This window comes from Streptomyces sp. NPDC004065 (genome assembly GCF_044903565.1).
Classification (GTDB): domain Bacteria; phylum Actinomycetota; class Actinomycetes; order Streptomycetales; family Streptomycetaceae; genus Streptomyces.
The window spans coordinates 29,785-86,592 of record NZ_JBJDQT010000010.1 but is presented as its reverse complement, the minus strand read 5'-3'; the positions used below and the strand labels follow the sequence as shown (position 1 = coordinate 86,592).

Annotated in this window: 47 protein-coding genes (1 of these 47 only partly in view); 17 read left to right on the top strand and 30 right to left on the bottom strand. The window is 73.8% G+C overall.

Annotated features, from left to right (window positions below):
- From ACI2LW_RS13820 to pssA, 5 genes are all read left to right on the top strand, one after another.
- Positions 1-383, top strand: the 3' end of a protein-coding gene (locus tag ACI2LW_RS13820; protein WP_404731385.1) for an HpcH/HpaI aldolase/citrate lyase family protein. 592 nt of this gene lie to the left of the window's left edge; 383 of the gene's 975 nt are visible here — the last part of the coding sequence; the start codon falls outside the window, past its left edge; its stop codon occupies positions 381-383.
- A gap of 5 nt (positions 384-388) precedes the next feature.
- Positions 389-901 carry a MaoC family dehydratase gene (locus ACI2LW_RS13815; protein WP_404731384.1) on the top strand — a complete coding sequence of 171 codons (513 nt, stop codon included), beginning with the start codon at positions 389-391 and terminating at the stop codon, positions 899-901.
- 4 nt (positions 902-905) lie between these two features.
- Positions 906-2,111, top strand: a complete 1,206-nt coding sequence (locus ACI2LW_RS13810) for an acyl-CoA dehydrogenase family protein (RefSeq protein WP_404731383.1) — start codon at positions 906-908, stop codon at positions 2,109-2,111.
- Between the two features lie 170 nt (positions 2,112-2,281).
- Positions 2,282-2,938, top strand: coding sequence for a phosphatidylserine decarboxylase (locus ACI2LW_RS13805; protein ID WP_404731382.1), 657 nt, complete (start codon positions 2,282-2,284; stop codon positions 2,936-2,938).
- A gap of 22 nt (positions 2,939-2,960) precedes the next feature.
- Positions 2,961-3,779 (top strand): CDP-diacylglycerol--serine O-phosphatidyltransferase, encoded by an 819-nt coding sequence (gene pssA / locus ACI2LW_RS13800; protein WP_404731476.1) that lies wholly within the window; start codon positions 2,961-2,963, stop codon positions 3,777-3,779.
- Positions 3,780-4,404: 625 nt separating this feature from the next.
- On the opposite strand, the gene ACI2LW_RS13795 is transcribed toward pssA, so the two are convergent.
- A complete protein-coding gene (locus tag ACI2LW_RS13795; RefSeq protein ID WP_404731475.1) occupies positions 4,405-5,523 on the bottom strand; it encodes a glycerate kinase in 1,119 nt (372 codons plus the stop codon).
- 341 nt (positions 5,524-5,864) lie between these two features.
- Between ACI2LW_RS13795 and ACI2LW_RS13790 the strand changes: the two genes are divergently transcribed.
- From ACI2LW_RS13790 to ACI2LW_RS13765, 6 genes are all read left to right on the top strand, one after another.
- A complete protein-coding gene (locus ACI2LW_RS13790) occupies positions 5,865-7,049 on the top strand; it encodes an ADP-ribosylglycohydrolase family protein (protein WP_404731381.1) in 1,185 nt (394 codons plus the stop codon).
- A 15-nt stretch (positions 7,050-7,064) separates the two neighbouring features.
- Positions 7,065-7,529, top strand: coding sequence for an NUDIX domain-containing protein (locus tag ACI2LW_RS13785; RefSeq protein ID WP_404731474.1), 465 nt, complete (start codon positions 7,065-7,067; stop codon positions 7,527-7,529).
- Positions 7,530-7,694: 165 nt separating this feature from the next.
- A complete protein-coding gene (locus tag ACI2LW_RS13780) occupies positions 7,695-8,600 on the top strand; it encodes a ribonuclease BN (protein ID WP_404731380.1) in 906 nt (301 codons plus the stop codon).
- A 106-nt stretch (positions 8,601-8,706) separates the two neighbouring features.
- Positions 8,707-10,626, top strand: a complete 1,920-nt coding sequence (locus ACI2LW_RS13775) for a glycoside hydrolase family 15 protein (RefSeq protein ID WP_404731379.1) — start codon at positions 8,707-8,709, stop codon at positions 10,624-10,626.
- Positions 10,619-12,103, top strand: coding sequence for an MFS transporter (locus tag ACI2LW_RS13770; protein ID WP_404731378.1), 1,485 nt, complete (start codon positions 10,619-10,621; stop codon positions 12,101-12,103). The genes ACI2LW_RS13775 and ACI2LW_RS13770 overlap by 8 nt, the downstream gene beginning before the upstream one ends.
- Before the next feature lie 9 nt (positions 12,104-12,112).
- Positions 12,113-12,844, top strand: coding sequence for an SIR2 family NAD-dependent protein deacylase (locus ACI2LW_RS13765; RefSeq protein ID WP_404731377.1), 732 nt, complete (start codon positions 12,113-12,115; stop codon positions 12,842-12,844).
- Between the two features lie 69 nt (positions 12,845-12,913).
- On the opposite strand, the gene ACI2LW_RS13760 is transcribed toward ACI2LW_RS13765, so the two are convergent.
- From ACI2LW_RS13760 to ACI2LW_RS13670, 19 genes are all read right to left on the bottom strand, one after another.
- Positions 12,914-13,396, bottom strand: a complete 483-nt coding sequence (locus ACI2LW_RS13760; protein ID WP_404731376.1) for a methylated-DNA--[protein]-cysteine S-methyltransferase — start codon at positions 13,394-13,396, stop codon at positions 12,914-12,916.
- A gap of 9 nt (positions 13,397-13,405) precedes the next feature.
- Positions 13,406-14,908 (bottom strand): AlkA N-terminal domain-containing protein, encoded by a 1,503-nt coding sequence (locus ACI2LW_RS13755; protein WP_404731375.1) that lies wholly within the window; start codon positions 14,906-14,908, stop codon positions 13,406-13,408.
- Between the two features lie 130 nt (positions 14,909-15,038).
- Positions 15,039-15,557: an O-acetyl-ADP-ribose deacetylase gene (locus ACI2LW_RS13750; RefSeq protein WP_404731374.1), complete on the bottom strand. Its 519-nt coding sequence runs from the start codon at positions 15,555-15,557 to the stop codon at positions 15,039-15,041.
- Positions 15,554-16,963: a phytoene desaturase family protein gene (locus ACI2LW_RS13745; protein ID WP_404731373.1), complete on the bottom strand. Its 1,410-nt coding sequence runs from the start codon at positions 16,961-16,963 to the stop codon at positions 15,554-15,556. The genes ACI2LW_RS13750 and ACI2LW_RS13745 overlap by 4 nt, the downstream gene beginning before the upstream one ends.
- A gap of 245 nt (positions 16,964-17,208) precedes the next feature.
- The gene (locus tag ACI2LW_RS13740; RefSeq protein ID WP_404731372.1) at positions 17,209-18,054 is read right to left on the bottom strand and encodes an inositol monophosphatase family protein; all 846 of its coding nucleotides are present in this window, start codon (positions 18,052-18,054) and stop codon (positions 17,209-17,211) included.
- Between the two features lie 103 nt (positions 18,055-18,157).
- Positions 18,158-20,002: a gamma-glutamyltransferase family protein gene (locus tag ACI2LW_RS13735; protein ID WP_404731371.1), complete on the bottom strand. Its 1,845-nt coding sequence runs from the start codon at positions 20,000-20,002 to the stop codon at positions 18,158-18,160.
- A 71-nt stretch (positions 20,003-20,073) separates the two neighbouring features.
- Positions 20,074-21,324, bottom strand: coding sequence for an erythromycin esterase family protein (locus ACI2LW_RS13730; protein WP_404731370.1), 1,251 nt, complete (start codon positions 21,322-21,324; stop codon positions 20,074-20,076).
- A 45-nt stretch (positions 21,325-21,369) separates the two neighbouring features.
- Positions 21,370-22,350: an LLM class flavin-dependent oxidoreductase gene (locus ACI2LW_RS13725; protein ID WP_404731369.1), complete on the bottom strand. Its 981-nt coding sequence runs from the start codon at positions 22,348-22,350 to the stop codon at positions 21,370-21,372.
- Positions 22,351-22,361: 11 nt separating this feature from the next.
- Positions 22,362-24,146 (bottom strand): ABC transporter ATP-binding protein, encoded by a 1,785-nt coding sequence (locus ACI2LW_RS13720; RefSeq protein ID WP_404731368.1) that lies wholly within the window; start codon positions 24,144-24,146, stop codon positions 22,362-22,364.
- Complete coding sequence (locus ACI2LW_RS13715) at positions 24,143-27,199, bottom strand: lantibiotic dehydratase (protein WP_404731367.1); 3,057 nt, start codon at positions 27,197-27,199, stop codon at positions 24,143-24,145. Before ACI2LW_RS13715 ends, ACI2LW_RS13720 begins: the two co-directional genes overlap by 4 nt.
- A gap of 5 nt (positions 27,200-27,204) precedes the next feature.
- Complete coding sequence (locus ACI2LW_RS13710; RefSeq protein ID WP_404731366.1) at positions 27,205-28,503, bottom strand: lanthionine synthetase C family protein; 1,299 nt, start codon at positions 28,501-28,503, stop codon at positions 27,205-27,207.
- A gap of 99 nt (positions 28,504-28,602) precedes the next feature.
- Complete coding sequence (locus ACI2LW_RS13705) at positions 28,603-28,788, bottom strand: FDLD family class I lanthipeptide (protein WP_404731365.1); 186 nt, start codon at positions 28,786-28,788, stop codon at positions 28,603-28,605.
- A gap of 66 nt (positions 28,789-28,854) precedes the next feature.
- Positions 28,855-29,163: a response regulator transcription factor gene (locus tag ACI2LW_RS13700; RefSeq protein ID WP_404731364.1), complete on the bottom strand. Its 309-nt coding sequence runs from the start codon at positions 29,161-29,163 to the stop codon at positions 28,855-28,857.
- Complete coding sequence (locus ACI2LW_RS13695) at positions 29,160-31,010, bottom strand: ABC transporter ATP-binding protein (protein ID WP_404731363.1); 1,851 nt, start codon at positions 31,008-31,010, stop codon at positions 29,160-29,162. Before ACI2LW_RS13695 ends, ACI2LW_RS13700 begins: the two co-directional genes overlap by 4 nt.
- Positions 30,988-31,446, bottom strand: coding sequence for a lasso peptide biosynthesis B2 protein (locus ACI2LW_RS13690; RefSeq protein ID WP_404731362.1), 459 nt, complete (start codon positions 31,444-31,446; stop codon positions 30,988-30,990). Before ACI2LW_RS13690 ends, ACI2LW_RS13695 begins: the two co-directional genes overlap by 23 nt.
- On the bottom strand, positions 31,443-31,694 hold the full coding sequence (locus ACI2LW_RS13685) for a lasso peptide biosynthesis PqqD family chaperone (RefSeq protein ID WP_404731361.1): 252 nt from the start codon (positions 31,692-31,694) through the stop codon (positions 31,443-31,445). The genes ACI2LW_RS13690 and ACI2LW_RS13685 overlap by 4 nt, the downstream gene beginning before the upstream one ends.
- A 94-nt stretch (positions 31,695-31,788) precedes the next feature.
- Positions 31,789-33,591, bottom strand: a complete 1,803-nt coding sequence (locus tag ACI2LW_RS13680; protein WP_404731360.1) for an asparagine synthase-related protein — start codon at positions 33,589-33,591, stop codon at positions 31,789-31,791.
- An 18-nt stretch (positions 33,592-33,609) separates the two neighbouring features.
- Complete coding sequence (locus ACI2LW_RS13675) at positions 33,610-33,729, bottom strand: keywimysin-related RiPP (protein WP_404731359.1); 120 nt, start codon at positions 33,727-33,729, stop codon at positions 33,610-33,612.
- Positions 33,730-33,995: 266 nt separating this feature from the next.
- Complete coding sequence (locus ACI2LW_RS13670) at positions 33,996-34,475, bottom strand: GntR family transcriptional regulator (protein ID WP_404731358.1); 480 nt, start codon at positions 34,473-34,475, stop codon at positions 33,996-33,998.
- Between the two features lie 276 nt (positions 34,476-34,751).
- Between ACI2LW_RS13670 and ACI2LW_RS13665 the strand changes: the two genes are divergently transcribed.
- The 3 genes from ACI2LW_RS13665 to ACI2LW_RS13655 are packed head-to-tail and all read left to right on the top strand — an operon-like array spanning position 34,752 to position 36,923.
- Complete coding sequence (locus ACI2LW_RS13665) at positions 34,752-35,240, top strand: hypothetical protein (RefSeq protein ID WP_404731357.1); 489 nt, start codon at positions 34,752-34,754, stop codon at positions 35,238-35,240.
- 14 nt (positions 35,241-35,254) lie between these two features.
- Positions 35,255-35,776 (top strand): regulator component, encoded by a 522-nt coding sequence (locus ACI2LW_RS13660; protein WP_404731356.1) that lies wholly within the window; start codon positions 35,255-35,257, stop codon positions 35,774-35,776.
- Positions 35,763-36,923: an MAB_1171c family putative transporter gene (locus ACI2LW_RS13655; RefSeq protein WP_404731355.1), complete on the top strand. Its 1,161-nt coding sequence runs from the start codon at positions 35,763-35,765 to the stop codon at positions 36,921-36,923. The genes ACI2LW_RS13660 and ACI2LW_RS13655 overlap by 14 nt, the downstream gene beginning before the upstream one ends.
- Positions 36,924-37,047: 124 nt before the next feature.
- Here the strand turns inward: ACI2LW_RS13655 and ACI2LW_RS13650 are convergent, their stop codons facing one another.
- On the bottom strand, positions 37,048-37,854 hold the full coding sequence (locus ACI2LW_RS13650) for an SDR family NAD(P)-dependent oxidoreductase (protein ID WP_404731354.1): 807 nt from the start codon (positions 37,852-37,854) through the stop codon (positions 37,048-37,050).
- A gap of 303 nt (positions 37,855-38,157) precedes the next feature.
- On the opposite strand from ACI2LW_RS13650, the gene ACI2LW_RS13645 reads away from it, so the two are divergent.
- Positions 38,158-38,847, top strand: a complete 690-nt coding sequence (locus ACI2LW_RS13645; protein ID WP_404731353.1) for a hypothetical protein — start codon at positions 38,158-38,160, stop codon at positions 38,845-38,847.
- A gap of 84 nt (positions 38,848-38,931) precedes the next feature.
- Here the strand turns inward: ACI2LW_RS13645 and ACI2LW_RS13640 are convergent, their stop codons facing one another.
- The 8 genes from ACI2LW_RS13640 to ACI2LW_RS13605 form a co-directional block, all read right to left on the bottom strand.
- The gene (locus ACI2LW_RS13640; protein WP_404731352.1) at positions 38,932-40,458 is read right to left on the bottom strand and encodes an NCS1 family nucleobase:cation symporter-1; all 1,527 of its coding nucleotides are present in this window, start codon (positions 40,456-40,458) and stop codon (positions 38,932-38,934) included.
- A 126-nt stretch (positions 40,459-40,584) separates the two neighbouring features.
- Positions 40,585-41,607, bottom strand: coding sequence for a TIGR03842 family LLM class F420-dependent oxidoreductase (locus tag ACI2LW_RS13635; protein ID WP_404731351.1), 1,023 nt, complete (start codon positions 41,605-41,607; stop codon positions 40,585-40,587).
- An 11-nt stretch (positions 41,608-41,618) separates the two neighbouring features.
- The gene (gene hydA, locus ACI2LW_RS13630; RefSeq protein ID WP_404731350.1) at positions 41,619-43,019 is read right to left on the bottom strand and encodes a dihydropyrimidinase; all 1,401 of its coding nucleotides are present in this window, start codon (positions 43,017-43,019) and stop codon (positions 41,619-41,621) included.
- Between the two features lie 49 nt (positions 43,020-43,068).
- Positions 43,069-43,911 carry a nitrilase-related carbon-nitrogen hydrolase gene (locus ACI2LW_RS13625; protein ID WP_404731349.1) on the bottom strand — a complete coding sequence of 281 codons (843 nt, stop codon included), beginning with the start codon at positions 43,909-43,911 and terminating at the stop codon, positions 43,069-43,071.
- Positions 43,912-44,094: 183 nt separating this feature from the next.
- On the bottom strand, positions 44,095-45,714 hold the full coding sequence (locus tag ACI2LW_RS13620) for a PucR family transcriptional regulator (RefSeq protein WP_404731348.1): 1,620 nt from the start codon (positions 45,712-45,714) through the stop codon (positions 44,095-44,097).
- Between the two features lie 108 nt (positions 45,715-45,822).
- Positions 45,823-47,106 (bottom strand): aspartate aminotransferase family protein, encoded by a 1,284-nt coding sequence (locus ACI2LW_RS13615; RefSeq protein WP_404731347.1) that lies wholly within the window; start codon positions 47,104-47,106, stop codon positions 45,823-45,825.
- Positions 47,103-47,945, bottom strand: a complete 843-nt coding sequence (locus ACI2LW_RS13610; RefSeq protein WP_404731346.1) for a nitrilase-related carbon-nitrogen hydrolase — start codon at positions 47,943-47,945, stop codon at positions 47,103-47,105. The genes ACI2LW_RS13615 and ACI2LW_RS13610 overlap by 4 nt, the downstream gene beginning before the upstream one ends.
- Positions 47,946-48,246: 301 nt before the next feature.
- Positions 48,247-50,292, bottom strand: a complete 2,046-nt coding sequence (locus ACI2LW_RS13605) for a hypothetical protein (protein WP_404731345.1) — start codon at positions 50,290-50,292, stop codon at positions 48,247-48,249.
- A 282-nt stretch (positions 50,293-50,574) separates the two neighbouring features.
- Between ACI2LW_RS13605 and ACI2LW_RS13600 the strand changes: the two genes are divergently transcribed.
- Positions 50,575-53,139: an ATP-dependent Clp protease ATP-binding subunit gene (locus ACI2LW_RS13600; RefSeq protein ID WP_404731344.1), complete on the top strand. Its 2,565-nt coding sequence runs from the start codon at positions 50,575-50,577 to the stop codon at positions 53,137-53,139.
- A 711-nt stretch (positions 53,140-53,850) separates the two neighbouring features.
- On the opposite strand, the gene ggt is transcribed toward ACI2LW_RS13600, so the two are convergent.
- Positions 53,851-55,713, bottom strand: a complete 1,863-nt coding sequence (ggt, locus tag ACI2LW_RS13595; RefSeq protein ID WP_404731343.1) for a gamma-glutamyltransferase — start codon at positions 55,711-55,713, stop codon at positions 53,851-53,853.
- Between the two features lie 108 nt (positions 55,714-55,821).
- Between ggt and ACI2LW_RS13590 the strand changes: the two genes are divergently transcribed.
- On the top strand, positions 55,822-56,622 hold the full coding sequence (locus ACI2LW_RS13590; protein WP_404731342.1) for a hypothetical protein: 801 nt from the start codon (positions 55,822-55,824) through the stop codon (positions 56,620-56,622).
- Positions 56,623-56,808 lie beyond the last annotated feature (186 nt).

Below are 56,808 nucleotides of genomic sequence, written 5' to 3'. Positions count from 1 at the left end.
TGAAGATCCTGATGGCCGCCCGCGCCAACAACCTCCAGGCGATCGACGGCCCCTACCTGCAGATCCGCAACGTCGACGGCTTCCGCGAGGTGGCCGGCCGCGCCGCCGCGCTCGGCTTCGACGGCAAGTGGGTGCTGCACCCCGGCCAGGTCGACGCCGCCAACGAGGTCTTCTCGCCCTCCCAGGAGGACTACGACCACGCCGAGCTGATCCTGGACGCGTACGACTACTACACGTCCGAGGCGGGCGGCAAGAAGGGCTCGGCGATGCTCGGCGACGAGATGATCGACGAGGCCAGCCGCAAGATGGCGCTGGTCATCGCGGGCAAGGGGCGTGCCGCCGGCATGCAGCGCACCAGCAAGTTCGAGATCCCGGAGGCCTGAGCGGCATGCAGTTCGGACGCACCTACGAGGAGTTCGAGGTCGGGGCGACGTACAAGCACTGGCCGGGCAAGACGGTCACGGAGTACGACGACCACCTCTTCTGTCTCCTCACCATGAACCACCACCCGCTCCACATGGACACGAACTATGCGGAGAAGACGACGGACTTCGGCAAGAACGTCGTCGTGGGCAACTACATCTACTCCCTCCTGCTCGGCATGTCCGTGCCGGACGTGTCCGGCAAGGCGATCGCCAACCTGGAGATCGAGTCGCTCAGGCACGTGGCGCCCACCTTCCACGGCGACACGATCTACGGCGAGACCACGGTCCTGGACAAGTGGCCGTCGAAGTCGAAGAACGACCGCGGCATCGTCCACGTCGAGACCCGGGGCTACAAGCAGGACGGCACCCTGGTGTGCGTCTTCCGCCGCAAGGTGATGGTGCCGACCGAGACGTACATCAAGGAGCGCGGCGGCGAGCAGCCGGGCCGCCCGGAGCTGAAGCAGCAGGAGAAGTAGAGCCATGGCCCGTCTCGCCCAGACCGCCGGTCTGACCGACGTCCAGCAGGAGATCCTCTCCACCGTCCGCGACTTCGTGGACAAGGAGATCATCCCGGTCGCCACCGAGCTGGAGCACCGCGACGAGTACCCGCAGCAGATCGTCGACGGCCTGAAGGAACTCGGCCTGTTCGGCCTGATGATCCCCGAGGAGTACGGGGGTCTGGGCGAGTCGCTCCTGACCTACGCGCTGTGCGTGGAGGAGATCGCCCGCGGCTGGATGTCGGTGTCCGGCATCATCAACACCCACTTCATCGTGGCGTACATGCTCAAGCAGCACGGCACGCAGGAGCAGAAGGACCACTTCCTGCCCCGTATGGCGGCCGGCGACATCCGGGGCGCGTTCTCGATGTCCGAGCCGGGCCTGGGCTCGGACGTGTCCGCCATCACCTCCAAGGCGGTGAAGGACGGCGACGAGTACGTCCTCAACGGCCAGAAGATGTGGCTGACCAACGGCGGCACCTCCTCGCTCGTCGCCGTCCTGGTGCGCAGTGACGAGGGTCACCCCGAGGGCACCGCCCCGCACAAGTCGATGACGACCTTCCTGGTGGAGAAGGAGCCCGGGTTCGGCGAGGTCCGCCCCGGCCTGACCATTCCGGGCAAGATCGACAAGATGGGCTACAAGGGTGTCGACACCACCGAACTGATCATGGACGGGCTGCGCGTACCGGCCGATCGGGTGCTCGGCGGCGTCACCGGCCGGGGTTTTTACCAAATGATGGACGGCGTCGAGGTCGGCCGGGTGAACGTGGCGGCCCGTGGCTGCGGCGTCGCACAGCGTGCCTTCGAGCTGGGCGTCCAGTACGCCCAGCAGCGCAGCACCTTCGGCAAGCCGATCGCGCAGCACCAGGCCATCCAGTTCAAGCTGGCGGAGATGGCCACCAAGGTCGAGGCCGCGCATGCCATGATGGTGAACGCTGCCCGCAAGAAGGACTCCGGGCAGCGCAACGACCTGGAGGCCGGGATGGCGAAGTACCTGGCCTCGGAGTACTGCAAGGAGGTCGTGGAGGACGCCTTCCGCATCCACGGCGGCTACGGTTTCTCCAAGGAGTACGAGATCGAGCGCCTCTACCGGGAGGCCCCGATGCTGCTCATCGGTGAAGGCACCGCCGAGATCCAGAAAATGATCATCGGCCGCCGGCTGCTCGAGGAGTACCGGTTCCAGGGCTGAATGTCCGGCTACGGGGTGTTTTCTTCGAGAAGAAGATCACACCCCGTCAGCGGTCTTCCGCCGCCGACTCGGCAGCTCGGCTTACCCAGTTGCGGCCCTTAACCGCTACGATCGCGGAAAGCCGCCGTCCCCCGTCGAAAGCGCGGCATCATCCGCTACGAAGGTCATCCATGCCCCACAGCCAAACCTCTGCACCTCGCGACAGCCTCGCCGGCGTACGCCTCGCGCGCGGAGCATCGCCGTGGCTTCTGCCGACCGTCGCCACCGCAGCCGTCAGCCTGCTCCGCGCCCGCCGCTCGGGTGCCGCCAGGGCCGTCGCCGTCCCCGCCACCGCGCTCGCCGCGGGGATGCTGTGGTTCTTCCGCGACCCCGAGCGCGAGATCGCCCAGGGCCGGGTCATCTCGCCCGCCGACGGAGTGGTGCAGAGCATCATGCCGTGGAAGGACGGCCGTACCCGCGTCGCGATCTTCATGAGCCCGCTGAACGTCCACGTCAACCGCGCCCCGCTGGCCGGCACGGTGACGTCGGTCGAGCACATCCCGGGCGGGTTCGTGCCGGCGTTCAACAAGGAGAGCGAGAACAACGAGCGGGTCGTCTGGCACTTCGACACCGAGCTGGGCGACATCGAGATGATCCAGATCGCCGGCGCGGTCGCCCGCCGCATCGTCCCCTACGTCCCGTCGGGCACGAAGGTCGAGCAGGGCGACCGGATCGGCCTGATCCGTTTCGGCTCGCGCGTCGACATCTACCTGCCGGAGGGCGTGGACGTGGCGGTCGAGGTCGGCCAGAAGACCGTGGCAGGGGTGACTCGCATTGACCGTGATTGATCCCGAGACCCAGGCCGGCTGGGTGCCCGAGGCCGACGACGCGGACGACGAGGAGGAGATGCCCCTCTCGCTGCGCCTGTCGATAGCGGACACCCTCACCCTGGGCAACGCCACGTGCGGCTTCATGGCGGTGTACTTCACCACCACCGGCATCCTGATCCCGCACCTCACCGGCAGCCAGGAGTCGGGCATGGCCCGGCACAGCGCCGCCACGGCGGTCATCCTGATGCTGTGCGCCGCCGTCTTCGACCTGTTCGACGGCCTGGTGGCGAGGAAGCTGCGCAGCTCCCCCATGGGCGCGGAGCTGGACAACCTCTCCGACCTGATCAGCTTCGGCCTGGCGCCCGCGTACTTCGTCCTCGTCTACGGCATGGTCGCCGACGACGCCCACCAGCGGGTGGCCGCGCTCGGCGCGATCGTGGTGCTGCTGGCGGTGGTGCTCAGACTCGCCCGGTTCTCCTGCGTGACGATGAAGGACGGCATGTTCCAGGGCATGCCCAGCCCCTTCGGCGCGCTGACGGTGGTCTCCATCGTGCTGCTGGAGCTGCCCTTCGTGGCGACGCTGCTGGCGATCCTCGGCACGGCCTGGCTGATGGTGAGCCGGGTGGAGTACCCCAAGCCGCGCGGCCGTCTCGCCGTGGCGATGCTCTCGTGGATCGTCCTGTCCATGGGCCTGCTGGCCGCGTGGGCCTTCGACGCCCCGAGCGGCCAGCTGCTGCTGCAGACCGGCTGCGCGCTGCAGCTGGTCATGGGCGCGGTCATCCCGCTGTTCGCCACGGCCCGCCGGGTGAACAACTTCCGCGGCAACCGGCGCGAGGCGCGGGCGGCACAGCTGCCGTAGCGTCCACGCCGTGCCGGCGGTACCACCGCAGTACCGCCGGAAGGGCCACAACACCGGAAGGGCCCCGGACCGTCGTCAGTCGACAGGTCCGGGGCCCTTCCGGCGCATGGCGCCGCTCCGGCGCAGGGGTGCGCCGCGCGCCGCTGCCGTGAGGCGCTGCCGTGCGGCGCTCCGGTGCGCCGCCTCACCGATCCCTCGGGGCCTCCCGGTCGGGGACTCCGGGGGCAGGCTCTTCGACCGGCTTTCCGGCGGACTCGGGGGCCGACTCTTCGTGCAGGGGGCGCAGCCCCCGCCCGGGGTGCAGGGGCGCAGCCCCGCATGGGGTCCGGGGCGCAGCCCCGTGACGGTGCCGTCTCAGCCCAGCGAGTCGGGCGGGCCGGATGGGGCAAAGGGGGGTGCAGGGGCGGAGCCCCGCGTGGGGTCCGGGGCGGACCCCCGCCCGGGGTGCAGGGGCGCAGCCCCGCGTGGGGTCCGGGGCGGAGCCCCGTGACGGCAACCCCTCACCCCACCGAGTCGGGCGGGCCGGATGGGGCAGAGGGGGTGCGGGGGGCGCAGCCCCCTGCCGGGGTCCCGGGGCGCAGCCCCCTGCCGGGGTCCCGGGGCGGAGCCCCGGGGGACAGCCCCCTCACCGCACACACTCCCGCCCCACCCGCTCCCCCACCACCTCCAACAGCCTCCCCGCCTCCGCGACACACTTCCCCACGTCCGGCTCCACCTCCGTGAGGGCGTACACCCTCACGAACCCCGCCGCGGCGACCCGCTCCGGCGCCAGCCCCAGCCGCCCGCACACCGCGACGACGTCCTTGCCGGCCGCCCGCGCCGCCGCCGCGACCCCTGCGGGCGCCTTCCCGTGCAGCGTCTGCTCGTCCAGCGAACCCTCACCCGTGATCACCAACGAGGCCCGCTCCAGCGCCCGCGCGAACCCGAGCACCTCCAGCATGACCTCGATCCCGGGGCGGAACCGCGCCCCGAGCAGCAGCGCCGCGTACCCCACGCCGCCCGCCGCGCCCGCCCCGGGCGACCGCGCGTACTCCGCCGCACGCGCCCCCACCGCACCCCGGAGCACCTCGGCGAAGTGCCCGAGCGCCGCGTCCAGGGCCGCGACGTCGTCCGGCGAGGCGCCCTTCTGCGGGCCGTAGACCGCCGCCGCGCCCGTGGGCCCGGTCAGCGGATTGTCCACGTCGCCGGCGAGTACGAGGTCCACCGCGGCGAGCCGCGGGTCGAGCCCGGACAGATCCGCCCGCGCCAGCTCCGCCAGGCTCCCGCCACCGCGGGCGACCGGCCGGCCGTCCGCCGTCAGGAACCGCGCCCCGAGCGCGGTGAGCATCCCCGCGCCGCCGTCCGTGGTCGCGCTCCCGCCGACGCCGAGGACCACGGTCCGCGCCCCGGCGTCCAGCGCGGCCCGCAGCAGTTCCCCTGAGCCGTACGTCGACGCGGTGAGCGGCGCGAACACGCCCGCGGGCAGCCGCTGCAGACCGCTCGCCTGGGCCATCTCCACGACCGCCGTGCCCCCGCGCAGCGCGAACGCGGCCGTCACCTCGTCGCCCAGCGGGCCGGAGACCCGTACCTCCCGGCGGCCGAACCCGGCGGCGACCGCCGCGTCCACGGTGCCGTCCCCGCCGTCGGCGACGGGCAGTGCCTCCACCTCGAGGTCCGGTACGACCCGGCGGAGCCCGGCCGTGACCCGCTCGGCGACCTGCACGGCCGTCAGCGAGCCCTTGAACTTGTCCGCGGCGATCAGCACCCTCCCGGCGCCCTGCCCCGCAGCCTCCGCCACTCGCCCGTCCCCTCGTCTCCCAGGCCCCGCGCACGCCGGGGCCGGCCACGCCGCTGCGACCCTAACCGCCCACCGCCCCCGCCGCCACGCACCTCCCGACGGCCCCTGACCTCCACGCCCCTCCTGACCGCCCCGGCACCCCCGACCACCGCCCCCCGCCGCCACGCGCCTCCAGGCCGCCCCGGCACCCCCGACCACCGCCCCCCGCCGCCACGCGCCTCCAGACCGCGCACGGCCCCGGCCCGCACCCGCGGCGAACCGGAGGCGGGCGAGGAGCGCCCGCCTCCGAATACGGGTAGACCGGTCACATGACCCGAGCCGGCACCCCCGCGCACTCCGACCCCGTACGCGCCGACCCCGTACGCGCCGCCCCCGCGCACCCCGACCCCGCGCTCGCCGACCGCATCCTCGGCGGCTGGCTCGGCCGGATCGCGGGCAACATGCTCGGCAAGCCGGTGGAGCAGGGCGAGGTGTGGACGCGCGACCGTATCGACCGCTATCTGCGCCGGGCCGGCGCCCTCCCCCTCACCGACTACCTCCCCGAACCGCTGACCGCCCACCCGAACGGCGACGGCGACGGCGACAACGAAGACACGACCGGCGACGGCCACGACGACCTCCCCGCCCTACGCCCGGAGTGGCGCAGCTGCGTCCGCGGACGTATCCACGGCAGCTGCCGGGACGACGACGTGGACTACGCGATCCTCGGGCTGGACCTGCTGGAGACGCACGGCTTCGGCTTCAGCACCGAGCAGGTCGGCGACCTGTGGCTGCTGCGCCTGCCGTATCTGCAGACGTTCACCGCCGAGCGGGCGGCGTACCGCAATCTCGCCTCCGGTCTCAGACCGCCGCTGACGGCCACGTACGACAATCCGTACCAGGAGTGGATCGGCGCCCTGATCCGCGCCGACATCTACGGCTGGACCAGTCCGGGCGACCCGCGCCGCGCCGCGGCCCTCGCCCGCCGGGACGCGGTGCTGTCGCACACCGGCAACGGCGTGTACGGGGCGATGTGGGCGGCCGCGCTGATCGCGGCGGCGTTCGGGGCGCCACCCGTCCGGGACGCGCTGGAGTGCGCGCTCGCGGTGATCCCGGCCAGCAGCCGGCTGGCCCGTACCGTGCGCCGGGTGATGTCCCTGTACGAGACCGGCATGCCGTGGGAGGACACGCTGGCCACGACGGCGGCGGAGACCGCGGGCCTGGGCTGGATCCACACGGTCCCGAACGCCGCCGTCCTCACCGCGGGTCTGCTGTACGGCGACGGCGACTTCACCCGCACGATCGCGCTGACCGTGCGCGGCGGCCTGGACACCGACTCCAACGGTGCGACGGCCGGATCGGTGGCGGGCGTCCTCAACGGCGCCGAGGCGATCCCGGCCCAGTGGAAGGAACCGCTGGAGGACACGGTGCGCAGCGCCGTCTTCGGCTTCGACGGCGTCCGCATCAGCGAGCTGGCGGAACGGACCCTGCGACTGGCTACGCTTCCTGGATGACCACTTCCGACTTCTATCGCGGGGCTGCCCCGCGTCCTGTCCGGTGCCGCCGCGCTGTTCCGCGACGCGGAGGGCAGGGTCCTGCTCGTGGAGCCGAACTACCGCGACGGCTGGGCGCTCCCGGGCGGCACGATCGAGTCCGACGACGGCGAGACCCCGCGCGGCGGTGCGCGCCGCGAGACGCTGGAGGAGATCGGTCTGGACCGTGAGCCGGGCCGGCTGCTCGCGGTGGACTGGGTGCGCGGCTCGGGCCGTCCGCCGCTGGTGGCGTACCTGTACGACGGCGGCGTGCTGACCGACGACGACCTGAAGGCGATCCGGCTGCAGGAGGAGGAGCTGCTGTCCTGGCGGCTGGTCGCGCCCGCCGAGCTCACCGCCCACCTGCCCGGCGCGCTGGGCCGTCGCGTCCTGGCCGCCCTCGACGTCCTGGCCGAGGGCACCGGCACGGCGGAACTGGAGGACGGCCACCGAGTCGGCTGACCGACCGGCCCCGCCCCCTCCTACGTCCCGCCCCTCACCCGACGTCACCGGTCCCGCCCTCACCCGTCATTGTCCGTCCGGCCCTCACCCGCCCCGCCCCTCACCCGTCCAGCCCCTCCCCCTCCCCGGCGCGACACCGCCCGTCCGGCGCTGTTGACTGCCTGTATGCGCAAGGGCGGAGCAGCGCGCGGCGGACCCCCGTGGAAGGCCGCGCACCGGACGGGCCCGGACGCCTGCCGGAGAGGACTGGACGCATGGCGGGCGGCGGCCGGGCGCCTGTCGGCGAGCTGGGCGGGGCGGCTGTGGGCACGGCTGGACGCGGCGGACTTCTTCGGGCACTCCTTCCAGCTCGCGGCGCTCGCCTTCCTGTGCTTCTTCCCGTTCCTGATCCTGGTCACGGGGGCGATGGGTGAGGACACAGCGGCCGTCATGGCCGGATGGCTGGGCCTGAACGAGCAGGCGGCGCAGGCGCTGGCCGCTCTCTTCAAGCCCGGCTCGGCCTCGGTCACCCTCACCCTGACCAGCGCACTGCTGCTGGTCGCGGGGGCGGTCGCGGTGGCCGGCACCCTGCAGTGCTGGTACCAGCTGCTCTTCGACGTGCCCGCCCGGTGGTGGCGGGACGTCGCGGCCCGGCTCGCGTGGCTGGCGGCCCTGGTCGGATACGCCGCGGCACAGGCCGGGGCCGGCGCGGCACTCCCCTCGTTCGCCCTGCGCGGCCTGTCCGCCTTCGTCCTGGCGGCGCTCTTCTGGTGGGGCACGATGCGCCTGCTGCTCAGGGGCTCGGTCGGCTGGCGCTCCCTGCTGCCCGCGGCGCTGGCCACCGGTGTCTGCTGGACGGGCCTCGGACTGTTCTCGGCCCGCTTCTTCTCCGCCACGATCGTGGCCAACGACCAGAAGTACGGCCCGGTGGGCGTCGTCATGGTCATCCTGTCCTGGCTGGTGGCGGTCGGTGTGGTGATCCACCTCGGCGCCGTGACGGGCCATCAGTACTCCGCGCGCCGTGCCGCACCCCCCGGGCCGGGCCGGCGCCGCCCGCACGCCGCGGACGGCCCGCTCACCCCCAGCGGGTGAGGCGGCGCCCGCGAGGTCCCCCACACACTCGGTGCTGCCGGTCCGTCGCGCCGCCGGCCCGTACCGGACGGGTGTGCGCGGGTGCGGCGGCCCCGGGGAGACGATCATGCATTCCTATCCCCCCATCGCCGAGCACGGGATGATCGGCGATCTGCAGACCGCCGCGCTGGTGTCCTCGGACGGAACCATCGACTGGTGGTGCACGCCCCGCTTCGACTCGCCGAGCGTCTTCGCCTCCCTGCTGGACGACGCCCGGGGAGGGCACTGCCGGCTGGCCGTGGAACTGCCCGAGGGCAATGGCATGTCGGTCCGTCAGCTGTACCTGTCCGACACCGCCATCCTGGTCACCCGGTTCATGAGCCCGGGCGGAGTGGGCGAGGTGGCCGACTTCATGCTGCCCGCCGACTCGGCCCTGCCGCAGGAGCGGCACCGGCTGGTGCGGGTAGCCAGGGTGGTCCGGGGCAGTCTGCCCTTCGCCTTCGACTGCCGGCCGCGCTTCGACTACGGCCGGGCCCCGCACACCCTGACCCGGACCGACGAGCACTCCGCGGTCTTCCACGGCCCGGGCACGGACCTGCACGTGCGGTCCGCCCCGGGTTTCCCGCTGGGGACGGACGGCGACGACATCACCGCCCGCTTCACCCTGTCGGCCGGCCAGGCGACCGCGGTGGAGGTGACCAGCACCCCGGCCGGCGACCCCGGCCCCCGCGCTCCCTCCCTGGAGACGGTCGGCGAGGACTTCGAGGCGTGCCGCGCCTTCTGGCTGTCCTGGCTGGACTCCTGCGCCTACCACGGACGCTGGCAGGACATCGTCAACCGCTCGGCGATCACGCTCAAACTCCTCACCTACCGGCCGACCGGTGCGCCCATCGCCGCCGCCACCATGGGGCTGCCCGAGCAGATAGGCGGCGAGCGCAACTGGGACTACCGCTACACGTGGATCCGGGACGCGGCGCTGTCCGTCCGGGTCCTGATCGATCTGGGCTTCCACGAGGAGGCACACCTCTTCCGCCACTGGCTGCGCGACCGTATCGAGACCGGCGGCACCACCTCGGGCGACCCGCTGCAGATCATGTACCGCGTCGACGGCGATCCCCGGCTGACCGAGGAGGTCCTCGGCCATCTGGAGGGCTACCGGGGCTCCCGCCCGGTGCGGGCGGGCAACGCCGCGGCCGGCCAGCTCCAGCTCGACATCTACGGCGAGGCCTCGGACGCCCTGATCGTGGGCGGCGACATCGGCGCGGTCCGCGGCTGGCAGGCGCTCAGCGGTGTGCTCGACTGGCTCGCCGGCCACTGGGACCAGCCCGACGAGGGCATCTGGGAGACGCGCGGCGGCCGGCAGAACTTCACCTACAGCCGCCTGATGACCTGGGTGGCCTTCGACCGCGGCATCCACGCGGCCCACCGCTTCTCGCGCCCGGGCGACATCGGGCGCTGGACCGAGGCGCGCGACGCGGTCTTCCGGCAGATCGTCGAGCGGGGCTGGCACGAGAAGCGGAAGGCCTTCGTGCAGCACTACGACACCGAGGTCCTGGACGCCTCGCTGCTGCTGATGCCGAAGGTCGGCTTCCTCTCCCCACGGGACCCCGACTGGCTCAGCACCCTCGACGCGATGGACGAGGAACTGGTCAGCGACAGCCTCGTCTACCGGTACGACCCCGCCGCGTCCCCCGACGGTCTGCGCGGCTCGGAGGGAACCTTCAACCTGTGCAGCTTCTTCTACGTCGAGGCGCTCGCCCGCAGCGGCAGGCTCAACCAGGCCCGGCACGCCTTCGACAAGATGCTCACCTACGCCAACCACGTCGGGCTGTTCGCCGAGGAGATCGGCCCCTCGGGCGAACAGCTCGGCAACTTCCCCCAGGCGTTCACCCACCTCGCCCTGGTCTCCGCCGCCATGGCGCTGGACGAGGAACTGGGCAGGGCGCGCGGCGGGCCCCGTACCGGCGTTCACGGTCACCGGCGCCCCGCGACCCACGGCCTCACCACACCAGGCGAGGGCCCGGGAGAGGGCGGCGGCGGTGGCTGACACGGCCCGGCGCCGGCAACCGGCGGGACTGGGGCGGGTGCTCGCCGCCCTGGCCCTGGCGCAGTTCATCTGCAGCTTCGCCGGCTCCAACATGAACGTGATGATCAACGACATCAGCCGGGACCTGGACACCACCGTGCAGGGCGTGCAGGTGGCGATCACCGTGTTCCTGCTGGTGATGGCGGCCCTGATGATCCCGGGCGGCAAGCTGACCGACCGCTGGGGACGCAAACGCTGCTTCCTGGCCGGCCTCGTCGTCTACGCGATCGGCGCCCTGCTCAGCGCGGCCGCTCCGGGGCTGGGAACGCTGATCCTCGGCAACTCGGTCCTCGAGGGCGTCGGCACCGCGCTGCTCATCCCGCCGGTCTACATCCTCACCACGCTGCTGTACCGCGACATGACCTCCCGCGCCCACGCCTTCGGGGTGATCATGGCGCTCGGCGGCATCGGGGCCGCCGCCGGTCCGCTCATCGGGGGCCTGATCACCACGGCGATCAGCTGGCGCGCGGCCTTCGTGTTCCAGGCCCTGGTCATCGGGCTGATCATCCTGCTCGGCCGCCGCATCGACGATCCCCTGCCCGCCGATCCGGACCGCCCCTTCGACACCTCGGGCGCGGTCCTGTCCGCGGTGGGTCTCGTCCTCGTGGTCCTCGGGATACTCGCCGCGGACAACGACGTCCGGCTCATGGCCGCCCTGCTGGTCCTCGGCGCCCTGGTCCTGTGGTGGTTCCTCCGCTCCGTACGCGCCAAGGAGGCCGCGGGCCGGGAACCGCTGCTCTCGCTCGCCCTGTTCCGCGACCGCACGTCCAATCTCGGGCTCGTCACCCAGAACATCCAGTGGCTGCTGCTCATGGGCTCCTCGTTCACGGTGGCGGCCTATCTCCAGGTGGTGCGCCACTACGACGCCATCCGCACCGGGGTCGTCTTCACCGCCGCCACGCTGGGACTGCTGGTGGCGTCGCTGTCCGCGGAACGGCTGGCGAAACGGTGTTCCCAGCGCCTGCTCGTGATGACCGGCTTCGTCACGTGCGTCGCCGGGGTGGCGGTGCTCATCGCCCTGGTCTCGGCCTTCACGACCGCCTGGGCGTTCGTGCCGGGACTGCTGCTGATCGGGCTCGGGCTGGGCGTCATGCTGACCCCGTCGGTCAACGTCGTGCAGTCCAGCTTCCCCGAGGAGCAGCAGGGCGAGATCTCCGGCCTGTCCCGCAGTGTGTCGAACCTCGGGTCCTCCTTCGGCACGGCCATCGCCGGCACCATCCTGGTCTCCGGGCTCACCACGAGCGCCTACGCGGCGGCGATGATCACGCTGGCGGCCATCGGGCTCGCGGGCCTGGCCGCGGCGGCGCTGCTCCCCCGGGAAACGGGCCCCGCCCCCGCGTGCGCCGCCCCGACGACCCCGGCCCCGGGCCCGCAGCAGCGCGCCCCGACGTCCCCAGGACGCGATATCCGTTCGCAGCGGCCCGGGCGGCAGCCCTAGGCTCGGCGCATGAGCAGGCCCCTTGTAGCCATCCTGAGCGGCGCCGGGATCTCCACCGATTCCGGGATCCCCGACTACCGCGGGCCCAACGGGCTGTGGCGGAAGGACCCCGAGGCCGAGAAGCTCGTGACGTACGAGTACTACATGAGCGACCCGGACATCCGGCGCCGCTCCTGGCGGATGCGCCGGGACACCGACAGGCTCGCGCCCGAGCCCAACGCCGCGCACCGGGCCGTCGCCGAGCTGGAGCGGTCCGGCGTCCCGGTCCGGGTGATCACACAGAACGTGGACGGCCTGCACCAGCTCGCCGGGGTCCCCGCCCGCAAGGTCCTCGAACTGCACGGCACGGCGCGCGCCGTCGTGTGCACGGGCTGCGGTGCGCGCGGGCCGATGGAGGACGCCCTGGCCCGGGTCGAGGCCGGCGAGGACGACCCGCCCTGCCGGACGTGCGGCGGCATCCTCAAGTCGGCCACCGTGATGTTCGGCCAGCGCCTGGATCCGGAGGTGCTCGGCAACGCGGTCGCCGTCACCAAGGCCTGCACCGTGTTCATCGCCGTCGGCACCAGCCTCCAGGTCCAGCCCGCCGCCGGCCTCGCGGGCGTCGCCGCCGACCACGGCGCCCGCCTCATCATCGTCAACGCCGAACCCACGCCGTACGACGACCTCGCCGCCGAGGTCATCCGCACCCCCATCAGCACGGCCCTGCCCGCCCTGCTGCACCGGCTGAGCACCATGGGTTGACGGCCTCGATGGGCCGCCGGCGGACGGGCAGCTTTGCGGGCGGGTGACCGGGGACTCGCCGGGCGGGGCTCAGAACAGGCCTGTTCCGCGTTCGAAGTCCAGCAGGCGGCGTTTGCGGGGCAGGCCGCCGCCGTAGCCGGTGAGGCTGCCTGTCGCGCCGACGACGCGGTGGCAGGGGACGATGACGCCGATGGGGTTGCGGCCGTTGGCGAGGCCGACGGCCCGGGAGGCGCCGGGGTTGCCCAGGGCGTGGGCGAGTTGGCCGTAGGAGCGGGTCTCGCCGTACGGGATGGCGCGCAGTTGTTCCCAGACCTTCAGCTGGAACGGGGTGCCGCGCAGCCGCAGCGGGATGGTGAAGGTCCGCAACTCGCCCGCGAAGTAGGCGCTCAGCTGCTCCTTCGCCGCGGCGAAGGGGGTGTCGTCGCGGTCGCCGAAGGACTCCTCGGGCGGGCGGTGGCGCTGACCGGCCATGTACAGGCCGCACAGGACGCCGTCCTCGGCGACGAGGGTCAGGGGGCCGTAGGGGCTGTCGGTGACGGTGTGCTGCTTCATCGGGGAACCTCAGACGGGCAGGAAGTTGATGGGGTGGCTGTCGGTCGCCCACAGGTACTGCACGGCGTACGCCCGCCACGGCCGCCAGGCGGACGCGCGGGCGGTGAGGGCGGCCGGGGTGGAGGGCAGGCCGAGCGCGCGTGCGGCGCGGCGGATGCCGAGGTCGGTGGGGAGGAAGGCGTCGGGGTCGCCCAGGGCGCGCATGGCGACGACGTCGGCGGTCCAGGGGCCGAAGCCGGGCAGGTCCAGGAGCTGGGCGCGGGTGTGCTGCCAGTCGCTGTCCGCGCCCAGACGGAGTTCTCCGTCGGCGAGGCGGCGCACCAGGGTGGTGAGGGTGGTGCGCCGGGTGCGGGGCATCGCCAGTGACTCGGGGTCGAGGGCGGCCAGCGCCGCGGGCTCCGGGAAGAGGTGGGTGAGGCCCCCCTCGGGGTCGCCGACGGGTTCGCCGTGGGCGGTGACCAGGCGGGCGGCGTGGGTGCGGGCGGCGGCGGTGGACACCTGCTGGCCGAGCACGGCGCGCACGGCGAACTCGGCCTCGTCGACGGTGCGCGGCACGCGGCGGCCCGGGGCCTTGTCGACCAGGGGGGCCAGGGCCGGGTCCGTGCGCAACTGCTCGTCCACGGCGACGGGGTCGGCGTCCAGGTCGAGCATGCGCCGGCAGCGGCTGATGGCGACGGGCAGGTCGCGCAGGTCGCTGAGGGTGAGGCGGCAGCCGATGTGGTCGGGCCGCGGGGTCAGGGCGGCGATGCCATGGCCGTAGGGCAGGCGCAGGGTCCGCCGGAAGGCGCCGTCGCGCCACTCCTCGACGCCGGGTACGGCAGTCGCCGCGAGATGGCCGAAGAGGTTGTCCGGGTTGAGCGGGGTGCGGAACGGCAGGCGCAGGGTGAGTGCGCCGGGTGGGGACGCCGCGGGCCCGGCCGGGCGCCCGCCGGTGCTCCGCGGGACGCGGGCGCGCAGGTCGCCGGGGGCCAGTGCGAACACCTCGCGGACGGTGTCGTTGAAGGTGCGGATGGAGGAGAAGCCCGCCGCGAAGGCGATCCGCGACATCGGCAGGGCGGTCGTCTCGATCAGCAGCCGGGCCGTCTGGGCGCGCTGGGCCCGGGCGAGCGCGAGCGGGCCGGCGCCGAGTTCGGCGAGGAGCTGGCGCTCGATCTGGCGGGTGCTGTAGCCGAGGCGGGCGGCGAGGCTGGGCACGCCCTCCCGGTCCACGACGCCGTCGGAGATCAGCCGCATCGCGCGGGCCACGAGGTCGGCGCGGTGGTTCCACTGGGGCGAGCCGGGGCTGGCGTCGGGGCGGCAGCGCTTGCAGGCCCGGAACCCGGCCTGCTGGCAGGCGGCGGCGCTCGGGTGGAAGGTCATGTTCTCCGGCTTGGGCGGCACCGCGGGGCAGCTCGGCCGGCAGTAGATGCGGGTGGTCAGGACGGCGGTGAAGAACCAGCCGTCGAACCGTGCGTCCTTGGACTGGACCGCGCGCACACAGCGCTCCCGGTCGGTGTGCATCCCGTTTCGCATGGGTCCAGCATCGGGCACCGGGCGGGCGATGGCTGGCGGGAATCCGACAGTGACGTCGCCTGGGCTGGGGCGGTGCGGATCGCCCGGCTGCGGGAGGGCAGGTGGTGCCCTCCCGCCCGGGTCCGGGCGGTCAGTGCAGCTGGGCCGCGAAGGCGGCGTGGGCCCGGTCGTCGAAGAGGACGAAGCGGACCTCCTCGACGGCGGCCCGCGACGACCGGACGGCGGCCACGGCGATACGGGCCGCGTCGTCCATGGGCCAGCGGTAGACGCCCGTGGAGATCGCAGGGAAGGCCACCGTGAGGGCGCCGAGCTCCTCGGCCACGCGCAGTGACTCGTGGTAGCAGGAGGCCAGCAGGTGGGAGCGGTCCTCCTGAAGGCTGTGCACCGGGCCGACGGTGTGGATCACCCAGCGGGCCTGGAGCCGGCCCGCGCTCGTGGCGACCGCCTGCCCCGTGGGCAGGCCCCTGCCGTACCGCGAGGCGCGCAGGGCGCGGCACTCCTCGAGGATCTCCGGCCCGCCCCGGCGGTGGATGGCGCCGTCGACGCCTCCGCCGCCGAGCAGGGAGGAGTTCGCGGCGTTGACGATGGCGTCGGCGCTCTGCTGGGTGATGTCGCCCTGGACGAGGGTGATGGCGGGAGCGGTGGTCATCTGTGGCGCAGCCTCCTCCAGACCGCCTTGGCGGCGTTGTGCCCCGACATGCCGTGCACTCCGGGGCCGGGCGGGGTGGCGGAGGAGCAGATGAACACGGCGGGGTGCGGGGTGGTGTAGGGGAACAGGGACAGTTTGGGACGCAGCAGGAGCTGCAGTCCGCTCGCCGCGCCGGAGCCGATGTCGCCGCCGACGTAGTTGGGGTTGCGGGCGGCCAGTTCGGGCGGGCCGGCGGTGGCGCGGGCGAGGACGCGGTCGCGGAAGCCCGGTGCGAAGCGCTCCAGTTGGCGTTCCACGGCGTCGGTGAGGTCGCCCGTCCAGCCGCTGGGCACATGCCCGTACGCCCAGAAGACCTGCTTGCCGTCCGGGGCCCGGGTGGGGTCGGCCACGCCGGGCTGGACCGTGATGAGGAACGGGCGGTCGGGTGCGCGGCCCTCGCGGGACGCGGCGCGCAGCGCGGCGCCGATCTCGGCGCTGTCCGCGCCGATCTGCACGGTGCCGGCGACGCGGGCCGCCTCGGCGGTCCAGGGCACCGGGCCGTCCAGCGCGTAGTCGATCTTGAAGACGCCGGGGCCGTAGCGGTACCCGTCGTAGTAGCGGCCGAGGCCGGCGATGCGGGCCAGCGCGGTGGGCGAGGTGTCGAAGACGTACGCCCGCGCGGGCGGCAGGTCGTCGAGGCGCTTGACCTCGTAGTCGGTGTGCAGGACGCCGCCGAGGTCCTTGAGGTACGCGGCCAGGGCGTCGGAGATCGCCTGGGAGCCGCCGCGGGCCACCGGCCAGCCGCGGGCGTGCGCGGCCAGCGCGAAGACGAGTCCGACGGCGCCGGTGGCGAAGCCGTTGAGCGGGGCCATGACGTGCGCGACGAGGCCGGCGAAGAGCGTTCTGGCCCGTTCGTCGTGGAAGCGGCGCATCAGCCAGGTCGACGGGGGCAGGCCGGCCAGGCCGAAGCGGGCGAGGGTCACCGGGTCGCGCGGGAGCGCGGTCAGCGGAAGCGACATGAAGTCCTTGACCAGGGTGTCCCACCGGGTCAGGAAGGGGGCGACCAGTCTGCGGTAGGCGCCCGCGTCGCGCGGGCCCATGGAGGCGGCGGTCCGTGCGACGGAGCGGGCCAGCACCGCGGCGGTGCCGTCCGGGAAGGGATGGGCCATGGGCAGTTCGGCGTGCAGCCACTGCAGGCCGTAGCGCTCCAGGGGCAGGGCGCGGAAGGCGGGCGAGTTGACGGCGAGGGGGTGCGCGGCCGAGCACGGGTCGTGCCGGAAGCCGGGCAGGGTGAGCTCCTCGGTGCGGGCGCCGCCGCCGACGGTGTCGCACGCTTCGAACACGGCCACGGCGAAGCCGCGGCGGGCGAGCTCCACGGCGGCGGTCAGGCCGTTCGGTCCCGCACCCACCACGACGGCATCGAGCATCGACGGCACCTTCGGACCCCTTCGTCAGCCGATGGCCACTCGGGGTCAGGATATGCCGCCGCCCCGGCACCCAGGGGTCCAGGGCGTCCGGGCCCGGGTACAGGGGTCCGTCCCCGCCCGCGCATACGGCATCCGACCCGGGCGGCGGGCCCGGTTCCGCACCCTCGCCGGGGGCCCGGTTCCGCGCCCTCGTCCGCGGGCCCGGTTTCCGTCCCCGCCCGCGGGGCCGGTTCCGTCCGCGCGGCTCAGGACGCGCCGGACAGCAGCCCCAGCAGGTGCCGCGCCGTCGCCTCGTCCCGGGCCGCGGTGAACGGCAGGGCGTTGGAACCGGTGACGCGGAACGGCAGGCCCGCCGAGGTCAGGTGCGCGCCGCCGGCCTCCTCCACCAGCAGCAGGCCCGCGGCGTGGTCCCAGGCCGCTTCCCACGAGAAGACCACGGCGTCCGACTCGCCCCGGGCGACGGCGAGATACTCCAGGCCCGCGGAGCCGCAGGGGCGCGGGGCGACACCGTCGGCCCACAGGCCGAGCAGGGCGCGCTTCTGGTCGTCCGTCGTGAAGTCCGGGTGGGAGGTGGCGACACGCAGCGGGCTGCCCGGATCCGGGGCTCCGCAGCGCAGGGGCGTGCCGTCGAGGTGGGCGCCCCGGCCCCGTACCGCCGTGGCGAGTTGGTCGCGTGCCGGTGCGTACGTCCAGGAGGCCAGCACCTGTCCGCGCCGGGCGAGGGCGACCAGGGTGCAGAAGCCGGGGTCGCCGTGCACGAACTGCCGGGTGCCGTCGACGGGGTCGACGATCCAGACGGGGGCGTCGCCCCGTATGGCCTCGTAGACCGCGGGGTCGGCGTGCACCGCCTCCTCGCCGACGACGAGGGAGCCGGGCAGCAGCGCGCCGAGCGCGTCGGTGAGGTACCGCTCCGCCAGACGGTCGGCGTCCGTCACCAGGTCGTGCGGCCCGGACTTGTGCGCGACCTCGTGGTCCTCGAGCCGGCGGAAGCGGGGCATGATCTCGGCCGCGGCCGCCTTGCGGACCGCCTCCTCCACGTCGGCCGAGTGACGTGCGAGAAACCCTTCGATGGTCTCCGTCTCTTCGATCATGCCTCCCATGAGACCACGCCCCACTGACAATCCCCGCCCGGCCGGTGCGCTCCGGGTGGAATCGGGATGAACACCCGCCCTACGGGCCGCGCGCCGGTCACGGTCACCGCCCCACGGCGTACCCCTGCATGCCGCGCGGGTTGGCGGCGGCGGACAGCACACCGGTGCGCGGGTCCCGGGCGACCGCGCACAGGCGGCCCTCGGACCAGGCGTCGCCGACCGTCACGTCGTGACCGCGCCGGCGCAGCTCCGCGACGACGCCGGGGGGCGTGCGGGACTCGACGGTGACCGCGCCGGGGCGCATGCCGCGCGGGTAGAAGGAGCCGGGGAAGGAGTCGTTGTGCCAGTTGGGGGCGTCCACGGCGCCCTGCAGGTCGAGGCCGCCGCGGACGGGGGCGCGCAGCACGGCCGCGAGGAAGAAGTGCAGCTGCCACTGGTCCTGCTGGTCCCCGCCGGGCGTGCCGAAGGCCAGCACCGGCTCCCCGTCGCGCAGCGCGAGGGTCGGGCTGAGCGTGGTGCGCGGGCGGCGGCCGGGCGTCAGCGTGCCCGGCAGGCCCTCGTCCAGCCAGGCCATCTGGAGCCGGGTGCCGAGCGGGAAGCCCAGTTCGGGGACGACCGGATTGGACTGGAGCCAGCCTCCGCTGGGCGTGGCGGCGATCATGTTGCCCCAGCGGTCCACCACGTCGATGTGGCAGGTGTCGCCGCGGGTGGTGCCGTCGGCGGCGACCTCGGGTTCGCCCGGCGCCGGGGAGGTGGCGGGGTCGGCCACGGTCGGCTCGGCCACGGTCGGCTCGCCGACGCCCAGGGCGTCGAAGTCGCCCGGGTCGGCGGCGCGGGTGTGCGCGTGCGCGCTCAGCCGGGGGGCGCGGCCGCCGGGGCTGCCGGGCCGCAGTTCGTGACTGGCGCGGGGGCCGGCCAGCCGCCGTCGTACGTCGTTGTAGGGCGCCGAGAGCAGTTCGGCCAGCGGGACCTCGGCGGCGTCCCCGTACCAGGCCTCCCGGTCGGCCATGGCGAGCTTGCAGCCCTCGATCAGCAGGTGGACGTAGTCGGCGGACCCGTACGGGGGCAGCTCGGGCGGGAGCAGGGCGAGCTGCTGGAGGAACACCGGGCCCTGGCTCCAGGGGCCGGGCTTGCACAGGGTCCAGCCGTTCCAGTCGTACGTCACCGGGTCCTCGTAGTGGGCGGACCAGGAGGCGAGGTCGGCGGCGGTCAGGGTGCCGGTGCGGTGCTCCCCGCTGGTGTCCTTCGTGGGCCGCCGGGCCTGACGGACCAGCGCCTCGGCGACGAAGCCGCGGCGCCACACCTGGCGGGCCGCCTCGATCCGCGCCTCCCGCCCTGCCGCGCCCGCGGTCTCGGCGAGCAGCCTCCGCCAGGTGGCGGCGAGGGCGGGGTTGCGGAACAGCTCCCCCGGCCGGGGCGGGCGCCCGCCGGGCAGGTAGACCGCGGCGGAGGAGGTCCACTCGGTCTGGAACAGGGTCCGCACGCCGCGCACGGTCTCGCCGACGCGCTCGACGGGCGCGTGCCCGTGGTCGGCGTACCCGATGGCGTACTTCAGGACGTCGGCGAGGGACTTGGTGCCGTGGTCGCGCAGCAGGAGCATCCAGGCGTCGAAGGCGCCCGGGACGGCGGCGGCCAGCGGCCCGGTGCCGGGCACCAGGTCCAGGCCCAGTGCCCGGTAGTGCGCGGCGCTCGCCCCGGCCGGCGCCACGCCCTGCCCGCACAGCACCCGCACCCCGCCGCCCGCCGGGGCGAGCAGGATCGGCACCTCCCCGGCGGGCCCGTTGAGGTGCGGTTCGACGACGTGCAGCACGAAGGCGCCGGCCACGGCGGCGTCGTAGGCGTTGCCGCCGTCCTCCAGGACCGCCATCGCGGACTGGGAGGCGAGCCAGTGGGTGGAGGACACCATCCCGAAGGTGCCCTGGAGGGTGGGGCGGGTGGTGAACCGCATCTGTCATCACCTCACGGATCGCGCACGCGTGTCCTTCCCATTGTCCCGGCGGACCGGCGAGAGCCGGCCGTTCAGCGCAGGGGAGTCGAAGGCGTCGAACGGGCCACGTACGCCAGCCCGTCGTACTCCTGGGCCGGCACCGTCGGGGTCAGCTGGAAGCGGTACGTCACGCGCGGCACCGCGGCGCCGAAGGACCGTACGAACCGGCGCTCCGCCAGCCACTCGGCGACGGCGGGCAGGGCCCGGCCGGCGCGCAGGTCGACGATGTGGTCCTGCGGCGTGACCGAGGCGAGCACGCCCTCGACGGACCGCGGGCCCGCCGCGCCGACGGTGTGCTTTTTGGGCGCGCGCGTCGCGGAGTTGGCCGGGCGGGCGCGGAAGGCGCCCTCGCCGAAGAGCAGGCCGAGGGCGTAGTAGCGCTCCCCGAAGCGGCTCCGCAGGTGCCGGCCCATCGCGGGTACGTCTCCGGCGTAACAGCCGGTCGCGACATGGCCGTTGTGGGCCCACACGGCGACCCTTCCGGGCGTCCGTTCCGCCAGGGAGATCACCTCCTGCGCCATGTACCGGTCCCGGGCGGCGAGGGCGCCCGGTTCCCCGCCCGCGCCGTGCAGCGGCCGCGAGACGACGTCGGCCGCCGCCGCGATCAGCCGTGCGTGCCGGAGTGCGTCGTCGGCCGTCCCGGCTCCGGCGCGTGCGGCGAGGCGGTCCCGGTCCTCCTCGAGGAAGCGCACGAGTGCGCGTGCCTCGGCGGGCAGTCGCGGCCCCCGCACCGCGGGGGATCCCGGTTTCGCGTCGGCCAGGACGCCGAGCGGGCCGGCGGTGAGGCCCGCCCGTTCCGGCGCGAAGGCGCGCAGTACGGCGTCCAGGGCGGTCAGGGAGGGCCCGCAGCGCTGTGGGTCGATCCCGGCGAACCGCACGGCGCGCTCCGGCGGGACGGTCCGGTTGTGCTCCCGCAGCCACTCGACGACATCGAGCATCTCGCGGGTCCGCCAGGTCCAGAAGCCGAGGCCGGCGAGCGCGTCGGCGGCGTCACCGGTGCCGTGCACCACATGGTCGTCGACGGCCCGCGCGGCCGAGGCGCCGGCCTCCATGGCCAGGGCGGTGCAGCCCATCTCCTCGACGAGGAAGCGCAGTAATCGGTGTTTGAGCCGGAAGAATTCGGCGGTCCCGTGCGTCGCCTCGCCCATTCCGAGGACCTGGACGTCGTCCAGGGTCTTCCGCAGCGGTTCCAGGCCGGTGTGATCCGGTTTCGGCGCCCCGGCGTGCGCGTCGGGCAACGGCAGTGCGTTCTCCTCGAGCCACCGCCGCACTTCGTCGCTCATCGTTCTTTCCTTTCGCGTCACTTCCCCGCACGGCGAGCCTAGCCATCACGCGATCAAGTCCGGCTGGGCGAGGCGTATTTCGGCCGAGAGTTCCGCGAGGTCCTCGACGGCGGCGGGCCAGCCGTGCACGAGACCCGTGCCCGCCGTGTTGAGGACCACCTCGTCCACGCCGGCCCGGGCGTACTCCCGCAGCGCGGCCGCCACTTCGGCCGGTGTTCCGTGGACGAAGGTGCCCGATTCGACCAGGGCGCGCGCGTTGAGATAGGGCTGCGACGGGTGCACCCGCAGTCCCGCGCGTCCGAGCATGTCGGTGTAGTGCGGCGCGCCGAGGTGTGCGCGGGCGGCCGTGAAGGCGAGTTGCCGCGGATCGCGGCCCTTGCGGGCGACGGCGACGTGGACGACGGTGACCAGGCGCGGCGCCGGGCGGCCCCCCGCCGCGGCGCCGCGCTCGAGGGCGGGGACGAGGTCACGGGCGAGGTAGCCGGGCGGTGTCATCCAGGTGATCGCCGCGTCGGCCAGTTCACCGGCCACCCGGGCCAGCGCCGGGCGCAGGACGCCCAGGCCGATCTCCACTCCGGGATGGCCGAGTCGGGGCAGCGGGCCGGAGGGCGGCCCGTGCCCGCCGGGCGCCTCCGCCGCGCGCTCGTCGAGATGTCCGCGCAGCCGGCGGAGGTAGTCGGCGCACGCGGCTGCCGGGCTCTCGTAGGGCTCGCCGCGCAGACTCGCGACGAAGTCGGGTGATCCGGGCCCGACTCCGAGCGTGGTGCGGCTGCCGGTCAGCAGGGCGAGGGAGCGGGCCTGTGCCGCCGCCTCCATCGGGTGGCGCAGCGGCATCAGGGTCACGGACGTGCCGACCGGCAGCCGGAACCCCATGCCCGCGAGATACGCGAACAGCTGATGGGGTTCGACCGTGAGGGACTGGCCCTGCCACAGGCGCGCCAGGTGCCCTCCGGCGACGAGTTCCGCGAACGGAACCACGTCCGCGGGGTCCTTGGGCATGACGGGGAAGATGACGGACGTTTCCATGGGACTGGCCTTCACTGAGAGGCGGGTTCGCCGAGGTATCCCGCTGCCTGGAGCTTGAACAGCCGGGCGTAGACGCCGCCCGCGTCCAGCAGTTGGTCGTGAGTGCCCTCCTCGGTGACCCTGCCTTCGTCCAGGACCACGATCCGGTCGGCGAGGCGCACCGTGGAGAAGCGGTGGGCGATGATCAGGCAGGTGGCCTCGCCGGCGATGTCGCGCAGCCGGCCGAAGATCTCGGCCTCGGCCTCGGCGTCGATCGCGGACGTGGGTTCGTCGAGGACGACCACGGGGGCCTTGCGCATGAAGGCCCGGCTGAGGGCCACCTTCTGCCACTGGCCGCCCGACAGTTGCCGGCCTTCCTCGAAGTGTCTGCCGAGCATGGTGTCGTAGTGGTCGGGGAGGTCCGCGACGACGGTGTCGGCTGCGCCTGCGGTCGCGGCGGCCCGGATGCGCTCGTCGTCGTCCAGGGCCTCGACGCGGCCGAAGCCGATGTTGTCGCGGAAGGACATCTCGTAGCGGATGAAGTCCTGGAAGATGACGCCGATGTGGCGCTGGAGGTCGTCGAGGTCGTATTCCTCGATCGGTACGTCGTCGATCAGGATCCGGCCGGCCGTCGGTTCGTAGAGCCGGGTCAGCAGTTTGACCACGCTCGTCTTGCCCGCGCCGTTCTGGCCGACCAGCGCCACGCACTGCCCGGCGGGCAGCAGGAAGTCGACCCCGTCCAGGACGAGCCGGTCGGTGCCGGGGTAGACGAAGCTGACGTCGCGGAACTCGATGCCCTTGCGCAGCGTCGCCGGGAACGGCCGGCTTCCGCCGGTGATCCGGCGCTCCGGCAGGTCCAGGAACGCGAAGAGGTTCCCGAGGAAGAGCGTGTCCTTGTAGAGCGAGGCGATCCCGAGGAGCATGCCGTGCGCCGAGGCCTGGATGGCGCCCATGGACTGCAGACAGCCGGCCAGGCGGCCCACTTGCCCGTCGTCCGCGGCGGAGGCGATGGCCCACAGCAGCGCGCCGGAGGAGGCGAGGACGCTGAGCGTCCCCAGCGCGCCCACGAGGGCCGACTGGGACCGGGCCAGCCGCCGGTCGACGCGGAAGAACTCCCGGGCGAGTGCGCGGTACCGCTCGACGAAGTGCGGTCCGAGCTGGAACAGGCGCACCTCCTTGAAGGAGTGGTCCGTCGTGGTCAGGTACTGGTAGTAGTACATCCGCCGGCGGTCGGCCGCGCGGTCGTACTCGACGGCGTACGCCTTGTGCGTGTAGATCATGTGGGCGATCACCGAGGGGACCGGTGACACCAGGATGAACGCGGCCACCCACGGCGACCAGGTGAACAGCACGGCGCTCACCGAGACCACGGTGACCAACTCGCGGCTGACGGTGAGGAGCTCGGAGAACATCTGGTAGATGCGGCCTCCGCTGCTCTCCTGGAAGGCGCGCTGGAGGCTGTCGTACGCCTCGGCGTTCTCGTACTGCTCCAGGTCGAGCCGGGTGCCCTTGAGCATCACCCGCTCGCCGATCCTGGTGGTCAGTTCCAGGCGGAGCAGTGAGTCCAGGTACTGTCCCCACACGTCCAGCGCGTGTCCGGCCACGGCGATCAGCAGCAGGGCGGTGCCCGCCCGCAGCGCCTGGCCCTGTGCCCCGTCGCTGCCCCCGGCGGCGTGCGCCACGGACTGCACGGCGCTCGCCGTCAGCGCGACCTGTACGCCGGGGACGGCGGCCGACAGGACGGAGACGACGGTGAACGCGGTGACCTTCCGGGCGCTCAGCTTCCAGAACAGCCGCACCACGCGGAGCCAGATCACCTGGCCTCCTCGGCGGCCAGCCGGCCGCGCAGGGCGCGCAGGGTGTGCCGCAGCAGGCCGTAGCAGCGGTCCTCCCGGGCCCGGTCGACCGGCAGGAGGCGGTTGACCTGCATATGGGCGAGGCTGCCGAGGAGATGGGCGAAGGGCACCGCGAGGCGTTCGCGCGCGGCGGCCTCGCCGACGGCCGCGGCCACGGCCCGGACGGCCCCTTCCTGGGGGGCGAGGGCCGCCGCGATCCGCAGGCGGTGGTCGCGGCCCCGGTCGTGGGTGGACCGGTCCCAGGGCAGCAGCAGTTCGCACAGGTAGTCGCGTCGCTTGCGGAAGTCGTCGCGGGTGGCGGCGTCGTCGCCGTGGCCGGGGAGGAGGCCGGGGCGGTCGGCGAGGGGGACGCCCCACTGTGCGAGGAGGGTGTCCACCGCGGCCATGGCCAGGTCTTCGTCGGCGATGTCCGGGAACTCCGCGCGCTCGGCGATCAGTTGGGCCGTGGCGTCGCTGTTCGCCTCGAAGAACGCCTCGACGGTGTCGAAGGTGTCGGGGCCGCCGTAGCGCAGGGTCTCGGGGCAGTAGCTGTCCAGGGCGAGGTCCTGGGCGAGTCCGCTGTCCACCACGCCCTTGCCCCACGCGGCGAGCCGGCCGAGCATCCAGGGCCGGTCGCTGCGCACCCGGATGCGCAGATGCGGGCGCGGATCGGCGTAGCGGATGTAGAACCACCGGTCCACGACGTCCTGGGCGCGCAGGTGCGCGACGAGTTCGCGCAGCGGGCCGGCGATGATCTCGTCGTGGCGTTCGAAGGCGGCGTACAGCTTGAGGTACGACCATGCGCCGCCCGGCAGGTGGCGCCGTGCCGGGATCTCCACGGGGAGGCCGGGCGTGCCGCGGTCCACGACGTCGGGGCGGGCCGCCACGACGGGGACGACGATCTCCTCCGTGTACCGCCGCCCGGCGTCGTCGCTGAGCCAGTGGTGCGCGAAGTCCGGCAGCATCTCGTGCAGGAGGACGGCCGGACCGCCCTTGCGGCGGACCTCCTCGCGCAGTTCGGCGACGCAGCGGGGGTGGTCGAGGTCGAGCAGCAGCCGGTTGTCGTGCTCCACGAGGTAGACGTGGCGGGGCACGCTCCACCGCTCGCGCCAGGCCGTGAGGTCCGCGAGGCCGCGGCCGTCCAGCCGCCATTCCGCGGGGCGGAGCACCACCCGGCCGCGGGTCACCCGGGGCAGGAACTGCGCGTGGGCGACGGGGCCCCAGTGGAATCCGCCGGGCATCACGCAGCCGTCCTGCGAGGCCTCCAGCAGGAAACGGGCGACGTTGGGGGCCGCCAGCGGGCTGAGCATGTGGTGCTGTGTGACGACGACCTCGCGGCCGAGCCGCCGCGACCACAGGTGGAACCGGCGGTCGTCGGCGCCCACCAGGATGTCGTCCAGGGGCAGTACCCGGTCGGCGGGCACGGACGGGCCGGTGTTGACGGGTATCTCGTAGCGGCGCAGGCCCGGGTGCGCGGCGACGTTCCCGGCCCGGCCGTAGGTGGGGAGGTACGCCAGTTGTGCGTGGACCGCGTGCGGCTGGAGTTCCTCCTCGCGCCGGGCGAGGTCGCGCAGCCGCTCGACGGCACGGTCGCCGAGGAGGTCGAAGAAGCGGCCGAACGTGCGCCCGCCGTGGGCGAGTCCGTCGGCGCGGACGACGGCCCGCCACTCGCCCCGGTCGACGGCCCGCCGGTCGGCGGCCTCCAGCTGGAGGTAGAGGTCCATCGTGGGCAGCAGCGGCCCCGGGGACTTCTCGGGGGCGAGGCGGTCGAGCCAGGAGTCGGTGAGTTCCGCCTCGAGGGACCCGTCGTGCCAGGCCCGCTGTGCGAACTCCACGACGGCACGGTCGTAGGAGGAGGTGTCCTCGAGGCCGGCGGTACCGGGCGGGCCGGCCGTGCGGGGCGGCTGGGTGTACGACTCCGGGGCGTCCAGGCCCTGGTCCGGGCTGAGCAGCTCCAGGACGGGGACGCGGACGCCGTGGCCGTACCGTTCGAGGAACTCCTCCCGGTAGCGGGTCAGATGGGCCATGCCGTGGCCGGTGGCCGCGCTCAGCCGCATCAGCACGTCCACCGTGTCGGCCGCCGCGTCGGCGACGGCCCGGTTGAGCTCGTCCGGCCGCAGGCCGACGGTGGAGTCCAGCTGGTAGGTCTGGCCCGTGTAGCCGGGTACGAGCTTCTCCTGGGCGGCGCGCAGCCGCGCGAGCGAGGCCGGGTCGTCCGCGCGCCGGGTCAGCTCGACGACCTCGCGCAGCCGCTCGACGGCGTCGGCCGCCCGCGGGACGGCGGTGAGCCGGTCGAGCAGGTGCTCCTCGGGCCTGGCCGACGTCTGGGGCGGACGGAGGTCGCTGGTGAGGAAGTTGAGGTCCCACAGCCGCTGCACCAGGCTCTCCCTGGCCGTCGCGGACGCCTCGGGGAAGGCGGCCGACAGCGCGTCGACGATCTCCTGGTGGGTCACGGGCTGCTCGGCGGTGTCCAGGACGGTGCGCACGGCGGGGGTCGCCCGCACGCGCACCGAGGTGGCGTCGCTCCGGCCGTAGACGTCGGCGTGCGGCAGGACCATCCGGTCGCCGCAGACATGGGCCGTGGCGTTGCGGACGATCCGCAGCCCTTTCCAGATCTCCGGGTCGCTCTCGAGCCGCTCGATGCAGGCGAGGATCCACGCCATGTCGGCGCGCACCCGGGCGCCGGTGAGGACCGGGCTGCCCAGGCGTGCGGTGGTGCGGTCGGAGAAGGTGCCCGCGGCGACGCCGGAGAAGGCCCCGAAGGGGGTGGGCCGGGTGGACATCCGGGTGAGGTAGCGCCACAGCCGCGAGTGCAGGCGCGCCACGCTCCTGTGGGACATCCGTTCCAGGTGCGTGAGCCCTTCCGCCAGGTCCTCGCTGGCGACGAAGACCGCCCGCCGGACCTCGGGGTCGCGGGCCAGCCGTAACAGCGCCTCGTCCGTCCGCCGCGGGTCGCTCATGAAGCCGAGCCAGGTCTGCACGGGCAGCGCGGGAGCACGCAGCAGGTAGAAGTCGGCGGGTACGTACCGGGACATGCGCGTCACCTCACGAGGAAGGCCCGGAACCAGGCCGGTCGGTCGTCGTTCAGGGCCGCGAGGATCGTGAGGGCCACACCGGCGGCCCCGGTCAGCAGGCCCGGGTCGTCCACCAGGTGTCCGGGCAGTTCGTGGTCGGCGAACACCGCCGGCCGCTTCTCGTCCGCGTGGCCGAGCAGCCGGTCGAGCAGCACGGGCGTCCGGTCGCGCGCCAGGCGGCTGAAGGGCGCGAACGCGAGGCACATCATCAGCAGTCCGGCCTGTCCGTGGCACAGGGTGGGCGAGGGCGGCCCGGCCCGCTCGGCCCTGCGCAGGACGGCCTCGAACGCGGTGACCGCGGTGGCCAGCAGGCCGCTGTCGCCGGTGGCGCGGGCGACGCCGAGCAGTGCGGAGGCGACCCCGGCGGTGCCGTAGCACCAGGCGATCCGGTCGTGGCCGTGGGTGTGGGGCCGTTCCTCGCCGTGCTCGTCGACCGGCACGCCGTCGTGCCACAGCGGGCCGGACTCGTCGGCGGCCCGGTGCCCGAGGATCCAGGCGGTGAAGGTGGACACGGCCGGTTCCAGTCCCGGGTGCCGGTGGCCCGCGGCGGCGGCCGACGCGAGGGCCGCGGCGACGCCCGGCACGCCGTGCGAGAAGCCCAGGTTGAGGTAACCGTGGGGGTATCGGGCGTGGTGGTCGCCTACGGGCGGGTAGACGTCGGGGACGAGCAGCCAGCGGCGCGGGGTGCCCGCGGACCGCGCCGGTTCGCTCAGCCACACCAGATGGTCGATGAGCCTGTGCACGGCCTCACGGACGGCGGGGCCCGGGTCGTCGACCGTGGCGAGGTAGGCGAGCACGCCGGCCGCTCCGCCGATCCAGTCGTAGTCGGCGTCGCTCACGGCGCGTTCGACGGCCGGGTAGTCGGTGTCCAGGACCTGGGCGGCGAGCTGTTCGTGCACCCGGCGCAGGCTCGGCAGGAAGCGCGGTTCGTCGGCGGCGCAGTCGGCCAGCGCCAGGGCGAGCCCGCTGGTCCCGCCGAAGACGCCCGGGTTCTCCAGCGGTACGGTCCGGGTGCCGGCCACCGCCTCCCTGATGTGCCCGAAGGCGGTCTCCCGGTCGCCGAGCCCGGCGCGGGCGGCGTACAGGTGCAGCAGGGCGGTCCCGGCCTGGCCGTGACTGAGGCTCGGCGGGTACCAGCCCACGGGGTGCACCGCCTGTTCCGCGGCGGTCAGGGCCAGTTCGGCCACCTGGTCGGTGGTCGTGGTCCGTTCGGCGACGAGACGCACCGCGCGGTGTGCGCGTTCGGTGAGCGAGTCGTCCAGCATGTCCATCCCTCGGGTCGCGGCCGTACGTGTGTCGCGGTGGAACGGGTGTTGCCGTGCTGAACCCACGGCAACACCCGTTGCCGGACGTGAGTCCGGGCGTCAGGGCTTCTTCACGCACCCCGCGGTGCAGTTGGTGGTGCACACGCAGGTGCAGGTGCCCTTGCAGGTCACGCGGGTGCAGACGGAGCGCGTGAGGAGCGAGGAGATGGACGCCGGTGAACGGTCCACCGGGGCCACGGACGGCGAGGTGACCCGGACGTCCAGGTCGAATTCGTTGCCGGCCATGTCGTTTCCTTTCCGTGAGGAATTCCGCCCGACAGCGGAATCACGCAGAAACTTTCTGCGCGATTCCTATTCTGCTCGCCGGCCGCATCGGCACATATTGTCGTCGGCGACAGTATTCCGGAAGACATAGGACGCCAGGCAGAGAGTCAACCGCGAATGCAGTTCCAGCTTTTCGGAAATGGCCGACAGATGGGCGCGCACCGTCCGTTCGGTCAGATGGAGCCGGTGCGCCATGTCCTCGTTGGACAGCCCTTCCGCCATCAGGGCGAAGACCTCCGACTCCCGCGGAGTCAGCCGGTCCAGGCGCTTCAGGGCGGCGGTCCACTCGGGTGGGTGGCGCCGGGCTTCCCGGGTGCCGTGCGCGGACGAGGTCACAGCGCCCGCTCCTGCGCGGACTTCGGGGACGCCGCAGACGCCGGGGACTGCGCGGACTCCCCCGGTTTCTCCGCCGGCTCCCCCGGCTCCTCCGCCGGCTCGCCCGACTCCTCCGCCTGGATCAGATGGCCTTCGACCAGTTGCCCGTACACCGGGTCGCGGGCGAGGAGTTCCTCATGGGTGCCGACGGAGCTGACCCGGCCGCCGTCCATGACGACGATGCGCGGCGCGGCGCGCACGGTCGACAGCCGGTGGGCGATGACCAGCAGGGCACAGCGTTCGGAGACCTTCGTGAGGGCTTCGGCCAGTTCGGCCTCGCTGATGGTGTCGAGGTGCGAGGTGGGCTCGTCGAGCACCAGCAGATCGGGCTCGGCGAGCAGGGCGCGGGCGATGGCCACGCGCTGGCGCTCACCGCCCGACAGCCGCAGTCCCCGGTCCCCCACCTCGGTGTCGAGCCCGTCGGGCAGGCGCCGCAGGAGCGGGCCGAGGCCGACGGTGTCCAGCACGTCGCGGACGGCGTCCTCGGAGGCGTCGGGCGCGGCGTAGGCGAGGTTGTGGCGCAGTGTTCCGTACAGCAGGGGCGTGTGCTGTTCCACCAGGGCCACGTGCCGCCGGTAGGCCCGGTGTTCCAGCCGCCGGAGGTCGGTGCCCCGGAAGAGCACGGTGCCCTCGTCCGGGTCGTGGAAGCGCTCGATGAGGGAGGTGACGGTGGTCTTGCCCGCACCGGACCTGCCCACCATGGCGAGGTGGCCGCGTTCCGGGATGCGCAGGGACACCCCGTTCAGGACCTGGCGGTCCCCGTACCCGAAGGACACGTCCCTCAGTTCCAGGAGCGGGCCGGCGCCGGGGCCGGGGACCTCGGCCGGGTCGGGGGTGCTCTCCACGGGCAGTTTCAGGGCTTCCTGGATGCGTTTGAGGGAGCCGAGGCCGCGCTGGATGAGGCTGACCGCGCTGAAGAGGCCGGCCAGCGGCATCACCAGATAGGTCGCGTAGAGCAGGAAGGCGACCAGTTCGCTGATCGTCATGTCGCCGCCCGAGACCCGTACCGCGCCGATGAGGAGCACGAGCAGGAACGAGCCGTTGACCGCGACCTCCATCATCGGCGACACGAGGGAGCCGAGGCGCGCGGAGCGCACCCCGCTGGCGCAGGCCGCCTCCGCGTCCGCCCCGATGCGCTCGGCCTCGCGGAGTTCGGCCCGGCAGGCGCGCACGGTACGGATGTTGCCGAGTGCCTGTTCGAGATCGGCCGTCATGGTGCCGACGTCCGTGAGGGACTGCTCGGTGGCCCCGCGGATGCCGGCCATGACCCCGGCCACGACGATCGCCGCGGCGGCGATCGTGGCGATGACGACGGCGAACATGACGGGATCGAGCCAGAGCATCAGTCCCGCCGTGCCGGCCGCGGTGAGGGCCACGGTGACGAGCTGGACGAAGCTGCCCGCCACCATGTCGCGCAGCACGGTGGTGTCCGTCCCCACCCGGGAGAGCAGATCGCCGACGCGGTGGCGGTCGAAGGCGTCGACGCGCACCAGCAGCAGCCGGCCGGCCAGGTTCTTGCGCAGCCTCAGGACCACGCCCTCGCCGGCCACGTCGAGCAGGAACTGGCCCGCGCCCTCGATGCACGCCTGCGCGGCGAACAGCCCCGCGAGCAGGAGAGCGGGGCCGAGCAGCGGCTGCCCGGTCCCCACCCGGTCGATCAGCCGCATCGTCATCAGCGGCTGCAGCAGCCCGAGCGCGGTGCCGACGACCGTCAGCGTGAGCGCCCAGGCGACGGTCGTGCGCCGCCGCAGGAGCAGCGCGAACAGGTCGCGGACGCCGACGCGTTCATCCTCGGCCGTGCCGGCCATCTGTTCCCTCCCTCGTGTCGTGCGGTGCCACGCTGATCAGCACCCGGAAATAGCCCTCGGGGACGCCCTCGCCCACCATGCGGCCGCCGGCCTCCACCCAGGCGTGCGCGGCGAACGGCGGGGCGGTGCGCACCCCGACGCACCAGGTCGGCCAGGTGCCCCGGGCGCGGCACAGCAGCGCGGTCGCGAGGGAGCGCTGAAGGCAGCCCTCGCGACCGGCGCACACCAGGCTGACCGTGGTCACCGCGTCCCGCGCGGCCGCCGCCTGTTCGAAGCCGGCCGGCCGCGCGCCACGGGCGAGCAGGGTCAGCAGCCGGCGGATGCGGTCCGGCGGCAGACGGGTGAGCGGCTTGGCCCCCGCCACGGCCAGGCGAGCGGCCAGCCGCGCGCGCCGGGAGACCGCGGACCGGGGGCGCAGTACGGTCTGGAAGCTCACCGGTCGACCAGCCCCGCCTCGAGCAGCGCCGCGAGGAGCGCCTCGGCGTCGGACCGGGCCCGCTCCGCGCCGACCTCGAACTCGGCGGTGAGCCGCCCGGTCACCGCGTCGAGGTCGCCGCCGGACAGCAGTTCGTCCAGCACCAGGCCGCCGGTGGGGTTGAGCTCCCAGTACTTTCCGCTCCGCCCGTCCAGCAGGATCCTTCCGTAGTCGGTCTCCACCAGTGACACATCGGCTCTCAGCCGCATGGGCTCCCCTTTCGGACGGCATGGACGGCATGGACGGCATGGACGGCATGGATGGCATGGATGGCATGAACGGCGTGGACGGCATCGACAGCGCTCAGGTCGTGCGCAGCCAGATCTCGCAGGCCAGCGTGGAGTCCAGGCCGGCGTACCGGAGTTCGGGCGAGGACGGCTGCAGGGTGGTCGCGACGAGCCGGTCCGGGTCGACCAGTCCCAGCCGGGCGAGGCGGGAGTCGTGCCACAGCCCGGCGATCCGGGCGCGGTTCTCCCGCAGTCCGTTGGCCGCGTCGGCGGACGCCTCTCCCTTGGTCTCGCGTTCCAGTACGGCGGCGGGGACGACGCCGCGCAGTGCCGCCTTGAGCAGGGGCTTGTACCGCCAGGGCGAGGACCGGGCCTCGGCCCTGACCGACCAGCACGCCTCGATGACGCGGTCGTCGAAGAACGGGCTGGCCAGGGGCAGTCCGCCGTGCTCGGCCACCTGGTGCAGGACGCGGGTCACCCGCGTTCCGTGGCGGAGGATGTTCAGCTCGTTGTGCCGGGCACGGGTGCGGCCCAGGGGAACGGCCGACTGCGCCGCCCGCCGCATCCTGTCGCGCGCCGCGGCGACGGCGTCCGGTGTCGCCCAGCCGGGCATCCGGGGCGGGACGTCCCAGGCGAGCACGTCGGCGCTGTGCGGCGCGGCCCGTGCGGCGGTGAGCCGTCCGGCGCTGTCGGCCAGCCACTGCCCGTAGGGCCTGCGGTCGGCGATCACCGACAGGGCGTCCCGCAGCGGCCACCTGTTGTGCGCCCGGTAGCCGCGCAGATGGCGCAGGGCGCCGAGCGGGTCCCTGGTGAGCCGTTCGAGTGCGTGCGCCGGGTGGCCCCACAGGACGTGGTCGCCGCCCATCCCGGTGAGATGCAGTGCGGAGCCGCGGGCCAGCATCTCGTCGTGGCCGGCGAGCTGCCGGGGCTGGTCGAGAATGGTCGGCGCGGGTTCGTCGACCGGCCCGGTGACCTCCAGCAGGCCGCTGTAGAACAGCGGGACCCGGTCCGCGGGGAGCACGACGTGCTCCGCGTGGTCGAGGCCGGCGGCGGCCAGCTTCGCCCAGTGGAGGTCGTCGTCGCCCGGGTCGCGGCTGGCCATGGTGAGGGCGACCGGGGCGGCCCCCGCCGCGGCGGCGAGGGCGCAGACGGCGGTGGAGTCCAGTCCGCCGGAGAGGTCGGAGCTGAGGGTTCCGGCCACCCGCGTACGCACCCGGACCGCCGCGTCGAGTTCCGTGCGCAGCAGCGCCGCGCCCTCCTCCGGGCCCAGCCGGGGCTCGGGCGGGCTCCACCACCGTGTGCGGGAGACGCCGTCCGGGCGCAGCTCCAGCTGGAAGCCCGGGGGGACGGCGTGCACCCCGCGCCACAGCGGCATGTCACCGAGCGGATGGGGGACGGAGTCCAGCAGGCGGACGGCCAGGAGTTCCTCGTCCAGGGGCGCGTCGAGCAGCCGGGCGACGACGTCCGCGCGGTCGCCCGCCACCGTCGTGCCCTCCGCCTCGCCGTGGAAGACCCTCCGCATCCCGGACGCGGTGCCGCGGATCCGCAGCCGCCCGCCGGCCGCGACGACGAGATGGAACTCGCCGCGCAGTGAGCGTGCGGCGCGGGCGGCGGACTCGAGATCGCCCTGCCCGGCGAGGAGTTGCGCCGTCTCAGGCTCGTCGGCGGAACTGCACCCGATGACCGCGATCCGCAGGCCGTGCCGGGTGGCCGTGACGAACGCGGGGCCCCAGGATCCGATGAGAAAGGGACGGCCGGAGGCGTGGGACACGCGCTTTTCCGGCGTGGCCCCCAGTCGTTTTTCCGCAAGCGAGGCCACGGCGAGGCCGGCCTCGCTGTCGGGAAGTACCAGAAACCAGCTCTCGCCGTGGCTCGACATCGTTCTCCTGGATATTCCCTAGGCGGCAAGCGGCAGCCGGACCCTGGGCTCGTGCGGACCGCGCCGCAGGAATCCGGTGTCCGATCGGAAGTCACCGGCAATGAACATCGCCGGCGCCTCGTAGATCTTCCGACCCATGCATTTCACCTCCCTTCCGAGAAGGAGTGGAAGCGGTGGCCCGACCGGCCGTCCGCTCACCGGTGAATCTAGACGGAGGCGAATACGGGCAGCAATGAAAGAACACACCCGATACGCTGGGTGGTGGTGCGGCGATTACGCGGCAGCGGACCGCGCGGATCGCCGCGAGCTGGCGCTTTCCGCGCGCCGGGAAGATGCGGAGGGAACCGGGGGCGGGGCGGGGGCACATGGCTTCCCTGGCGTCATCGTGACCCTGCGTATTGGTTTCATCGAACGGTGCCGCGCCGGTACGGGCCGCGGGCCGCCGGCCCGCGTCGCACCGGCGCGGCGGGTCCGCCGAGTCCGCCGGGTCCCCCGGGCCCGCCGGGTCCGCCGGGCCCGCCGGGTCCGCCGGGCCCGCCCACCGGAGGAATCCGCTGTACGGCGGCCACGACGGCGGCCCGGGAGATCCCCGAGGCGTCGGCCCGGTTGACCACATGCCGGAGCTGCTCCGCTATCTCGGCGAGGTCCGCTCTTCCGCCGGGGTGCATCACGACCGTGCCCCGGCCCCGGCCGAAGTCGATCAGCCCTTCGGCGCGCAGCATGCGCAGCGCGCGCAGCACCGTGTTCTTGTTGGCGCCGTATCTTTTTCCGAGTTCGCCGGCCGAGGGCAGATACTCGCCCTCCGCATAAACGCCTGACAATATCTCCTGCTTCAGCTTTTGGCCTATCCGGGCGTAGAGCGCCGATCCGGCACCGCTGGTCATTGCCGCGTTTCCCCCTTGTGCCTTCATGCACGGCGCCGCCGGGTCGCCGGAGGTCAGCCGGCAAGGCGTTCGGGCTACCGTGCGATTGCGCAAGCAAGCGGGACCGTACTGAGCGGATGAAAGCGTGTCAACTGATCCGCTGGCGCTTCCCGTCGCCCCTGTTTGGCCTGAATACATTGCCCATCGAGTGCCCGACGGGGCGGTGACAGGCATAGGTTGAGGCGACACCCTGTCCGCTGGGGGCAGGAAGCTTTCTCTCGCCCGGGAGTTGGAGACGTGACGAGCAGTGGCAGCGCCGAAAGCGGTACGACAGGTGCGTCGTCCCTGGCCCGACGGCTCGAGGACATCGTCAACGCGTACTACCGGGGCAACCGGCCTCCGTACAGCAAGATCGCCGAGGAGATCCGGGAGAGCACGGGGCGCACGTTCTCGGCCACATATCTGTGGGAACTGGCGACGGGCCGGAAGCAGAACGTGACGCGTGATCACCTCCGGGTCCTGGCGGAGCACTTCGGGGTGACCCCGGACTACTTCACCGACGAGGAGGTCTCCGAGCGGGTGAGGCGGCAGATGGAGTTCGCCGTCGCCCTGGGGAACAGCAAGGTGCGCACGCTGGCCTTCCGCGCCGACGGGCTGCCCGAGGCCGGGCTGGACGCCCTGCTGGCCGTGGTGAACGCGATGTCCCCCGAGCCCGGCCCGGGGGGACGTCCCCCTCGTTCCGGCCGGAAGGGACGGCACGGAGAGCCGAGCGGCGACGACCAGTGAGAGTGACACAGCACGTGCGGCGAACGGGCGAGTACGCCGAGTTGCAGCGGCGATGTACGGCGATCCTGCGTGATCTCGGAGTGCACCGGTCTCTTTCCTTCGACGCGGTCTGCGCCCGGGTGCAGCAACTCAGAGGCCGCCGGCTGGTGCTGCGGGAGCTGCCGGAGCAGGCGGCGGTCGCGGGGGCCTGCGGTCTCTGGCTGGGCACGGACGACGCCGACTACGTCTTCTACGAGGCCCGGACCGCTCCCCTGCACCGGGAGCACATCATCCTCCACGAGATCGGCCATGTGCTGTGCGACCACCACCGTGGCGGCACGTCCGGGGACGGCCGGCCGATCACCGGGATCCTCGACGGTCTCCAGCCGCATCTCGTCAGGCGGCTGATGGCCCGGACCAGTTACTCGACCGCCGAGGAGCAGGAGGCCGAGATGATCGCCAGCCTGATCCAGAGCGCCGGGACGGCCGGCCGCGCGGGCGGACGCCTCGGCCGGCTCGGCGCCTTCCTGGGAGTGACGGTCGATGTCGGTGACTGAACTCGCGTCCCTGGCCGGGTTCTGGAGCGTCCTCAGCCTGTGGTTCGCCCTGATCTGGCGGGCGCGGCCCGCGCTGCACCAGCCCCACCAGCGGGGACTGTGGCTCACCGTCCTGGCCGCGACCATCGCCATCACCCTGTTCCAGCCCCGGGTCGTGCACCGGCTCACCGGCGCCGGCGCCGAGGTCCACACGGTCTCCCTGTGCCGCAATCTGATCGGCGTCGTCAGCGCCGGGCTGGTCCTGCTGTTCATGGTCGACCCCACCCGGACCCGCCGTCTGCGCCGGTCCGTGACGGTGGGGCTCGCGGCGGCCCTCGGCTCACTGCTCGTTCTGGACGTGCTGCAGCTCGAACCGCCCGACGGGCCGGCGTCCGTGCAGGCGCCGGCCGATCCGGCCTCCGCCTACTGGCTGATCCTCATCGGCACCCACGTCGTCGGCGACGCCGTCGCGCTGGTGGTCTGCTGGCTGTACAGCACGCGCACCCAGGACCGCGACCTGGTGTGGTCCCTGCGGCTGTTCGCGGTGGGCAGCGTCCTCGCCGTCGTCTTCTGGTTCGGCTATCTCTGGCACCTCTACGTCCGCGCGCCGCACCTGCTCCCCTACCTGTCGCTGATCATGGGCGTGCACGGCTTCCTGCGGGCGGCGTCGCTGCTGGTGCCCACGGCGACGGCGCTGCTGCGGTCGGCGAACGCGCTGCGGACCACCTGGCGGCTGTGGCCGCTGTGGCGCGACCTGATGGCGGCCGTGCCCCACGTGGCCCTCGCCCGGCCGCAGCGCACCAGGCTCCGGGAGGTGCTGCGACCGCGCTCCTCGCTGGCGCTCCAGGCACACCGGCAGACCATCGAGACCTACGACGCCATCCTGGACCTGCAGCGCTACGTCCGGCCGGACGCCTACGAGCGGGCCCACCGGCACGCCAGGCGGACCGGGGTGCCCGAGGACCGGCTGGTGTCGGCCGCGCTGGCCGGCGCGCTGGACCAGGCCCGGGCCGCCAAGCTGGCCGGCGTGCCGCCGGCCGACCCCTGCCCGCTGCCGGGTGTGGTCCACGGCAGCCCGGCGACCCTGCTGGGGATCGCCCGGATGTGGCCCACCAGGACCGCCGCCCTCCCCGGCCACGACCGGCCCGCCCCGGCCCCGCGTCCCTGACGCGCGTTCCTGACGCGCGTTCCTGACGCGCCCTCCCGATCCGGGCGGCTGTCCGGCCCCGTGCTCCCGACCCGCGTTCCCGCCCGGGACGGCTCCCCGGCCGCGCGCGCCGTGTCGTCACCCCTCAGCCGCGCCGGGTCACGTGGAAGTCGAAGCCGAGGGTGCCGGGGTCGAGGGCCGTCGCGCCGCCGTCGACGGTGAGCACCGAACCGTTGACGTACGACGCGGCCGGGGACAGCAGCCAGCCGATCGCCTCCGCGACCTCGCGCGGCTCGCCCGGCCGGCCCATCGGCAGCAGCGCGGTGGCCTCCGCGTAGGCGGTGTCGGCACCGCCCGGCAGGCCCGCCTCGTCCGCGAAGCGGGCCATGCGCCGGTCGGCCATCTCGGTGCGCACCCAGCCGGGGCACACGATGTTGGCCCGCACGCCCTGACGCCCGTAGTCGACGGCGACCGAGCGGCAGAGCTGGAGCAGGGCCGCCTTGGAGGTGGCGTACGGCGCGTTGGCCGTGCCGTTGCGCAGCGCGGACACCGAGGCGACGGCGACCACCGCCCCGCGCGAGGCCAGCAGATGCGGCAGCGCCGCGCGCAGCAGGGCGAGCGGTCCGGTGAGGTTGGTGCGCATCACCTCGTCCCAGTCCTGCCACGACAGGTCGCCCACGGCTCCGCCGCGGCCGATGCCCGCGTTGAGCACCAGTCCGTCGAGTCGTCCATGGGCGGTCAGGGCCGCCCGGACGAGCCCGTCGGCCGCCTCGGGGTCCCCGGCGTCGGCGGGGTGGGCCAGTACCCCGGTCTCGGCCGCGAGGCGGCGCAGGGGCTCGGCGCGCCGGCCGGAGACGACCACGTGGTGGCCCCCCTCGCGCAGCAGCCGGGCGGTGGCCTCCCCGATGCCGGAACCGCCGCCGGTCACGATGACAACTCGCTGGTCGGTCACTGCTGTTCAGCGCCCTCCTCCGGGATCACAGAGCAGGTGCGAGCCTAGACGCCGGTGATCCGGCCCCCGCGACTTTCGGACAGGGCGGGCCCGGGCAGGACCGCGCACACCGCCCTGGGGCCGGACGGCGCACACCGCCCGGGGCCGGACGGCGCCACCGCCCGGGGGCCGTCCGGCACTGCGTCACCGGGCGGCCACGGAGCGAGTTCGCCCTTCCGCCGCACAGTGAGTCGTGTGACACTGTCGTCCCGTCCGCAGTGCGGACTGCTCCGCACCGTCCGTCCCCCACACGAGAAGTGCGCCGTGCGTGATCTTCCTTTGCCGCTCGCGCTCACCGCGCGGCTCAGTCCGGTCGTCGTGCTCGCCTGTGCGGGCTGGGCGTTGACGTCCGGTCCGTTCGCCGCCACGCCGGCCGCCGGCCAGGGCGCGGACCGGCACGACAGCCGCGCCGCCGACGGCGGCCCGTCGTCCTCTCCCTCCGGCCCGTCCTCCACCGCGGTGTCCAAGACCTACACGGCCGCGCCGGCGCCCTGCACCAGCATCACCGTGAAGACGATCGGCTCCCTGGTGCCGGGCGCGAAGACGGCCGGCAAGGAGATCGCCTCGACCGACTCCGCGGTGCGCCGCACCTGCTCCTGGAACGCGCTGAAGGGCTTCGACTACCGGTGGCTCGACGTGTCCTTCGAGATAACGGCCTCGGACGCGGCGGCGCGGAAGTCGTACGAGGAGCGGACCGCGGAGAAGAGCGGCGGCGGGGCGGTCCCGGGGCTGGGCGACGGCGGCTACTCGGTGGTGAACCTCACCACCGAGGACAAGCAGCAGACCCGTGAGGGCGTGGTGCTGGCCCGCGTCTCCAACGCGCTCGTCGTCGTCACGTACAACGGCAGCGACTTCGAGACGAAGAAGGCGCCCGGCACGGACGAGATCAACAAGGGCGCCATCAAGGCGGCGCGGGAGGCCGTGGCCGCGCTGCAGAGCGGCCGGAAGGCCTGACGGGCCTCCCGGCCGCCCCGCGGGGAAGGGCCTGGGCCTCCCGGCCGCCCCGCGGGGAAGTGCTCCGGGCCGCGGGAGGCGGTGTCAGGCGGCCCGCTGCCGGGCCGCGCGCGGCAGCATCAGGAGCAGGTACAGCACCATCGACGTGCCCAGGCCCACCGCCCAGCCGTAGTCGGCCAGCGGCTTGAGGAACCCGATGGGCCGGCCGTCGACCAGCGGGTGGAAGTCCGCCCCGCCCACGGCCAGTACGCCGCCCACCAGGAAGGCGGCCACGGCCCGCCAGTTCCAGCCGCCCGCGTACCAGTAGCGCCCGCCCTTGCGGTACAGGTCCACCAGGTCCAGCCGGGAGCGGCGCAGGATCCAGTAGTCGGCGATGAGGATGCCGGCCACCGTGCCGAGCAGACCGCCGACCAGGCCGAGCCAGGTGAAGATGTAGCCCTGCGGGTCGGCGTACAGCTTCCACGGGAAGATCAGCACGCCCAGCACGCAGGTGGCCAGCGCCCCGGCGCGGAAACTGATGCGGCGCGGCGCGATGTTGGAGAAGTCGAAGGCCGGGGAGACCATGTTGGCCGCGATGTTCACCGACAGGGTGGCCACCAGCACGGTCACCAGCGCGTAGAGCAGACCGGCCGTGTTGTCCGTCTTCGCCGCGAGCTGCACCGGGTCCCAGACCGGCTCGCCGTACACGGCCTGCGAGCCGGAGGTGACCAGCACCGACAGGAACGCGAACAGGGTCATGGTGGTCGGCAGGCCGAGCGACTGCCCCCAGGTCTGCGCCCGCTGGCTCCTGCCGTACCGGGTGAAGTCGGGGATGTTCAGCGACAGCGTGGACCAGAAGCCGATCATGCCCATCAGGGACGGCGCGAACAGCTTCCAGAAGTCCGCTCCCCAGCCCAGCCTGGACGGCTGGTCGAACAGCGGGCCGAGACCTCCGGCCTTGTTGCTCATCCACCAGAGCATCACGAACGCGCCGACGAGCACGAAGGGCGCGGCCCAGTTCTCGAACCGGCGGATGGTCTCCATGCCCCGGTAGATCACGGCCACCTGGATCGCCCAGAAGATCGCGAACGACAGCCACATGGTCCACGCGTGGCCGCCCACCCGGGCGGCGTCCGTCCAGCCGTCGCCGATCAGCTTCCCGGCGAGGAAGTAGATCGCCTCGCCGCCGATCCAGGTCTGGATGCCGAACCAGCCGCACGCCACCAACGCCCGCACCACGGCGGGCAGGTTGGCGCCGCGCACCCCGAAGGAGGCGCGGGCGAAGACCGGGAAGGGGATGCCGTACTTGGGGCCCGCGTGCCCGGTGAGCAGCATCGGGACCAGCACGATCAGATTGGCCAGGGCGATGGTGAACACCGCCTGCTTCCAGTCCATGCCGACCGCGATCAGACCGGAGGCGAGCGTCCAGGAGGCCGTGTTGTGGGCCATGCCGACCCACAGCGCGGAGAAGTTGTAGGTGGTCCAGGTGCGCTTGGCGACCGGGACGGGCAGCAGGTCCGCGTTGGCCCAGGGGCCGCTGGGCGGCGGAGTGCCGGGAGCGATCTCCACTCTGCCGTCCGGGCCGGTGACCTGGACGGAGGGGGATATGGCCGAGGGAGCGGTGTCGGTCATGGGCAGCCCAATCGAGTGAGGCGGGTCGGGAAGCGGCGGTGCGGGCGCCCGGCCCCTCCCCGGGGAGGTGGGGAGGGGGGACAGTGCGTGGGGGGTTGCGGGGTGCTTCGAGGACCGGTACGGGGCTCAGGAGTTGACGGCCGGGATGACCTCGCGGCCGTAGGCGTCGATCACCTCCTCCTGCGCGTCGTGCATGTCGTACACGGCGAACTGGTCGACGCCCAGGTCGCGCAGCGCCCGCATCTTCTCGACGTGGGCCTCGACGGGTCCGACGACGCAGAACCGGTCGACGATCTCGTCGGGCACGAACCGGGTGTCCGGGTTGCCGCTGCGTCCGTGGTGGGAGTAGTCGTAGCCCTGGCGGGCCTTGATGTAGTCGGTCAGCTCGTCGGGTACGGCGCCGGAGTGCTCGCCGTAGCGGGTGACCAGGTCGGCGACGTGGTTGCCGACCATGCCGCCGAACCAGCGGCACTGCTCGCGGGCGTGGGCGAGCGCCTCGGGCGAGTCGTCGGCGGTGACGTAGGCGGGCGCGGCGACGCACACCGTGACCTTCGACGGGTCGCGCCCGGCCGCGCGCGCGGCGTCCTTCACCGCCTTGACCATGTACTGGGTGAGGTAGAGGTCGGAGAGCTGGAGGATGAAGCCGTCGGCCTCCTCGCCGGCCATCTTCAGCGCCTTGGGCCCGTAGGCGGCCATCCAGACGGGCAGCCGGGCGCCGGGTTTGATCCAGGGGAAGCGGACGACGGTGCCGCCGCCGAGGTCGGCCTCCTCGCCCCCGGCGAGCGCCCGGATCACCTTCATCGCCTCGCTGATCCGGGCCAGGGTGTTGGGCTTGCGGCCCGCGACGCGCATCGCGGAGTCGCCGCGTCCGATGCCGCAGACGGTGCGGTTGCCGAACATGTCGTTGAGGGTGGCGAAGGTGGAGGCGGTGACCTCCCAGGTGCGGGTGCCGGGGTTGGTGACCATCGGGCCGACCGTCAGCCGCTCGGTCTGCGCGAGGATCTGGCTGTAGATGACGAACGGCTCCTGCCACAGGACGGCGGAGTCGAAGGTCCAGCCGTACCGGAAGCCGTTGCCCTCCGCCCGCTGCATCAACTCGACCACGCGTGAGGCGGGCGGGTCGGTCTGCAGGACGAGTCCGAAGTCCATGGGCGCCACTCCTAGTTGAGGTACTGACAGGTCGAGCGCGGGGTGTAGACGCCGTGTCCGGCGCGTCCGGTGAACTCCCGCTCGGTGATGACCGGTTCGCCGCGCGAGAGCACGGTGTCGACCCGTCCGGTGACGCGCCTGCCCTCGTAGGCCGAGTAGTCGACGTTCATGTGGTGGGTGCCGGCGGACATGACCTGCTCGGCGTGCGGGTCGTAGATCACGACGTCCGCGTCGGCGCCGGGCGCCAGGGTGCCCTTCTTGGGGTAGAGGCCGAACATGCGGGCCGGGGTGGCGCAGGCGATCTCGATCCAGCGGCGGCGCGAGATGTGCCCGTCGACGACGGCCTGGTGCAGCAGGTCCATCCGGTTCTCCACGCCCGGCAGCCCGTTGGGGATCTTGGAGAAGTCGCCCCGGCCCAGTTCCTTCTGCCCGGTGAAGCAGAAGGGGCAGTGGTCGGTGGAGACCACCTGGAGGTCGTTGGTGCGCAGGCCCCGCCACAGGGCCGCCTGGTGCTCCTTGGGGCGCAGCGGGGTGGAGCAGACGTACTTGGCGCCCTCGAAGCCGGGCTCGGCGAGGTTGTCGGTGGACAGGAACAGGTACTGCGGGCAGGTCTCGCCGAAGACGTTCAGCCCGTCGTCGCGGGCCCTCGTGAGCTCCGCGACCGCCTCCGTCGCCGAGACGTGCACGACGTACAGGGGCGCGCCGGCCACCTGGGCGAGCCGGATGGCGCGGTGCGTGGCCTCCGCCTCCAGCAGGGCCTTGCGGACCTCGCCGTGGAAGCGCGGGTCGGTCTCGCCGCGGGCGAGGGCCTGCTCGACCAGGACGTCGATGGCGATGCCGTTCTCGGCGTGCATCATGATCAGTCCGCCGTTCTCGGCGGAGCGCTGCATGGCGCGCAGGATCTGCCCGTCGTCCGAGTAGAAGACCCCCGGGTACGCCATGAACTGCTTGAAGGAGGTGACGCCCTCCTCCACCAGCAGGTCCATCTCCTTCAGCGTCTCGTCGTTCACATCCGAGACGATCATGTGGAAGCCGTAGTCGATCGCGCAGTTGCCCTCCGCCTTGGCGTGCCAGGCGTCCAGTCCCTCGCGCAGCGAGTGGCCGACGCTCTGCACCGCGAAGTCGACGATCGTGGTGGTCCCGCCCCAGGCGGCGGCCCGGGTGCCGGTCTCGAAGGTGTCGGAGGCGAAGGTGCCGCCGAACGGCAGCTCCATGTGGGTGTGCACGTCGACCCCGCCGGGGATGACGTACTTCCCGCTCGCGTCGATGGTCCGCTCGGCGGTGAACGCCTCGGCCGCGGGGGTGCCCGAGGCGGCGAGGGCGGCGATGCGGCCGTCCTCGATCAGGACGTCGGCGTGGACCTCGTCGGACGCGGTGACGACTAGGCCGCCGCGGATGACGGTACGGCTCATGCTCCCTCTCCTTCCGGTCGTGCCTGCACGGTGCGGTCCGGGATGCCGGTCAGGGGGCGGTCAGCGGCCCGTAGGCCCCCGGCGCGCGGTCGCGGTAGAACTGCCAGCGGTCGCGGACCTCGCGCAGCCTGGCCAGGTCCAGGTCGCGTACGACCAGCTCGGTCTCCTTGTCGCTCGCCACCTCCCCCACGAACTGCGCCTCCGGGTCGACGAAGTAGGAGGTCCCGTAGAAGTCGTTGTCGCCGAGCTCCTCCACGCCGACCCGGTTGATGGCGCCGACGAAGTACTCGTTGGCGACGGCCGCCGCCGGCTGCTCCAGCTGCCACAGGTAGCCGGACAGGCCGCGGGAGGTGGCCGAGGGGTTGAACACGACCTCGGCGCCCGCCAGTCCGAGCGCCCGCCAGCCCTCGGGGAAGTGCCGGTCGTAGCAGATGTACACGCCGATCCTGCCGACGGCGGTGTCGAAGACGGGCCAGCCGCTGTTGCCCGGCCGGAAGTAGAACTTCTCCCAGAAGCCCTTGACCTGGGGGATGTGCGTCTTGCGGTACTTGCCGAGGTAGGAGCCGTCCGCGTCGATCACGGCGGCGGTGTTGTAGAGGACGCCGGGCTGCTCCTCCTCGTACATGGGCAGCACCAGGACGATGCCCAGCTCCCTGGCGAGTGCCTGGAAGCGCCGGACGACGGGGCCCTCGGGGATCCGCTCGGCGTACGCGTAGAACGCCGGGTCCTGCACCTGGCAGAAGTACGGTCCGTAGAACAGCTCCTGGAAGCACAGGACCTGGGCGCCCTGGGCGGCCGCGTCCCGCGCGGCCTGCTCGTGAACGCGGATCATGGACTCCTTGTCGCCGGTCCAGGCGGTCTGGAAGAGGGCGGCACGGATCACTCGGCTCATCGGAACCTCCGCTCGTCGGATGTGCGGGGTGTGTGCGGCGGGTGCGGTGTGCCGTGAGCGTAGAGAGCCCGGCGGCCGGCTTTGAGTTGCACGGTGTCACGTCCGCACGGCTGCGGCGTGTCACCGTGTCACCCTTGGCCCGTCCCATGTTTCACCGTCGTTTTCGCAGGTCGGTCGCGTGTTTCACGGCTGTTGCGCATCATGCGCGAGGAGCGCGATGTGCACCGAGGCGGCCTGCTCGAAGTCGTCCAGGTCCACCCCGAGGCGCGTCTGTATCTGCTCCAGGCGGCGGTAGAGGGCGGGCCGGGAGACGTGGTGCAGCTGCGCGGTGCGGGACTTGTTGCGGCCGGTGGCGAGGTAGGTGCGCAGCACGGACAGCAGGTCCTCGTCGGCCGCGCCGAGCAGCCCGTCCAGCTCCCGTTCGGCGAAGGACTGCACGTGCGGATCGTCCCGCAGGAGGCGGACCAGCCCGCGCAGGTGCACGTCCTGGAGCCGGACGACGGGCGGGAGGTCCAGCGCGGCGGCGGAGCCGGCCACGGCGTCGGCGACGTGCCGGGCCTCGCGCAGCCCGGCGGGCACGTCCTCCCAGGAGGTGCGGGCTTCGGCGGCGGCGACCACCGTGCGGGCCCCGGGGGACTCGGCGCGCAGCCGGTCCGCGAAGCGCGCGGTGAGGGCGTCGGCGTCCTGGTCGCGGGCGAGGCTGAGCAGGACGGCGGTGGCGCCCTCGGCGAGCTCGGCGACCAGTCCGGCCAGGCCCAGCAGCCGCAGCAGCCGGTCCAGCGCGGCGGGCTCGCCGTCCGGGACGACGAGCGGCACGAAGGTGCGGCGGTTGACCGGCAGCCCGGCCGCCCGCGCCCGGGGCAGCAGCTGCCGGGCCGGTACGGCGCCGCCGGCCAGGTCGGTCAGCAGGCCCCGCGCGGACTGCTCCTCCCAGGAGCGTCCCGCGTTGCCGCCGAGCATGCGGTGCAGGACCAGCGCCTCGGCGGCCCGGTCGGCCAGCAGCCGCCCGGTGGTGGTGTCGCCGCGGTACCCGCACAGCACGAGCCGCCCCCACTGCTCCCCGCGCCCGCCCAGTTCGGCGCGGATCCAGCCGTCGCCCTCGCTGCCTCCCCCCGTGCCTGAACGGCCCGGGTGGTGCCCCCATGCCTGCCGGGCGATGCGCTGCCAGTCGCGCAGTACGTCGTCGACGGCCGGCCGCTCCCCGGCCGTGGCCAGCACCCGGTGGGCCAGGTTGGTGACGACGACGGGGCAGGCGGTGTGCTGGGCGATCTCATCGAGCAGCGCCTGCAGCGGGGCGCCCGCGGTGATCAGCGCGGTCAGCGCGGTGCGTACCGCCTCCGACAGGCTGACGGCGGCGAACTTGCGGCGCACCAGCCGGGACTGGACCTCCTCGGTGAGCTCCGCGAACGGGAACGGGCGGTGCAGGACCACGAAGGGCAGCCCGCACCGCTCGGCGGCCCGGCGCATCACCTCCGGCGGCGCGGGGAAGGCCCGGCCGAGGCCGAGCACGACCGCGGCCGCCTCCGCCCGGTGCAGCGAGCGGATGTACTCCGCCTGCTTGTCCTCGTCGCCGGCGAGCAGCACTCCGGTGGTGAGCACCATCTCGCCGCCGCTGAGCATCACACCGACGTCCGCCGCCTCGGCCACGTGCACCCAGCGCACGGGCCGGTCCAGGTGGCCGGCTCCGGCCACCACCTCGGGCTGTCCGGCGAGCACCCGCTCCAGGGCGAGGACCCGGCGCACCGACAGCACGGACTCCGGGGCGTGGACGGAGGTCGGGGGGATGTCCGAGGCGGTGGTCATGACGAACGTTCCCTTGCTCGGTACGGTGCCTGGTGGGTGCTCAGGTGCTCCTCGGTTCCCGCGTCCGGGTGGGTGGCGCCAGTGGTTCCCGCGTCCGGGTGGGCGCCTCTAGTACGCGCTGCGCAGGGCGCGTTCGAGGATGGCGGCGCCCTCCTCCGCCTCCGCCACGGTCAGCGACAGCGGCGGGGCGATGCGCAGGGCGCTGGTGCTGTGGCCGCCGCCCTTGCCGATGAGCAGGCCTCCCTCGCGGGCCGCCTCCAGCACGGCGGAGGCCGCCGCCGGGTCGGCCTCGCCCGTGCCGGGACGGGCCAGTTCGATCCCGATCATCAGCCCGCGCCCGCGCACCTCCCGTACCCCGGGCAGCTGTGCGGCCACGGCCCGCAGCCGCTCGATCAGCAGGCCGCCGACCCGGCGCGCGTTGCCCTGGAGGTCGTGCTCCAGCAGGTAGGTGAGGTTGGCCAGGCCCGCGGCCATGGTGATCTGGGTGCCGCCGAAGGTGGAGATGCTGTTGGCGTCCAGGCAGTTCATGATCTCGGCGCGGGCGACGACCCCGCCGATGGACATGCCGTTGCCGATGCCCTTGGCGAAGGTGACGATGTCCGGCGGGCCGCTGCGCCCGTGCGCCTGCCAGCCCCAGAAGTGCTCGCCGGTGCGGCCCCAGCCGGTCTGCACCTCGTCGGCGATCCAGAGGACGCCGTGCTCCTTGAGCACATCCCGGAAGGCGGCATACAGCCCGTCGGGCGGGGAGGTGAAGCCGCCGACGCCCTGGATGGGTTCGGCGATCAGCGCGGCGGGCGGGCGGGTGTGGCCGAGCAGGTCGCGCAGGTCCTCGACGCAGGCGGCGATGAACTCCTCGTCGTCCAGGTGGGCGAACGGGCCGCGGGTGCGCACGCCGCCGTGGACGTACAGCGTCTGCAGCGGGGACAGGGAGCTCGGGGACCACGAGCGGTTGCCGGTGACGCCGATCGCGCTGAAGGACCGGCCGTGGTAGCTGTTGCGCATGGCCAGGACGGTGTTGCTGCGCCGGTGGGTGGTGGCGAGCAGCAGCGCGGTGTCGTTGGCCTCGGTGCCGGAGGTGGTGAAGAACACGCGGGCGTCCGGGATGCCGCTCAACCGGGCGATGCGTTCGGCCAGTTCGACCATCGGCCGGTTGAGGTAGAGGGTGGAGGAGTGGATGATCCGCCCGGCCTGCTCGCTCACCGCCTTGGTGACCTCGGGCAGCGCGTGCGCGGTCATGGTGGTGAGGATGCCGCCGAAGAAGTCGAGGTAGCGGCGGCCCTGGGCGTCCCAGACGTACCGGCCCTCGCCGTGGGTGATCTCGAGAGGGTCCTCGTAGTACAGCGCGAGCCAGTCGGGCAGGACGGCCCGGTGCCGGTCGTAGAGGTCGTTCACGGCTGCACCAGCCCTTCGTAGGCGTCGGGGCGGCGGTCGCGGTAGAAGGCCCACTGCTGCCGTACCGCCTCGACGAGGTCGAAGTCGAGGTCGCGGACGAGCAGTTCCTCCTTGGAGTCGCTCGCCACGTCCCCGACGAACTGTCCGCGCGGGTCGACGAAGTAGCTCGTCCCGTAGAAGTCGTTGTCGCCGTACTCCTCCTGGCCCACGCGGTTGATCGCGGCGACGAAGTACTCGTTGGCGACGGCCGCCGCGGGCTGCTCCAGCCGCCACAGGTAGGAGGACAGTCCGCGGTGGGTGGCCGAGGGGTTGTAGACCAGCTGGGCGCCGTTGAGGCCGAGTTGGCGCCAGCCCTCGGGGAAGTGGCGGTCGTAGCAGATGTAGACGCCGACCTTGCCGACGGCGGTGTCGAAGACGGGCCAGCCGAGGTTGCCGGGCTTGAAGTAGTACTTCTCCCAGAAGCCCTTGACCTGCGGGATGTGGTGCTTGCGGTACTTGCCGAGGTAGGAGCCGTCGGCGTCGATCACGGCGGCGGTGTTGTAGTAGAAGCCGGACTGCTCGACCTCGAAGACCGGGACGACCATCACCATGCCGGTCTCGCGGGCGAGTTCCCGCATCCGGCGCACCGTCGGGCCGTCCGGGACCGGCTCGGCCCAGCGGTAGTGCTCCGGCTCCTGGACCTGGCAGAAGTAGGGCGAGTTGAAGACCTCCTGGAAGCCGATGATCCTCGCGCCCCGGCGGGCCGCCTCGCGGGCGTGCTCCTCGTGTTTCGCGATCATGGACGCGGTGTCGCCGGTCCAGGTGGCCTGGACCAGGGCCGCGCGGACGACGTTGGCCATGAGCTGCTCCTTCGACGTACGTCGGAGCCTGTGTCACATTCGCGCCCGGCCGGGGTGTGACACGGGCTCCTGGCCTCTACGCCCGTAGAGGTGGCCGTAGAGGCACGAACGTAAGCCTCTGGGACGGCCTTGCCAAGACCATCGTCGTCAACCCGCTGAGTCGATCACGTTTCACACTCCTGTGGGTGAGCGGCGGGGGCGGTGGGGTGGTGCGGGAGGCGATCCGTGGGGCCCGTGGGTGCCCAGTGGCGGTGCGGGAGCGGTGCGAGGGCGGTGCGTCTCCGGGTCCCGCCCGGGGCGGTCAGGTGGGGATGCCGGCGACGCGCAGGGCGTGCAGGAGGTCCCAGTGCCGCTCGTCGGAGACGTCCCGGGCGGCCCGCAGCAGCAGCGGGACCAGACGGCCGGGGTCGGGCCCGGCGCTGCGGGCCGCCTGCTCCGGCGTGCGCGCGCGGACGCAGGCGTCGAGCACGATCCGCGCCTCCCGGTGCCGCTCCTCGGCCAGCAGGGCGAGCACGCCCTCGCCGACCTCGGCGGCGGGCCGCAGGACGCCCTGCCGGACGATCCGCTCGCCGTCGTCGGGCCGGCCGGCCGCGGCGAGCGCGTCGGCGGCGGCGACGAGCCGGCCGGCGGGCAGCGAGGCGGCCTCCCAGAGCAGCGTCGTCCAGTCCGCGGCGAGCCCGGCGCGCTCCAGCCCGTCGGCGAGCGCCGGCAGCCGGGCCGGGGGCCACTGGGCGGCCCCGGCCAGCAGGGCGTGTGCCTCGCCGCTGCGCCCCTCCCGGCGCAGCCGGGCGAGCGCCGCGACGGCGCGGGCGACGGCCGGCCCGGCCTCCGGGTCCTCCTCCACGGCGCCGGGCGCACCCGTCCCGGCGCGCGGCCCGCCGCCCGCTCCGGGCGCTGCCACGGGCCCCTGTCCCGCCTCGGTCACGGCCCCGGCGAACCGCGCCCCGCGCGGCGCGCTCCGGCCCCCGGGCGGCGGGGCGGCGGCCGCCGCGGGCGGGGCGACGCCGGGTGGTACGAGGACGGGACCGGCCGCGGGCCCCGCCTCCTCCGGCTCCACACCGGCGAACCGCGCGCTCCCCCGCCGCCGCTTGCGCGTCCTGGACCCGGGAGCGGTCCGGGGAGCGGGAGCGGCAGCGGGAGCGGCGGGATCGGGGTCGGACGCGAACGGGGACTGGGACTCGGGCCCAGGACCGCGCGTGGGGGTGGGGGTGGGGGCGGCTGGGGGCTCCTGCCCGTGCCCGTGCCCGTGCCCGTGCCCGTGCCCCTGCTCGTGCTCGTGCTCGGGAACGGTGGTGGGAGCGGGGGTCGGAGCGGCCGGGGAAGCCGGGGCGGGCGGGGACGGCGGGACGGACGGAGTGCGCGCCCCGGCGCCGCCCGTTCCGGTCTCACCCGCCCCTGCGTGACCCGCCGCTACGTCCCCCGTCCCCGCGTTGCCCGGGCCCTTGCCGCCCGTCCCGGCCGCCGTCGGTCCGGTGTGGCCGCGGACCGCACGCGGGTCCCCGCCCGGGTGCGGGTCCCCGGCCAGGTGCGGGTCCCCGCCCGGGTGCGGGTCCCCGGCCAGGTGCGGGTCCTCGCCCGGGTACGGGCCCCCGCCCGGGTACGGAAGAGGACCAGGCGCCGCACCCGGCACCGGACCAGATGCCGACCCCGGCACCGCACCAGGCGCCCGACCGGGTGCCGGACCAGACCCCGGACCAGCCCCCGGGCCAGGCACCGCACCCGCCGCCGCACCCGGCCCCGCACCGGGTGCCGGACCCGGTCCCGGTGCGGGCGCCGTCGCCCACCCTGGCGCAGCCGGGTGCGGCACGGACAGGTGGGCGGGCGCGTCCTCCGTCGCCGCCCCGTGGTCCAGCACCGCGATCCGGGCGCGCAGCTCCGCGCACCGGGCGAGCGCGCGTTCGTGGTCGTCGTGGGCCCAGGCCAGATCGGCGCGCAGCGCGTCGGCCTCCTCGGCGGTGGGCGCGGCGGCGAGGCGGCGGCCGAGCCGGGCCCGGCGCCCGGCGGCGTACCTCCGCTCGCGCCGCATCAGCTCCAGGCGCTCCCCCAGGACCTCACGGGCGCCGGGCCGGGCGTCGTACGCCGTGGTGGCCGCGGTGTGCAGGGCCCGGGCGCGCTGGTGCTCGGAGGCGGCGACGGCGGGTCCGAGCCGCGCGGCGAGATCCTGCAGGAGCGCCTCCACCACGTCCCACGGCGGCACCTCACGGCCGTCCAGGCAGGCCCGCATGCCCTCCGGGTCGCGCCGCCAGAACGCCCCGCACCACCCGCCGCCCGGGTCCAGGCGCGTCAGCAGCGCGCCCAGGTAGTGCGCGAACTCCCGCATGTGTACCGGAAGCAGATCCACAGTCATCGCCCGACTCCCGCCCGACCGGAGCACTCCGTCCCGTAGCGAACACCAGTTGTGTTACGGGACCGCTACGGACAGTTTTCGGCGGACGTGCGGCCGGCCCCGTACCTCCGGGTGGGCCCCGGTCCCACCGGCGCGGCGAACGCCGGCCGCTGCGGCGGGAACGGGCCGCGCACCCCCGGGCGCTCAACGTGCCCGGGGAAACGGAACATGCAATCGTGGCATGAGCCCCACTTGTCCCGGTTACCCGGCGGGAGCCCCACGTCAGCGAAGGAACGGAAAACGATGACCAGCGGCTTCATCGGCCCGGAGGGCGACCCCTTCGGCGAATTCCTCGCCCGCTTCTTCGGCGGACCGCGCCCCGGTCCCCGGCAGATCGACATCGGCCGGCTGCTCAGCCAGCCCGCCCGGGAACTCGTCAGAGGCGCCGCCCAGTACGCCGCCGAGCACGGCAGCCGGGACCTGGACACCGAGCATCTGCTGCGGGCGGCGCTCACCACCGAGCCCACCCGCAGTCTGCTCAGCCGGGCCGGCGCGGACCCCGACTCGCTCGCCACGCAGATCGACGAGCGTTCCGGCCCCGTGCAGCACCCGCCGGGCGAGACGCCACCGCCGACCTCGCTCTCCCTGACCCCCGCGGTCAAGCGCGCCCTGCTCGACGCGCACGACATGGCGCGGGCCAGCGGCGCCGGGTACATCGGCCCCGAGCACGTGCTCAGCGCGCTCGCCGCGAACCCCGACTCGGCCGCCGGCCACATCCTGAACGCGGCCCGGTTCGCCGCCTCCGGCCTGCCGCCCGAGGCGCCGGACACCACCGCGCCGCCGGGGACCGAGCGGCCGCGCTCCAGTGCGACGCCCACCCTCGACAAGTACGGGCGGGACCTCACCGATCTGGCCAGGGAGGGCCGCATCGACCCGGTGATCGGCCGGGACCAGGAGATCGAGCAGACGATCGAGGTGCTCTCCCGCCGCGGCAAGAACAACCCGGTCCTGATCGGCGACGCGGGGGTGGGCAAGACCGCGATCGTCGAGGGCCTCGCCCAGCGGATCGCCGACGGCGACGTGCCCGATGTGCTGAGCGGCCGCCGGGTGGTCGCCCTGGACCTGACCGCGGTGGTCGCCGGCACCCGCTACCGCGGCGACTTCGAGGAGCGGCTGAACAACATCGTCACCGAGATCCGCAGCAACTCCGAGCGGCTGATCGTCTTCATCGACGAGCTGCACACCGTGGTCGGCACCGGCTCGGGCGGCGAGGGCGGCGCGATGGACGCGGGCAACATCCTCAAGCCCGCCCTGGCCCGCGGGGAACTGCACATCGTGGGCGCGACCACGCTGGAGGAGTTCCGGCGGATCGAGAAGGACGCGGCGCTGGCGCGGCGGTTCCAGCCGATCCTGGTGCCCGAGCCGTCGGTCGCGGACGCGCTGGAGATCCTGCGCGGGCTGCGCGACCGCTACGAGGCCCACCACCAGGTCCGCTACACCGACGAGGCGCTGGTGGCGGCCGTGGAGCTGTCCGACCGCTATCTGACCGACCGCCGTCTGCCGGACAAGGCGATCGACCTGATCGACCAGGCCGGCGCCCGGGTCCGGCTGCGGGCCCGGACCAAGGGCACGGACGTACGGGCCATGGAGCGCGAGGCCGAGCAGCTCGCCCGGGACAAGGACCAGGCGGTCGCGGACGAGCAGTACGAGCAGGCCATGCGGCTGCGCGACCGGATCGGCGAGCTGAAGGAGCGGATCGCGCAGGCCACCGGCGGTGAGGAGGCCGACGAGGGACAGCACCTGGAGGTCACCGCGGAGGCCATCGCCGAGGTGGTGTCCCGGCAGACCGGCATCCCCGTCAGCAGCCTCACCCAGGAGGAGAAGGAGCGCCTGCTCCGCCTGGAGGAGAATCTGCACCGGCGGGTGGTCGGGCAGGAAGAGGCCGTCTCCGTGGTCTCCGAGGCGGTGCTGCGCTCGCGTGCGGGGCTGGCGAGCCCGGACCGCCCGATCGGCAGCTTCCTGTTCCTCGGCCCGACCGGCGTGGGCAAGACCGAGCTGGCCCGGGCGCTGGCCGAGGCGCTGTTCGGCAGCGAGGACCGGATGGTCCGGCTCGACATGAGCGAGTACCAGGAGCGCCACACGGTCAGCCGGCTGGTGGGCGCCCCGCCCGGGTACGTCGGCCACGAGGAGGCCGGCCAGCTCACCGAGGTGGTGCGCCGGCACCCGTACTCGCTGCTGCTGCTGGACGAGGTGGAGAAGGCCCACCCGGACGTCTTCAACGTCCTGCTCCAAGTGCTCGACGACGGCCGGCTCACCGACTCCCAGGGCCGCACGGTCGACTTCACCAACACGGTCATCGTGATGACGAGCAACCTGGGCTCGGAGGCCATCACCCGGCGCGGCGCCGGCGTAGGGTTCGGCGCGGGCGGCGCCGAGGCGGACGAGGAGGCGCGGCGCGAGCAGATCCTGCGGCCGCTGCGGGAGCACTTCAGGCCCGAGTTCCTCAACCGCATCGACGAGGTCGTGGTGTTCCGGCAGCTCACCCCGGAGCAGCTGCGGCAGATCACCGACCTGCTGCTGGAGAAGACCCGCCGGCTGCTGCACGCGCAGGGCGTCTCGGTGGAGATCACCGACGCCGCGGTCGACTGGCTGGCCCGGCGCGGCTACCAGCCGGAGTACGGCGCGCGTCCGCTGCGCCGCACCATCCAGCGCGAGGTCGACAACCAGCTCTCCCGGCTGCTGCTGGACGGCCGGCTCGGCGAGGGCAGTCACGTCACGGTGGACGTGGCCGACGACCGCCTCACCTTCGAGGCGCAGGACCGGGAGCCCACGCCGGCGCCGCCGCCGGCGCCGACGCCGGCGGAGTGAGCCGGAGCGCGGCGGCCGGGGGTTCTGTCGTCCCCCGGCCGCCGCGCGACGCTCCGGCCCTTCCCGGGCGCGTGCCCAGTGCCGCCCCGCGGCACGCGCCGGTGCGGCCCCGCAGCGCGCGCAGCGCGAGCCCGGTGCCGCCCTGGCGCCCCCGCGGCGCGCGTCCGTTTCCGCCCTGTCTGGCGCGCTCCGGTCGCGAGACAGCGTCCACGTCGCCGCGCGGCGCTCGGACACCGGCCCGGGTCCGCCCTGCCGTGCGCCGCTCCGAGTCCGGCAGTGACGAGAAGAGCCCGGCTCCGCGCCGGGCGGTCGTACGTCGGCGGCCGGTCGAGCGTCGGCCGTACGTCACGGGAGCCCGTCACGCGGACCGGTGCGCCCGGGGCCAGTCGCGTCCCAGCCACCGGCCGCGTCCCGGGGCCGTCCCCCGGGGCCGGCGCGCGTCCGGGACCGGTCGCGTCCCAGGGGCCGGCCGCGTCCCGGGGCCAGTTGTTCGCGTCCAGGGGTGCCGTGCACCCGTCGCACCTCGGGGCCGGCGCGCGTCCGGGGCCAGTCGCGTCCCAGCCACCGGCCGCGTCCCGGGGCCAGTTGGCGTCCCGGGGTGCCGTGCACCAGTCGCACGGTGCCGTTACCCGTCGCACCCCGCGGCCGGCGCGCGCCCGGGGCCGGCCGCGCCCCAGGGACCGGCCGCGTTCCGGGACGCGCGCCCGCTGCCTAGGGGGCCGGGTTCACCACCATCGCCGAGCCGCCGCCCCGGCGCACCTTCTCCGCGGCCGCCAGCCACCTGCCGTCCGGCAGGCGCTGGACGCCCGTCGCGGCGCCGATCTCCGGGTTCAGCTTGAAGGAGTGGCCGATCGCCTCCAGCCGGGCCCGCAACGGGCTGTCGTAGAGCCCGGGTTCGACCTCGGTCTGGGCGGCGTTGCGCTGGCTCGCGCGCGGCGCGGCGATCGCGTCGACCAGCGGCAGGTGCCGGTCGAGGAACCCGGTCAGGGTCTGCAGCACGGTGGTGATGATGGTCGCGCCGCCGGGCGAGCCGAGCGCCATCACCGGCCGGGCGTGCCGGTCCAGCACGATCGTCGGCGAGATCGACGAGCGCGGCCGCTTGCCCGGGCCGGGCAGGTTCGGGTCGTGCACGGCCGGGTTGGCCGGGGTGAAGGAGAAGTCCGTCAGCTCGTTGTTCAGCAGGAATCCGCGGCCGGGCACGGTGATGCCGCTGCCGCCGGTCTGCTCGATGGTCAGGGTGTAGGCGACGACGTTGCCCCACCGGTCGGCGACCGTCAGATGGGTGGTGTTCTCGCCCTCGTAGGTCGTCGGGGCGGACTTGCCGCGCGTGGCGCAGGCGGCGGGGTCGCGCGGGTCCCCGGGCGCGAGCGGGCTGGTGAGGACCGCGTCGTCCCTGATCAGGCAGGCGCGGGAGTCGGCGAACCGCTGCGACAGCAGCCCCTTGGTGGGGACGTTCTCGAAGGCGGGGTCGCCGACCCAGCGGCCGCGGTCGGCGAAGGCGATCCGGCTGGCCTCCAGGTAGTGGTGCAGGTACTGCACCTCGCTCGCCCGGGACAGGTCCGTCCGCTCCAGGATGTTGAGCGCCTCGCCGACCGTCGTGCCGCCGGAGGAGGAGGGCGCGATCGAGTACACGTCGAGGCCGCGGTAGGAGACCCTGGTCGGCGCCTGGAGCTTGGCGCGGTAGACCGCGAGGTCCTTCTCGGACAGCTTGCCGGGGCGGGCGTTCCAGCCGGAGGCCGGATCGACGGGCGGATGGTTGACCGTCTCGACGATGTCGTCGCCGAGGGCGCCGTGGTAGAGGACGCCGACGCCCTTGCGGCCCAGTTCCTCGTAGGTGCGGGCGAGGTCGGGGTTCTTGAGGGTGGAGCCGGTGGCCGGGAGCCGTCCGCCGGGCAGGAAGAGCCGGGCGGTGTCGGGGAAGTGGCGGAAGCGGGCCTCGTTGGCCGCCGTCTGCGAGCGGAAGGTGTCGTCGACGGTGAAGCCGTCGCGGGCGATCCGCTCGGCGGGCCTCAGAACCGTGCCGAGCCGCTTGGTGCCCCACTCCTGGAGCGCCTTCTGCCAGGTGGCGGCCGTGCCCGGGGTGCCCACGCTCAGGCCGCTGCTGACGGCGTCGGCGAAGGCGAGTGGCTTGCCGTGCTCCAGGAAGAGCCCGGAGTCGGCGCTCTGCGGCGCCGTCTCGCGGCCGTCGACGGTGTGCACCGTGCGGGTGCGGGCGTCGTAGTACACGAAGTAGCCGCCTCCGCCGACGCCGGCGGAGTAGGGCTCGGTGACGCCGAGGGCGGCGGCCGTGGCGACGGCCGCGTCGACGGCGTTGCCGCCCTTCCTCAGCACCTCGATGCCGGCGGCGGAGGCGTCCGCGTCCACGCTCGCCACGGCGCCGCCGTAGCCGACCGCCACCGGAACCTTCCGGGCGGGCCCGGGGGCCTTCAGGGCCGCTCCGGCCGCTCCCGCGGCCTTCTGGGCCGGCCTCCGCTCCGTGTCCGGGTGGGCGGCGGGCGGTGCCGCCGCCGAGACCGACACCACGGCGGCCGAGACGGCCAGGACCGCGAGTTTCCGGATGACAGGGCGACGCATGCGCACCTCCAGTCAGAGACCGACCGTTCCCGCAGCGTAAACCATCGGCATGTCCGCGTCAGGAACGCGTCGAACACGAGTCCGCCCGAACCGCTAGCATGCGCGGCCATGAACGACGACGTGCGCAACATCGTCCTCGGCGTGCTGGCCGCCGGCATCAGTGCCGCGATCGGCTGGCTGGCCCGGACCTATCTGTGGCGGCGCAGGCTGCGGCGCAAGCAGGCCTTCTTCGGGCTGCCCGACAACTCCGAGTCACTGCTGGTGGTCAACCGTGACGCGGGCGGCCCGGAACTGACGGTAACACGCCATGACGTCTTCGCCCTGCTGGAGCTGTCCGCGCTGATCAAGGACTGCAACGCCGGCGCACAGGTCGTCCCGCACGACGCGGCGCAGCAGGGGTTCGGCGAGCGGACCGAGTTCTGCGTGGGCGGGCCGGCCTCCAACCGGCGCATGGCCGCGCACCTGTCGTCCCTGCTGCCCGGCGTGCGGGTGAACGTGGACGCGAAACCGGGACCGGACCGGGGCGCGTTCGAGATCGGCGGCGAGTGCTACCGGATGGAGGACGGCCGCAGCGAGTACGTGCTCCTGGCCCGGCTCACCGCCGGGGACCGGAGTTCGGCGGCGCGGCCGGTCTTCCTCTTCTGCGGCCAGCGCGCCATCGACAACCAGGCCGCCACCCGCTACCTCGCCCGCAACCACGAGCGACTGGGCCGCAAGTACGGCGGGAACTCCTTCGTCCTGCTGCTGCGGGTGGTCAACTCCCAGGCGTACGGCCCGGACGTGGTCGAGCTCGTCGCGGACGTGACCCGGGCGGCCCGGACGCCGCGGCCCGAGCCGGAGCCGGCGCCCGCTCCCGCACCCGCGCCCGCGCCCGCGCCCGCCCGCTCCTCGCGCCGCGCGTCGAGCTGAGGGCCGCCGTCCCGCACGTGCGGGGACGTGGGGGGGGGGGGGGGGGGGGGGGGGGGGGGGGGGGGCGGCCGCCGGGGGGGGGGGGGGGGGGGGGGGGGTCGGGGGGGGGGGGGGGGGGGCGTTGGGGGGGGGGGGGGGGGGGGGGGGGGGGGGTGTGCGGGGGGGGGGGGGGGGGGGGTGGGCCGT

Excerpts from the sequence above, each read along its gene's own strand:
- ACI2LW_RS13810 (WP_404731383.1), top strand. The coding sequence starts at position 906 with ATGGCCCGTCTCGCCCAGACCGCCGGTCTGACCGACGTCCAGCAGGAG.
- ACI2LW_RS13775 (WP_404731379.1), top strand. The coding sequence starts at position 8,707 with ATGCATTCCTATCCCCCCATCGCCGAGCACGGGATGATCGGCGATCTG.
- ggt (WP_404731343.1), bottom strand. The coding sequence starts at position 55,713 with ATGCGTCGCCCTGTCATCCGGAAACTCGCGGTCCTGGCCGTCTCGGCC.
- ACI2LW_RS13705 (WP_404731365.1), bottom strand. The coding sequence starts at position 28,788 with ATGGCCGGCAACGAATTCGACCTGGACGTCCGGGTCACCTCGCCGTCC.
- ACI2LW_RS13715 (WP_404731367.1), bottom strand. The coding sequence starts at position 27,199 with ATGTCCCGGTACGTACCCGCCGACTTCTACCTGCTGCGTGCTCCCGCG.
- ACI2LW_RS13600 (WP_404731344.1), top strand. The coding sequence starts at position 50,575 with ATGACCAGCGGCTTCATCGGCCCGGAGGGCGACCCCTTCGGCGAATTC.
- ACI2LW_RS13685 (WP_404731361.1), bottom strand. The coding sequence starts at position 31,694 with ATGCGGCTGAGAGCCGATGTGTCACTGGTGGAGACCGACTACGGAAGG.
- ACI2LW_RS13640 (WP_404731352.1), bottom strand. The coding sequence starts at position 40,458 with ATGACCGACACCGCTCCCTCGGCCATATCCCCCTCCGTCCAGGTCACC.
- ACI2LW_RS13755 (WP_404731375.1), bottom strand. The coding sequence starts at position 14,908 with ATGCGAAACGGGATGCACACCGACCGGGAGCGCTGTGTGCGCGCGGTC.
- ACI2LW_RS13735 (WP_404731371.1), bottom strand. The coding sequence starts at position 20,002 with ATGCGGTTCACCACCCGCCCCACCCTCCAGGGCACCTTCGGGATGGTG.
- ACI2LW_RS13740 (WP_404731372.1), bottom strand. The coding sequence starts at position 18,054 with ATGATCGAAGAGACGGAGACCATCGAAGGGTTTCTCGCACGTCACTCG.
- ACI2LW_RS13620 (WP_404731348.1), bottom strand. The coding sequence starts at position 45,714 with ATGACCACCGCCTCGGACATCCCCCCGACCTCCGTCCACGCCCCGGAG.
- ACI2LW_RS13760 (WP_404731376.1), bottom strand. The coding sequence starts at position 13,396 with ATGAAGCAGCACACCGTCACCGACAGCCCCTACGGCCCCCTGACCCTC.
- ACI2LW_RS13605 (WP_404731345.1), bottom strand. The coding sequence starts at position 50,292 with ATGACTGTGGATCTGCTTCCGGTACACATGCGGGAGTTCGCGCACTAC.
- ACI2LW_RS13680 (WP_404731360.1), bottom strand. The coding sequence starts at position 33,591 with ATGTCGAGCCACGGCGAGAGCTGGTTTCTGGTACTTCCCGACAGCGAG.
- ACI2LW_RS13670 (WP_404731358.1), bottom strand. The coding sequence starts at position 34,475 with ATGACCAGCGGTGCCGGATCGGCGCTCTACGCCCGGATAGGCCAAAAG.
- ACI2LW_RS13590 (WP_404731342.1), top strand. The coding sequence starts at position 55,822 with ATGAACGACGACGTGCGCAACATCGTCCTCGGCGTGCTGGCCGCCGGC.
- ACI2LW_RS13805 (WP_404731382.1), top strand. The coding sequence starts at position 2,282 with ATGCCCCACAGCCAAACCTCTGCACCTCGCGACAGCCTCGCCGGCGTA.
- ACI2LW_RS13625 (WP_404731349.1), bottom strand. The coding sequence starts at position 43,911 with ATGAGCCGAGTGATCCGTGCCGCCCTCTTCCAGACCGCCTGGACCGGC.
- ACI2LW_RS13635 (WP_404731351.1), bottom strand. The coding sequence starts at position 41,607 with ATGGACTTCGGACTCGTCCTGCAGACCGACCCGCCCGCCTCACGCGTG.
- ACI2LW_RS13610 (WP_404731346.1), bottom strand. The coding sequence starts at position 47,945 with ATGGCCAACGTCGTCCGCGCGGCCCTGGTCCAGGCCACCTGGACCGGC.
- ACI2LW_RS13655 (WP_404731355.1), top strand. The coding sequence starts at position 35,763 with ATGTCGGTGACTGAACTCGCGTCCCTGGCCGGGTTCTGGAGCGTCCTC.
- ACI2LW_RS13750 (WP_404731374.1), bottom strand. The coding sequence starts at position 15,557 with ATGACCACCGCTCCCGCCATCACCCTCGTCCAGGGCGACATCACCCAG.
- ACI2LW_RS13695 (WP_404731363.1), bottom strand. The coding sequence starts at position 31,010 with ATGGCCGGCACGGCCGAGGATGAACGCGTCGGCGTCCGCGACCTGTTC.
- ACI2LW_RS13745 (WP_404731373.1), bottom strand. The coding sequence starts at position 16,963 with ATGCTCGATGCCGTCGTGGTGGGTGCGGGACCGAACGGCCTGACCGCC.
- ACI2LW_RS13730 (WP_404731370.1), bottom strand. The coding sequence starts at position 21,324 with ATGAGCGACGAAGTGCGGCGGTGGCTCGAGGAGAACGCACTGCCGTTG.
- ACI2LW_RS13815 (WP_404731384.1), top strand. The coding sequence starts at position 389 with ATGCAGTTCGGACGCACCTACGAGGAGTTCGAGGTCGGGGCGACGTAC.
- hydA (WP_404731350.1), bottom strand. The coding sequence starts at position 43,019 with ATGAGCCGTACCGTCATCCGCGGCGGCCTAGTCGTCACCGCGTCCGAC.
- ACI2LW_RS13765 (WP_404731377.1), top strand. The coding sequence starts at position 12,113 with ATGAGCAGGCCCCTTGTAGCCATCCTGAGCGGCGCCGGGATCTCCACC.
- ACI2LW_RS13710 (WP_404731366.1), bottom strand. The coding sequence starts at position 28,503 with ATGCTGGACGACTCGCTCACCGAACGCGCACACCGCGCGGTGCGTCTC.
- ACI2LW_RS13790 (WP_404731381.1), top strand. The coding sequence starts at position 5,865 with ATGACCCGAGCCGGCACCCCCGCGCACTCCGACCCCGTACGCGCCGAC.
- ACI2LW_RS13780 (WP_404731380.1), top strand. The coding sequence starts at position 7,695 with ATGCGCAAGGGCGGAGCAGCGCGCGGCGGACCCCCGTGGAAGGCCGCG.
- ACI2LW_RS13725 (WP_404731369.1), bottom strand. The coding sequence starts at position 22,350 with ATGGAAACGTCCGTCATCTTCCCCGTCATGCCCAAGGACCCCGCGGAC.
- ACI2LW_RS13675 (WP_404731359.1), bottom strand. The coding sequence starts at position 33,729 with ATGGGTCGGAAGATCTACGAGGCGCCGGCGATGTTCATTGCCGGTGAC.